Annotated in this window: 65 protein-coding genes (1 of these 65 cut by a window edge); 38 read left to right on the top strand and 27 right to left on the bottom strand. The window is 57.6% G+C overall.

What is annotated here, in order from left to right:
- The 3 genes from RUA4292_RS18690 to RUA4292_RS18680 all read left to right on the top strand — a co-directional run.
- Window positions 1-3,030: the 3' portion of a chromosome segregation SMC family protein gene (locus tag RUA4292_RS18690; protein ID WP_058278967.1), read on the top strand. Its footprint begins 426 nt before the window's first position; only the last 3,030 of its 3,456 coding nucleotides appear in the window; the start codon falls outside the window, past its left edge; its stop codon occupies window positions 3,028-3,030.
- 54 nt (window positions 3,031-3,084) lie between these two features.
- Complete coding sequence (locus RUA4292_RS18685; RefSeq protein WP_058278966.1) at window positions 3,085-3,435, top strand: hypothetical protein; 351 nt, start codon at window positions 3,085-3,087, stop codon at window positions 3,433-3,435.
- A 179-nt stretch (window positions 3,436-3,614) separates the two neighbouring features.
- Window positions 3,615-4,412: a class II glutamine amidotransferase gene (locus tag RUA4292_RS18680; RefSeq protein ID WP_058278965.1), complete on the top strand. Its 798-nt coding sequence runs from the start codon at window positions 3,615-3,617 to the stop codon at window positions 4,410-4,412.
- A gap of 52 nt (window positions 4,413-4,464) precedes the next feature.
- On the opposite strand, the gene RUA4292_RS18675 is transcribed toward RUA4292_RS18680, so the two are convergent.
- From RUA4292_RS18675 to cobD, 3 genes are read right to left on the bottom strand one after another with little or no spacing between them, the layout of a single operon-like run.
- On the bottom strand, window positions 4,465-5,628 hold the full coding sequence (locus RUA4292_RS18675; protein WP_058278964.1) for a lytic murein transglycosylase: 1,164 nt from the start codon (window positions 5,626-5,628) through the stop codon (window positions 4,465-4,467).
- A gap of 11 nt (window positions 5,629-5,639) precedes the next feature.
- A complete protein-coding gene (gene cbiB, locus RUA4292_RS18670) occupies window positions 5,640-6,560 on the bottom strand; it encodes an adenosylcobinamide-phosphate synthase CbiB (protein WP_058278963.1) in 921 nt (306 codons plus the stop codon).
- Window positions 6,557-7,522, bottom strand: a complete 966-nt coding sequence (gene cobD, locus RUA4292_RS18665; protein ID WP_058279047.1) for a threonine-phosphate decarboxylase CobD — start codon at window positions 7,520-7,522, stop codon at window positions 6,557-6,559. Before cobD ends, cbiB begins: the two co-directional genes overlap by 4 nt.
- Before the next feature lie 182 nt (window positions 7,523-7,704).
- Between cobD and RUA4292_RS18660 the strand changes: the two genes are divergently transcribed.
- On the top strand, window positions 7,705-8,067 hold the full coding sequence (locus RUA4292_RS18660; RefSeq protein ID WP_058278962.1) for a response regulator transcription factor: 363 nt from the start codon (window positions 7,705-7,707) through the stop codon (window positions 8,065-8,067).
- Here RUA4292_RS18660 and RUA4292_RS18655 read toward each other — a convergent pair.
- The gene (locus RUA4292_RS18655; protein WP_058278961.1) at window positions 8,049-9,038 is read right to left on the bottom strand and encodes a glutathione S-transferase family protein; all 990 of its coding nucleotides are present in this window, start codon (window positions 9,036-9,038) and stop codon (window positions 8,049-8,051) included. The genes RUA4292_RS18660 and RUA4292_RS18655 overlap by 19 nt on opposite strands.
- Window positions 9,039-9,253: 215 nt before the next feature.
- Here RUA4292_RS18655 and RUA4292_RS18650 point away from each other — a divergent pair, with 215 nt between their 5' ends.
- Window positions 9,254-9,607, top strand: coding sequence for a hypothetical protein (locus tag RUA4292_RS18650; protein WP_058278960.1), 354 nt, complete (start codon window positions 9,254-9,256; stop codon window positions 9,605-9,607).
- A gap of 36 nt (window positions 9,608-9,643) precedes the next feature.
- Here the strand turns inward: RUA4292_RS18650 and RUA4292_RS18645 are convergent, their stop codons facing one another.
- Window positions 9,644-10,816 carry a MalY/PatB family protein gene (locus RUA4292_RS18645; protein ID WP_058278959.1) on the bottom strand — a complete coding sequence of 391 codons (1,173 nt, stop codon included), beginning with the start codon at window positions 10,814-10,816 and terminating at the stop codon, window positions 9,644-9,646.
- A gap of 94 nt (window positions 10,817-10,910) precedes the next feature.
- On the opposite strand from RUA4292_RS18645, the gene def (RUA4292_RS18640) reads away from it, so the two are divergent.
- From def (RUA4292_RS18640) to RUA4292_RS18620, 5 genes are read left to right on the top strand one after another with little or no spacing between them, the layout of a single operon-like run.
- Window positions 10,911-11,429 carry a peptide deformylase gene (gene def, locus RUA4292_RS18640; RefSeq protein ID WP_058278958.1) on the top strand — a complete coding sequence of 173 codons (519 nt, stop codon included), beginning with the start codon at window positions 10,911-10,913 and terminating at the stop codon, window positions 11,427-11,429.
- On the top strand, window positions 11,426-11,920 hold the full coding sequence (gene def, locus RUA4292_RS18635; RefSeq protein ID WP_058278957.1) for a peptide deformylase: 495 nt from the start codon (window positions 11,426-11,428) through the stop codon (window positions 11,918-11,920). Before def (RUA4292_RS18640) ends, def (RUA4292_RS18635) begins: the two co-directional genes overlap by 4 nt.
- A gap of 2 nt (window positions 11,921-11,922) precedes the next feature.
- Window positions 11,923-12,828: a methionyl-tRNA formyltransferase gene (gene fmt / locus RUA4292_RS18630; RefSeq protein ID WP_058278956.1), complete on the top strand. Its 906-nt coding sequence runs from the start codon at window positions 11,923-11,925 to the stop codon at window positions 12,826-12,828.
- Window positions 12,829-12,842: 14 nt separating this feature from the next.
- Complete coding sequence (locus tag RUA4292_RS18625) at window positions 12,843-13,097, top strand: hypothetical protein (RefSeq protein WP_058278955.1); 255 nt, start codon at window positions 12,843-12,845, stop codon at window positions 13,095-13,097.
- A gap of 1 nt (window position 13,098) precedes the next feature.
- Window positions 13,099-13,335, top strand: a complete 237-nt coding sequence (locus tag RUA4292_RS18620; protein WP_058273291.1) for a GlsB/YeaQ/YmgE family stress response membrane protein — start codon at window positions 13,099-13,101, stop codon at window positions 13,333-13,335.
- 6 nt (window positions 13,336-13,341) lie between these two features.
- Here RUA4292_RS18620 and RUA4292_RS18615 read toward each other — a convergent pair whose 3' ends face one another.
- From RUA4292_RS18615 to RUA4292_RS18585, 7 genes are all read right to left on the bottom strand, one after another.
- The gene (locus tag RUA4292_RS18615) at window positions 13,342-13,944 is read right to left on the bottom strand and encodes a COG3904 family protein (RefSeq protein WP_058279046.1); all 603 of its coding nucleotides are present in this window, start codon (window positions 13,942-13,944) and stop codon (window positions 13,342-13,344) included.
- Between the two features lie 54 nt (window positions 13,945-13,998).
- Window positions 13,999-14,622, bottom strand: a complete 624-nt coding sequence (locus RUA4292_RS18610) for a trimeric intracellular cation channel family protein (RefSeq protein WP_058273289.1) — start codon at window positions 14,620-14,622, stop codon at window positions 13,999-14,001.
- Window positions 14,619-15,086: a ribonuclease HI gene (rnhA, locus tag RUA4292_RS18605; protein WP_058278954.1), complete on the bottom strand. Its 468-nt coding sequence runs from the start codon at window positions 15,084-15,086 to the stop codon at window positions 14,619-14,621. The genes RUA4292_RS18610 and rnhA overlap by 4 nt, the downstream gene beginning before the upstream one ends.
- Window positions 15,079-15,666, bottom strand: coding sequence for a class I SAM-dependent methyltransferase (locus tag RUA4292_RS18600; RefSeq protein WP_233493497.1), 588 nt, complete (start codon window positions 15,664-15,666; stop codon window positions 15,079-15,081). Before RUA4292_RS18600 ends, rnhA begins: the two co-directional genes overlap by 8 nt.
- Entirely contained in the window at window positions 15,663-16,115 is a 453-nt protein-coding gene (locus tag RUA4292_RS18595) for a DUF3429 domain-containing protein (protein ID WP_058278952.1), read from the bottom strand. The genes RUA4292_RS18600 and RUA4292_RS18595 overlap by 4 nt, the downstream gene beginning before the upstream one ends.
- Window positions 16,112-17,062: a 4-hydroxy-3-methylbut-2-enyl diphosphate reductase gene (gene ispH / locus RUA4292_RS18590; RefSeq protein ID WP_058278951.1), complete on the bottom strand. Its 951-nt coding sequence runs from the start codon at window positions 17,060-17,062 to the stop codon at window positions 16,112-16,114. Before ispH ends, RUA4292_RS18595 begins: the two co-directional genes overlap by 4 nt.
- A gap of 193 nt (window positions 17,063-17,255) precedes the next feature.
- Window positions 17,256-17,828, bottom strand: coding sequence for a LabA-like NYN domain-containing protein (locus RUA4292_RS18585; RefSeq protein WP_058278950.1), 573 nt, complete (start codon window positions 17,826-17,828; stop codon window positions 17,256-17,258).
- Window positions 17,829-17,981: 153 nt separating this feature from the next.
- Between RUA4292_RS18585 and folK the strand changes: the two genes are divergently transcribed.
- From folK to RUA4292_RS18530, 11 genes are all read left to right on the top strand, one after another.
- Window positions 17,982-18,539 carry a 2-amino-4-hydroxy-6-hydroxymethyldihydropteridine diphosphokinase gene (gene folK, locus RUA4292_RS18580; RefSeq protein ID WP_058278949.1) on the top strand — a complete coding sequence of 186 codons (558 nt, stop codon included), beginning with the start codon at window positions 17,982-17,984 and terminating at the stop codon, window positions 18,537-18,539.
- A 93-nt stretch (window positions 18,540-18,632) separates the two neighbouring features.
- Window positions 18,633-18,986, top strand: a complete 354-nt coding sequence (gene rpoZ / locus RUA4292_RS18575) for a DNA-directed RNA polymerase subunit omega (protein ID WP_010437681.1) — start codon at window positions 18,633-18,635, stop codon at window positions 18,984-18,986.
- 26 nt (window positions 18,987-19,012) lie between these two features.
- A complete protein-coding gene (locus RUA4292_RS18570; RefSeq protein ID WP_058278948.1) occupies window positions 19,013-21,145 on the top strand; it encodes a RelA/SpoT family protein in 2,133 nt (710 codons plus the stop codon).
- A 16-nt stretch (window positions 21,146-21,161) separates the two neighbouring features.
- Complete coding sequence (locus RUA4292_RS18565) at window positions 21,162-21,860, top strand: DUF2062 domain-containing protein (protein ID WP_058273282.1); 699 nt, start codon at window positions 21,162-21,164, stop codon at window positions 21,858-21,860.
- Entirely contained in the window at window positions 21,853-22,599 is a 747-nt protein-coding gene (locus tag RUA4292_RS18560; RefSeq protein WP_058278947.1) for a pyridoxine 5'-phosphate synthase, read from the top strand. Before RUA4292_RS18565 ends, RUA4292_RS18560 begins: the two co-directional genes overlap by 8 nt.
- Entirely contained in the window at window positions 22,596-23,219 is a 624-nt protein-coding gene (locus RUA4292_RS18555; protein ID WP_058278946.1) for a LysE family translocator, read from the top strand. Before RUA4292_RS18560 ends, RUA4292_RS18555 begins: the two co-directional genes overlap by 4 nt.
- Window positions 23,220-23,270: 51 nt before the next feature.
- Window positions 23,271-23,726: an ABZJ_00895 family protein gene (locus tag RUA4292_RS18550; protein ID WP_058278945.1), complete on the top strand. Its 456-nt coding sequence runs from the start codon at window positions 23,271-23,273 to the stop codon at window positions 23,724-23,726.
- Complete coding sequence (gene acpS / locus RUA4292_RS18545; protein ID WP_058278944.1) at window positions 23,723-24,142, top strand: holo-ACP synthase; 420 nt, start codon at window positions 23,723-23,725, stop codon at window positions 24,140-24,142. Before RUA4292_RS18550 ends, acpS begins: the two co-directional genes overlap by 4 nt.
- 57 nt (window positions 24,143-24,199) lie before the next feature.
- On the top strand, window positions 24,200-25,039 hold the full coding sequence (lepB, locus tag RUA4292_RS18540; protein WP_058278943.1) for a signal peptidase I: 840 nt from the start codon (window positions 24,200-24,202) through the stop codon (window positions 25,037-25,039).
- Entirely contained in the window at window positions 25,036-25,713 is a 678-nt protein-coding gene (rnc, locus tag RUA4292_RS18535) for a ribonuclease III (protein ID WP_058279045.1), read from the top strand. The genes lepB and rnc overlap by 4 nt, the downstream gene beginning before the upstream one ends.
- A gap of 156 nt (window positions 25,714-25,869) precedes the next feature.
- Complete coding sequence (locus RUA4292_RS18530) at window positions 25,870-26,346, top strand: hypothetical protein (RefSeq protein ID WP_058278942.1); 477 nt, start codon at window positions 25,870-25,872, stop codon at window positions 26,344-26,346.
- A 28-nt stretch (window positions 26,347-26,374) separates the two neighbouring features.
- On the opposite strand, the gene RUA4292_RS18525 is transcribed toward RUA4292_RS18530, so the two are convergent.
- Window positions 26,375-27,751 carry a multicopper oxidase family protein gene (locus RUA4292_RS18525; RefSeq protein WP_058279044.1) on the bottom strand — a complete coding sequence of 459 codons (1,377 nt, stop codon included), beginning with the start codon at window positions 27,749-27,751 and terminating at the stop codon, window positions 26,375-26,377.
- 157 nt (window positions 27,752-27,908) lie between these two features.
- Here RUA4292_RS18525 and era point away from each other — a divergent pair, with 157 nt between their 5' ends.
- From era to RUA4292_RS18510, 3 genes are all read left to right on the top strand, one after another.
- Window positions 27,909-28,817 (top strand): GTPase Era, encoded by a 909-nt coding sequence (era, locus tag RUA4292_RS18520; RefSeq protein ID WP_058278941.1) that lies wholly within the window; start codon window positions 27,909-27,911, stop codon window positions 28,815-28,817.
- Entirely contained in the window at window positions 28,814-29,143 is a 330-nt protein-coding gene (locus RUA4292_RS18515) for a DUF1491 family protein (RefSeq protein ID WP_058278940.1), read from the top strand. The genes era and RUA4292_RS18515 overlap by 4 nt, the downstream gene beginning before the upstream one ends.
- 104 nt (window positions 29,144-29,247) lie before the next feature.
- A complete protein-coding gene (locus RUA4292_RS18510; protein WP_058278939.1) occupies window positions 29,248-29,571 on the top strand; it encodes a SemiSWEET transporter in 324 nt (107 codons plus the stop codon).
- Window positions 29,572-29,599: 28 nt separating this feature from the next.
- Here the strand turns inward: RUA4292_RS18510 and RUA4292_RS18505 are convergent, their stop codons facing one another.
- On the bottom strand, window positions 29,600-29,905 hold the full coding sequence (locus RUA4292_RS18505; RefSeq protein WP_058278938.1) for an NIPSNAP family protein: 306 nt from the start codon (window positions 29,903-29,905) through the stop codon (window positions 29,600-29,602).
- Window positions 29,906-30,183: 278 nt separating this feature from the next.
- Between RUA4292_RS18505 and RUA4292_RS18500 the strand changes: the two genes are divergently transcribed.
- On the top strand, window positions 30,184-31,083 hold the full coding sequence (locus tag RUA4292_RS18500) for a hypothetical protein (RefSeq protein WP_058278937.1): 900 nt from the start codon (window positions 30,184-30,186) through the stop codon (window positions 31,081-31,083).
- A gap of 96 nt (window positions 31,084-31,179) precedes the next feature.
- A complete protein-coding gene (gene recO / locus RUA4292_RS18495; RefSeq protein ID WP_058278936.1) occupies window positions 31,180-31,905 on the top strand; it encodes a DNA repair protein RecO in 726 nt (241 codons plus the stop codon).
- Here recO and RUA4292_RS18490 read toward each other — a convergent pair.
- The 3 genes from RUA4292_RS18490 to RUA4292_RS18480 all read right to left on the bottom strand — a co-directional run bounded on the left by RUA4292_RS18490 (window position 31,889) and on the right by RUA4292_RS18480 (window position 34,793).
- Window positions 31,889-32,281, bottom strand: coding sequence for an META domain-containing protein (locus RUA4292_RS18490; protein WP_058278935.1), 393 nt, complete (start codon window positions 32,279-32,281; stop codon window positions 31,889-31,891). The genes recO and RUA4292_RS18490 overlap by 17 nt on opposite strands.
- A gap of 49 nt (window positions 32,282-32,330) precedes the next feature.
- Window positions 32,331-32,885 (bottom strand): hypothetical protein, encoded by a 555-nt coding sequence (locus RUA4292_RS18485; protein WP_058279043.1) that lies wholly within the window; start codon window positions 32,883-32,885, stop codon window positions 32,331-32,333.
- 216 nt (window positions 32,886-33,101) lie between these two features.
- Window positions 33,102-34,793 (bottom strand): acyl-CoA dehydrogenase family protein, encoded by a 1,692-nt coding sequence (locus tag RUA4292_RS18480; protein ID WP_058278934.1) that lies wholly within the window; start codon window positions 34,791-34,793, stop codon window positions 33,102-33,104.
- Between the two features lie 145 nt (window positions 34,794-34,938).
- Here RUA4292_RS18480 and RUA4292_RS18475 point away from each other — a divergent pair, with 145 nt between their 5' ends.
- Entirely contained in the window at window positions 34,939-35,703 is a 765-nt protein-coding gene (locus RUA4292_RS18475) for a sulfite exporter TauE/SafE family protein (RefSeq protein WP_058278933.1), read from the top strand.
- On the opposite strand, the gene RUA4292_RS18470 is transcribed toward RUA4292_RS18475, so the two are convergent.
- From RUA4292_RS18470 to RUA4292_RS18460, 3 genes are all read right to left on the bottom strand, one after another.
- On the bottom strand, window positions 35,700-36,164 hold the full coding sequence (locus RUA4292_RS18470) for a hypothetical protein (RefSeq protein WP_233493496.1): 465 nt from the start codon (window positions 36,162-36,164) through the stop codon (window positions 35,700-35,702). The genes RUA4292_RS18475 and RUA4292_RS18470 overlap by 4 nt on opposite strands.
- 111 nt (window positions 36,165-36,275) lie before the next feature.
- Window positions 36,276-36,566, bottom strand: coding sequence for a hypothetical protein (locus RUA4292_RS18465; RefSeq protein ID WP_058273655.1), 291 nt, complete (start codon window positions 36,564-36,566; stop codon window positions 36,276-36,278).
- A 367-nt stretch (window positions 36,567-36,933) separates the two neighbouring features.
- Window positions 36,934-38,532, bottom strand: a complete 1,599-nt coding sequence (locus RUA4292_RS18460; protein ID WP_058278932.1) for a phosphoenolpyruvate carboxykinase — start codon at window positions 38,530-38,532, stop codon at window positions 36,934-36,936.
- Between the two features lie 346 nt (window positions 38,533-38,878).
- On the opposite strand from RUA4292_RS18460, the gene RUA4292_RS18455 reads away from it, so the two are divergent.
- The 7 genes from RUA4292_RS18455 to RUA4292_RS18425 are packed head-to-tail and all read left to right on the top strand — an operon-like array spanning window position 38,879 to window position 44,292.
- Complete coding sequence (locus tag RUA4292_RS18455; RefSeq protein WP_058278931.1) at window positions 38,879-39,583, top strand: response regulator transcription factor; 705 nt, start codon at window positions 38,879-38,881, stop codon at window positions 39,581-39,583.
- A 32-nt stretch (window positions 39,584-39,615) separates the two neighbouring features.
- Window positions 39,616-41,325 carry a sensor histidine kinase gene (locus tag RUA4292_RS18450; protein ID WP_058278930.1) on the top strand — a complete coding sequence of 570 codons (1,710 nt, stop codon included), beginning with the start codon at window positions 39,616-39,618 and terminating at the stop codon, window positions 41,323-41,325.
- A 3-nt stretch (window positions 41,326-41,328) separates the two neighbouring features.
- A complete protein-coding gene (locus tag RUA4292_RS18445; RefSeq protein ID WP_058278929.1) occupies window positions 41,329-41,799 on the top strand; it encodes an HPr kinase/phosphorylase in 471 nt (156 codons plus the stop codon).
- Window positions 41,796-42,677: an RNase adapter RapZ gene (gene rapZ, locus RUA4292_RS18440; RefSeq protein WP_082637192.1), complete on the top strand. Its 882-nt coding sequence runs from the start codon at window positions 41,796-41,798 to the stop codon at window positions 42,675-42,677. Before RUA4292_RS18445 ends, rapZ begins: the two co-directional genes overlap by 4 nt.
- Complete coding sequence (locus tag RUA4292_RS18435) at window positions 42,674-43,066, top strand: PTS sugar transporter subunit IIA (RefSeq protein ID WP_058278927.1); 393 nt, start codon at window positions 42,674-42,676, stop codon at window positions 43,064-43,066. Before rapZ ends, RUA4292_RS18435 begins: the two co-directional genes overlap by 4 nt.
- Before the next feature lie 17 nt (window positions 43,067-43,083).
- Window positions 43,084-43,353 carry an HPr family phosphocarrier protein gene (locus RUA4292_RS18430; protein ID WP_058273259.1) on the top strand — a complete coding sequence of 90 codons (270 nt, stop codon included), beginning with the start codon at window positions 43,084-43,086 and terminating at the stop codon, window positions 43,351-43,353.
- Between the two features lie 39 nt (window positions 43,354-43,392).
- Window positions 43,393-44,292 carry a lysophospholipid acyltransferase family protein gene (locus RUA4292_RS18425; protein ID WP_058278926.1) on the top strand — a complete coding sequence of 300 codons (900 nt, stop codon included), beginning with the start codon at window positions 43,393-43,395 and terminating at the stop codon, window positions 44,290-44,292.
- 50 nt (window positions 44,293-44,342) lie between these two features.
- On the opposite strand, the gene RUA4292_RS18420 is transcribed toward RUA4292_RS18425, so the two are convergent.
- The gene (locus RUA4292_RS18420; RefSeq protein ID WP_058273257.1) at window positions 44,343-45,218 is read right to left on the bottom strand and encodes a 3-hydroxybutyryl-CoA dehydrogenase; all 876 of its coding nucleotides are present in this window, start codon (window positions 45,216-45,218) and stop codon (window positions 44,343-44,345) included.
- 162 nt (window positions 45,219-45,380) lie between these two features.
- On the opposite strand from RUA4292_RS18420, the gene RUA4292_RS18415 reads away from it, so the two are divergent.
- The gene (locus RUA4292_RS18415) at window positions 45,381-46,202 is read left to right on the top strand and encodes a DUF6473 family protein (protein WP_233493495.1); all 822 of its coding nucleotides are present in this window, start codon (window positions 45,381-45,383) and stop codon (window positions 46,200-46,202) included.
- Window positions 46,203-46,265: 63 nt separating this feature from the next.
- On the opposite strand, the gene RUA4292_RS18410 is transcribed toward RUA4292_RS18415, so the two are convergent.
- The 6 genes from RUA4292_RS18410 to RUA4292_RS18385 form a co-directional block, all read right to left on the bottom strand.
- Window positions 46,266-47,195 (bottom strand): electron transfer flavoprotein subunit alpha/FixB family protein, encoded by a 930-nt coding sequence (locus RUA4292_RS18410; RefSeq protein ID WP_058278924.1) that lies wholly within the window; start codon window positions 47,193-47,195, stop codon window positions 46,266-46,268.
- Window positions 47,195-47,953, bottom strand: a complete 759-nt coding sequence (locus RUA4292_RS18405) for an electron transfer flavoprotein subunit beta/FixA family protein (protein WP_058278923.1) — start codon at window positions 47,951-47,953, stop codon at window positions 47,195-47,197. Before RUA4292_RS18405 ends, RUA4292_RS18410 begins: the two co-directional genes overlap by 1 nt.
- 264 nt (window positions 47,954-48,217) lie before the next feature.
- Window positions 48,218-48,790, bottom strand: coding sequence for a cob(I)yrinic acid a,c-diamide adenosyltransferase (locus tag RUA4292_RS18400; RefSeq protein WP_058278922.1), 573 nt, complete (start codon window positions 48,788-48,790; stop codon window positions 48,218-48,220).
- Window positions 48,791-48,994 carry a twin transmembrane helix small protein gene (locus RUA4292_RS18395; RefSeq protein WP_058273252.1) on the bottom strand — a complete coding sequence of 68 codons (204 nt, stop codon included), beginning with the start codon at window positions 48,992-48,994 and terminating at the stop codon, window positions 48,791-48,793.
- An 80-nt stretch (window positions 48,995-49,074) separates the two neighbouring features.
- Window positions 49,075-49,902, bottom strand: coding sequence for an SDR family NAD(P)-dependent oxidoreductase (locus RUA4292_RS18390; protein WP_058278921.1), 828 nt, complete (start codon window positions 49,900-49,902; stop codon window positions 49,075-49,077).
- Between the two features lie 69 nt (window positions 49,903-49,971).
- Window positions 49,972-50,583 carry an SH3 domain-containing protein gene (locus RUA4292_RS18385; RefSeq protein WP_233493494.1) on the bottom strand — a complete coding sequence of 204 codons (612 nt, stop codon included), beginning with the start codon at window positions 50,581-50,583 and terminating at the stop codon, window positions 49,972-49,974.
- 215 nt (window positions 50,584-50,798) lie between these two features.
- Between RUA4292_RS18385 and RUA4292_RS18380 the strand changes: the two genes are divergently transcribed.
- The 3 genes from RUA4292_RS18380 to RUA4292_RS18370 form a co-directional block, all read left to right on the top strand.
- Complete coding sequence (locus RUA4292_RS18380; RefSeq protein ID WP_058278920.1) at window positions 50,799-53,147, top strand: DNA topoisomerase IV subunit A; 2,349 nt, start codon at window positions 50,799-50,801, stop codon at window positions 53,145-53,147.
- Between the two features lie 97 nt (window positions 53,148-53,244).
- Window positions 53,245-53,838, top strand: coding sequence for a hypothetical protein (locus RUA4292_RS18375; RefSeq protein ID WP_058273249.1), 594 nt, complete (start codon window positions 53,245-53,247; stop codon window positions 53,836-53,838).
- Between the two features lie 113 nt (window positions 53,839-53,951).
- Window positions 53,952-54,193, top strand: a 242-nt coding sequence (locus RUA4292_RS18370) for a GTP-binding protein (RefSeq protein WP_233493493.1), incomplete at its 3' end; no start/stop codon positions are given.

Raw genomic sequence — 54,193 nt, 5'->3', positions numbered from 1 at the left:
CTGGTGGGGCAGAACCGCATTGCCGAGCTGATCAACGCCAAGCCCCGCGCGCGTCGCCGCATTCTGGAAGAGGCGGCCGGTATCTCGGGCCTTTATCAGCGCCGCCATGAGGCGGAGCTTAAGCTGAAGGGCACCGAATCCAACCTGACCCGTGTGGATGACGTTCTCGAACAGCTTGGCACCCAATTGGCGCAGCTTGCGCGGCAGGCGCGTCAGGCGGCGCGGTACCGTGAGATTGGGGAGCAACTACGGCAGGCTGAAGGCATGCTGCTCTATCGCCGCTGGAAAGAGGCTGACATGGCCCGCCAACAGGCCGAAGACGTCTTGCGCGAGCGGATCACCGAAGCCTCGCGCGCGGAGGCCGAAGCCCGCGCCGCCAGCGCCAAGCGGTCTGAAATCGAGGAAACTCTGCCGCCTCTGCGCGAGGAAGAGGCAATCGCCGCCGCCGTCTTGCAACGACAGCAGGTACAGCGCGACCAACTGGCTGATCAGGAAACCCGTGCGCGTCAGACGATCGAGACGCTGACCAACCGAATTCAGCAATTGGCCAACGATATCGAACGCGAAACCGGCCTGAACCGGGACGCGGGCCAGATGATTGAGCGCCTGGAATGGGAAGCGCGCGAACTGGCCAAAGCGGCAGATGGGCATGACGACAAAGTGGCTGAGGCCGCCGAGATCGCGCGCGAAGCCGCATCCGTGCTGCAAGATCGAGAAGATCACCTGTCGCAGGAAACCGAAGATGTGGCGCGTCTTGTGGCGCGTCACCAGTCGGCTCAGCGTTTGGTCGAAGACAGCCGCAAGACGCTGACCCGGTCCGAAGGCGAAGAAGAGAAAGCCCGTGCTGCGGTAGACGGCGCCCGCAATGCTTTGACCCGCGCCAGTGAAGCGTTTGAGGAAGCGCAAGTGGGTGAGGAAGAAGCGCGCGAGGCCGCTGAGGCCGCCGACGAAGCGCTGGCCGCAGCGGACGAGCTGCGCAATGAAACGCAAGCGAGAGAAGCCGAAGCACGCGCTCAGCGGTCTGAGGCCGAGGGTGAACTGGGCGCGATCCGCGCCGAGACATCCGCCTTGGCCAAGCTGGTCGAACGGGATACCGCCGAAGGCGGGCAGGTCTTGGATCTGCTGCGGGTCGAGCCCGGCTATGAAAAGGCGCTGGGGGCGGCACTGGCTGACGACCTGCGTACACCGTTGGTCGATGCCGATGGACCATCCGGCTGGGTGCAGGTGTCAGGCTACGATGCAGATCAGCCCCTGCCCGATGGGGCAGAACCATTGGCGTTGCATGTCTCGGGCCCAGACCGCCTGAGCCGCCGGATTGCTCAGATCGGATTGGTTGATGCGGATCAGGGCGCGCGGCTGCAAGCCTCATTAAAGCCGGGGCAGCGTCTGGTGTCACGTTCGGGTGACTTGTGGCGTTGGGACGGGTTCCGGGCATGGGCCGAAGATGCGCCAAGCGCTGCAGCCTTGCGGTTGGAGCAGCTCAACAAGCTTGAAGCTCTGAAACAGGAGCTTACCCGCGCCGAAGCGCAGGCTGATGGTGCCTGCGCGGCACATGAGGCGCTGTCGCAGCAACTGGCGGATGTCACCGAGGCAGACCGCCGCGCACGTGAAGCCCGCCGCGCTGCTGATCAGCGGATGGCGGAATCCGCGCGCGGGCTGAGCCGGGCCGAGGCTGACCGCAATCTGGCGCAGGGCAGACTGGAAACGCTTACCCTTGCCGTTGACAGACACAAGGATGATGCCATGTCTGCCCGCGCGCAACTGCGCGAGGCCGAAGGCGCTCTGGCCGGCCTGGGTGACGTCGACAGCGCGCGCGTGCAGGTCGAGGATATCAAACAGACGGTTGAGGCCGCGCGGATCACCATGCTGACCCATCGCTCATCCCATGATGAGCTGCGCCGTGAAGGCGAGGCACGAACCCGGCGGGCCCAGGAAGTGACGAAGGACCTCAGTGGCTGGCGGCACCGGCTGGATTCAGCAGAAAAACGTATCGCGGAATTGGTCGAACGCAAGGAAAGCTCTGAGGAAGAACTGTCTGAGGCGATGGCCGCCCCGGGTGAGATCGCCGAAGCCCGCGAAGAACTGAACGAGTTGATCGAGACAGCCGAGGCCCGGCGTGCCGAGGCCGCCGACAAGCTTGCCGAGGCTGAGACGCAGCAGCGCGAAGTCGTGCTGGCCGAGCGAGAAGCTGAACGTTTGGCGTCTGAAGCCCGCGAATCCCGTGCAGCGGCTGAGGCGCGCTGTGACGCAGCCAAAGAAAGCGTCGTGGCAGCTGCTGAGCGGATCGCTGAAGATCAGCAGTTGACGCCGAACCAGTTGCTGAACCAACTGGATGTGAACCCCGACCAGATGCCTGCAGCCGACGCGCTGGAGGCCGAAGTAAACCGCCACAAGCGCCAGCGAGACGCGATGGGTGCGGTGAACCTGCGGGCCGAAGAAGACGCCAAGGAAGTTCAGGAAGAGTTCGATACGCTGAACACCGAAAAGGCTGATCTGGAAGAAGCGATCAAGGCCCTGCGCAGTGGGATTGCCAGCCTTAACCGGGAAGGCCGTGAGCGTCTTTTGACCGCGTTTGAGCAGGTGAATTCGAACTTTGCCATGCTGTTCAAGCACCTGTTTGGTGGCGGTGAGGCCAATCTGGTCATGGTCGAAAGCGACGATCCGCTGGATGCCGGGCTGGAAATCATGTGCCAGCCACCGGGCAAGAAGCTATCCACTCTCAGCCTGCTTTCGGGCGGCGAGCAGACCTTGACGGCGACCGCGCTGATCTTTGGCGTCTTCCTCGCCAACCCCGCGCCGATCTGTGTGCTGGATGAGGTCGACGCGCCACTGGATGACGCCAACGTTACCCGTTTCTGCGACCTGCTGGACGAAATGTGCCGCCAGACGGACACTCGTTTCCTGATCATCACCCACCACGCGGTGACCATGGCGCGGATGGACCGGCTGTTTGGCGTGACCATGCAGGAACAGGGCGTCAGCCAGTTGGTTTCGGTCGATCTGAAAAAGGCCGAACAGATGGTCGCCTGATCGTTCACTGCAACGTTATGCCTCAATCGCTGCGTGGCGGGTTAAGGTGGCAGCATGACCCGATATCTGATCTTTGCCTTGTTGGCTGCCAGCCCGGTTGTGGCGGTGGAATGGCCAACAAAACCCGGAGATGTCCCGCTTTCATCTGCCGAGCTGGACGCCCTCGCGGGGCGAACGCTGACCTTCTATGACGACGGACAGTCCAAGTTTTCGGCTGGTGGGGCTTATTCCTTTACCTACGCCAGCGGGGATTCCGCGTTTGGGACATATTCCATTGCCGACGACGGCAGTGTCTGCATCGCGTATCGTAACGGGTTCAGCCGCTGCGATCTCTATGTACGCAGCGGTAAGCGCCTAGTTTTGATTGACGAGAAAGGCGACCGATACCCGGTCCGGCCTGAATGAGTTTGGTAGCCGCTTCGACGATCAGGCATCGGATCCAAGTAGGGCATTAGTTGATTTGAGATTCGCGTTTTGCGTTGTCATTTGATCGAAACAATACCGAATGCCCGAGAAGAATGGTGGGTTTTCTTATCTGAGCCGGTGGTATGATCTGAAAAATTCATACTCAATGGGGCTAACAGATGTGCCGATTTCTGGCTTGGGCAGGCGCAAAGCGTTATCTAGATGAATTGGTTCTGAACCAAGAGCAATCGCTTGTAATTCAGAGCCGAAATGCTCTGATCGGTAAGACGCCGATCAATGCAGACGGATTTGGCCTTGCCTGGTATTCCGAACGTGAGACGCCTTGTTTTTACAAGGACACTAACCCCGCCTGGTCGGATGCCAACCTGAAACAGCTTACGCATCACACCCGGTCGCATCTCTTTCTGGCCCATGTGCGGGCATCAACGGGTACCGCAACCTCGCGGAACAACTGCCACCCGTTTGGTGTTGGAAAATGGAGTTTTATGCATAATGGGCAGGCCGGAGGGCATGACCGTATCCGGCAGGAGCTGGACGGGATGATCCCACCTGACCTCTACAGCCACCGGCTTGGCGCAACCGAAAGCGAAGCGATTTTCCTGATTGCCCATGGCGAAGGTCTGGATGTCGATCCGATCGGCGCCATGGAGCGGGCAGTCCAACGTGTCGAAGACCTGTCACGACGCCGGGGTACGATGCCATATCTTCGCTTTGCCGCTTGTTGGTCGGACGGCGATCGCCTTTTTGCCGCCCGATATGCCTCGGACCGCTTTGCCCCAAGCCTCCACTACAAGGCGTGTGAGGATGGGTTCATTGTTTCGTCCGAACCCTTGGACGCGAATAGCGGCGAATGGACTGAAATCCCTGCCAATACGGCGATTGAAACGCGGGGAAAGGCGTTGACTTCACACACGTTTGAACGAAAAGCGCCGCATCACCACGCCGAGGTTGCATAACTCTGTGGTGTTGCGTCCGGATGCGTCCCGTCTGTGCGGGACGCATCGGGGCTCATAACTGGTTGAGCAAATCAGCTGTTGGCCACGCATCCGCGGGCAACCCCAGCCGTGCCTGTTCGGCCTGAACGGCAGCCCGAGTACCCGCGCCCAGAATGCCGTCGATCTTGCCCACATTATACCCACGCGCTTGAAGCTTGGTCTGCAATTGCTTCATCTGCGCGCCCGACAGGCCTTGTGGCGGGGAACCTGCGTCATAGATTTGGCCGCCCTCCAACCGCGTACCGAAATAGGCGGCGGTCAGGACATAAACAAAGCTCTGGTTCCATTCGAAATAGACGTCAAAGTTTGGGTAGGCCAAAAATGCAGGGCCGTTGCGACCCTGCGGCAGGATCAGCGATGCGGGCAGGTTGGCCAATGATCCGCTGCGCGCCTGAACGCCCATCGCCTGCCACTCTGATACGGACCGCGACTTGCCGCGGCCGGACAGGGACCAGTCCATCTGGGCGGGAACAGTCACCTCCTGCAGCCATGGTTCACCCGGACGCCAGCCCAGATGCGACAGCATCTTGCCGCCCGACATCAGCGCATCCGGGGCCGAGGTTTTTAATGAGACCTTGCCGTTGCCATCCCCGTCCACGCCATTTTCCAGAATGTCGCGGGGCAACATCTGCACCATACCGATCTCACCTGCCCAGGCACCGGTTGTACGGTTGGGGTCAAAATCCCCTTGGCTGTAGAGCTCGATGGCTGCAAAAACCTGTGGTCGGAACAACTCAGGTCGGCGGCAGTCATGCGCCAGAGTGACCAGAGCGTTGCGGGTGTTGAAGTCACCTTGTACCGCGCCATAGTCGGTCTCGAACGCCCAGAATGCCAGCAGTACACCGCGCGACACGCCATATTCCCGCTCAATCCGGTCAAACACTGCAGCGTATTTGCGAGACATGGATTTGCCGCGATCTATCCGGTTCTGCGAGATCAGGCGGCGGGAAAAATCGATGAACGGTATTTGGAACACGCCTTGCGCCCGATCCGCCTTTAGAACCGCGCTGTCCTGCTGAACACCTTTGAAAAAGCTGTTCACGGTGGATTTATCGAACCCTTGCTGAACGGCCTCGGCCTTCAGACCCTTCACAAAGGAATTGAACCCGCCGCCACATTGGGCCAGGGCGGGAGAGGCGAGCAGGGTGGCGGCAATGATGCCCGAGAGTAAACGCATTTTAGGGTCCGTCAGAAAATAAAGCTGACCCCAACCCACACCGACACGAGCCCCAGCGCAAGCCCCCAAACCCGCCATAGCATGTCACATGCGCGGAAAATCTCCGGCGCGCCGATGTTACGTGGCGCATCACCGTTGACCCAGGCCAGATCGCGGACCTGTCCGTCATAGCTGCGCGGCCCGGCAAGGGCGACGTTTAAGGCGCGCGCCATCGCGGCCTCGGGCCAACCGGCGTTGGGTGAGATATGGCGACGTGCATCCGCGACCATTTCTGGCCAGCGCGCCCATTGACCGGACAGCGCCACGATCATCACGCAGGTCAGACGGGCGGGAATGAGGTTCAACAAATCGTCCAGACGCGCCGCGGCCCAGCCGAAGTCGCGGTACTTTTCTGACCGGTAGCCGATCATGCTATCGGCGGTGTTGACCGCCTTGTAGATCAGCAACCCCGGCAGGCCCGCGACCAGAAACCAGAAGGCGGGCGCAATTACGCCGTCGCTGAGATTTTCGGCAGCGCTCTCAATCGCAGATTGCGCGACCTGCGCCTCGGTCATGTCCCGCGTATCGCGCGAAACGATCATGGCGACTTTGGCGCGGCCCTCGGTTAAGGAGGTGCGCAGCCCGTCACCGACATCGCGGACATGGGTCACCAGTGACTTCTGTGCCAGCAGAATTGCGGCAAGGACGATTTCGATCACCGGCCCAAACAAGGTCAGCGTGCGGCCCAGAATCACTGCGCCAAAGATCAGCAGCAGCACGATGGCCACGCCTTTCAAGCGCCTATTCGTTCTGCGGTTCAGGCGCAGGTCCAACCAGCCGATGACAGTGCCGATTATCACTGCCGGATGACGAATGCGCGACCAGATCCAATCTGGCTCTCCAAGCGCCGCGTCCAGACACATGGCGCAAACCAGCAGAAAAGCTGTGCTCACAACGCGGCCTCAAGCTGACGCCATCCGTCTGCAGGCGGCAAGCCAAGGCGCAGATAAGTGTTTGAGTAGGGGAATATGCGGCTCCAGATATGGGAGCGGGCCAGCTTGGCCTGCCAAGCGGCGGCATCGTCGACGTCATAAAGGCGGAACAACGTGGTGCCGCCGACCAGTTTTGCCCCCTTGCCGGTCATGATCCGGTCTAGCTGTTCTGTCGCTGCCGCCAACTGCTGACGGGTTGCTTTGGCCCAGTCCGTGTCCCGCAGCGCCCGTTCCCCGATCCGAAGGGCAGGGCCAGAGACAGACCACGGCCCGGTCAAATCGTTCAGCTTTGTGATCAGGTCAGGGTGGCCAATTGCAAATCCCAGCCGTAGCCCGGCCAAGCCCCAGAACTTGCCGAAACTTTTCAACACGATCACACCGGGCCGCTCGGCCAAATGAATTAGGGATGCGTCAGGGCAAACGTCACAAAAACTCTCATCAATCACGGTCAGGGGAGCATCGGCGTCCTCTACGGTCCAGATACGTCCATCCGGATTATTCGGGTGCACAAGGACGCGGGCCTCGGCTGGACCGTTCGATTGAACTGTCCAACCCTGCGCGGAGAAAGCTGCCGCGTGTTCGTTGTAGGTAGGTGCTGTGATCTGAACCCGACCCGTCTCCGCAAGGGCAGGCATGCGGGCGATTACTGCTGATGCGCCGGGCGCGGGCAGAATCGCGGCACCTTCGGGAACAGACCAGAACTGGCGTGCTGCGGCAGACAGCCGTTCGAACGCGCCATGATCCGGCAGCGCGGCCCAATCCGACGGGTTCAGTCCCGACACCGGATACGGGTGTGGGTTGATGCCGGTGGACAGGTCCAGCCAATTGTCGCGTGCCCCGCCGAACCGGGCGATAGCACCGTCCAGCCCGCCGCCATGGTCGCGCGCGGCACGGGGGTTCAAATCTGAGTTTGGGCCTGCCATCGGTGTTCTCGTCAGAATTGGGCGTTTGTTGTGCTTCAAGCGGATTTTTGCCGCTTGCACAAGCAAATCCGCGTGATCGGCCCGGTTGACCGGCACCGTTAACACTTTGTTAAGGAATAAGCGTGATCACAAACCACGGGGGTCGGCACCGCACACTCTACCAAGTGCCGAGGTTGTTGCAAATGAATGTACTGATTGTTGAGAGTAACCCCGACCTTGGTCGGGTCTGGAAAAGATATCTGGAGCGGCAAGGCGCCCAAGTGACGCTTGTTGCCGGACAAGAGGCTGCGATCCTTGCGTTGTATGGCACGGATTTCGATATCATCGTGTTGGATCTGGTGCTGGAAAATGGCAGCGCATTGGCAGTGGCTGATTTCGCCAGCTATCGCCGCCCCGAGGCGCGGGTGATCTTTGTTACCAACACGACCTTTTTTTCAGACGGATCGATCTTTGCCCACAGTCCAAACGCGTGCGCTTATGTGCAAAGCGGCACGCCGCCAGAAGATCTGGCGGCGATGGTCGAGCATTACGCGGCGGGCCGCTGACCGCGCCCGTGCGGTTCCATGTAGTCCAAAACCGGGTTGGTCGGGATGATCCGATGCGGGTTGATGCTTTCGTGGCTATAGTGATAGTGGCGCACGATGTGATGCATGTTCACCGTCGAAGCGACGCCCGGCCATTGATACAACTCGCGCGTATAAGCCCAAAGATTCGGGTAATCGATCAGCCGCCGCCGGTTGCATTTGAAATGCAGATGATAGACGGGATCGAACCGGATCAGCGTCGTGAACAACCGCCAGTCAGCCTCGGTCAGGCGATCACCCATCAGATAACGTTTTGAAGCCAAACGATCCTCTAACCAGTCCAGCGTTTCAAACAGCGGGTCCACGGCGGCGTCATAAGCTTGTTGGCTGGTGGCAAAGCCGGATTTGTAGACGCCGTTGTTGACGTTGGAATAGATGCGCGCATTCACCTCTTCGATCTCATCGCGCATCGCTTCGGGCCAATAATCGTCGGCGTTGCCGGTAATCCCGTCAAAGGCCGAGTTGAACATGCGGATGATTTCCGAGCTTTCGTTCGAAACGATCGTCTGCTGTTTCTTGTCCCACAGGATCGGCACTGTGACACGACCCGAATATGTCGGGTCGGCCTTGGTGTAAATCTGGTGAGCAAAGCCCAGACCGTACAGTGTGTCCCCGGTTGCGCCGTAGTCATCAGTCTCGAAGGTCCAGCCTTTGTCCAGCATGTCGGGATGTACCACCGAGACTGAGACGTGCTTGTTCAAACCTTTCAGTTCCCTGAAGATCAGAGTGCGGTGCGCCCATGGACAGGCCAGGCTGACATAGAGGTGGTAGCGGTCGGTTTCAGCGTTGAAGCCACCCTTGCCCGATGGTCCGGCGCTGCCATCTGCCGTCAGCCAATTGCGAAACTGCGCGGCGCTGCGTTTGAACGCGCCGCCCGTGGATTTGGTGTCATACCAAGTGTCGTGCCATTTACCGTCGACCAACAGGCCCATTGCTCATGCCCTCCGAAAAGCGTCTGCGCCAAACATAGGCGGGTACATGGGGCGTTCCTATGCGAGGGCGCGCGCATCCTTCCTGCGCATACGCACAGGAAGGATTGGGATTTCTGTGCAACAAATTGAAATCCCGGCGCTGACTGTGATCAGGTTCACTGGATTTTTACAATTTGCGCCTCACAATAGAATACACTGCCGGGGGAGATATTTTTATGAGTACTTATGTTTCAAAGGAAATTACTGCCGAATTGGATGCGGCGCGAATCGCAGGATTGAAAAAGATCAGCCGCCTTCGTGTCGAAATTGGCGACAATACCTACAAGATTCTTCGATTGTGGAAAGGCGGATTTACAGTTGAAGCCGAAACCACGCCTCAACTGCGCGGGCTTGTGGATATCTATGATGGTGTCAGTCACTTGTACCAATGCCTAATCATCGCGGATGAGGATGAAGCAGGCGAAATGCGGTACGAGTTCAAGCGCAGCACGGCCGCAGCCGACAAGGCTCCGCTGGATTTCTACCGCGCGCCGGACGCGCCGATTGCGTTACTTGGGCACAAGGATTGAGGACAGGGCCAACGACATCGCCGTTGGCTGCCTCGTTTACTGCAAATCAGCAAATGCATGCTTTAGCCGGGCGCATGCCTCTTCGACCCGTGCACGCTGAGTGGCCAAGTTAAACCGTTCGAAGGTCTCACCACCTGCGCCGAAACCGGGGCCTGAGGACGTTGCGATTTTGGCATCTTCGCGCAGGCGGCGGACAAACTCTTCATGGGTCATGCCGGTTCCTGAGAATTCTATCCAAGCCAGATAAGTAGCCTGCAATGGCATGGACCACAGACCAGGGATCTCGGCGATTGCTGCGTCAAAGACCTGGCAGTTGCCCGCCAGATGCGCGACCTGTTCGTCAACCCATGCCGCACCCTCGGGCGAATAGGCGGCAGTTATCATCGTCACGCCCAACGCGCTGGGGTCATAGTCCAGCGTCTGAATGCGGTGCCGCATGGCCGCGCGCAGTTTGGGGTCCGGAATGATCATGTTACCGGTGCGTTGACCGGCGATGTTAAATGTCTTGGACGCCGCAGTCAGGGTCACGGTCCACGGCCGCGCATCCGGCGCAGCCAAATCCATCGGCACGAACGTATTGCCAGGATAAACCAGATCGTGGTGGATCTCATCCGAGACCAAAATCAACCCATTACGTTCGGCGAATGCGGCCACGGCACGCAATTCATCCGGTGTCCACACCCGGCCCGAGGGGTTTTGCGGCGAGCACCACAGCAACAGCTTTTCCGACCCGTCCAGGCGCGACTGAGCGTCGTCCAGATCCAGGCCATAGGTTTCGCCTTGGCGAACTAGCGGGCACTCGACAACGCGACGTCCCGATTTGTTCACCTTGTGGGCAAACTCATGGTAGACGGGGCTGAAGATTACGACGCCGTCGCCGGGTTCGCTCCAGACATCCAAAGACAGGGCGATCGCATTGCCTAACCCCTGTGAAGTCAGCACCCAATCGGTGTCGATGTCCCAGCTATGGCGGTTCTTCATCCACCACTGAATCGATGCCAGATATTCCGGGTGAATCCACGAATACCCAAAGACCCCATGGTCTGCCGCTTTTCGAACCGCATCAATCACGCAAGGCGCTGTTGGGTAATCGGAGTCTGCCGTCCACATGGCCAACCCGTCCTGCGGGGGCACACCGTAGATTTGATCCATCTTATCCCATTTTGAACTGTTGGTTCCCCGGCGGTCGATCAGGTCGTTGAAAGTCATGTCTGCTCCATCTGTCCGGACGAAAGCTAGCTACAATTCCAGCGGGTGCAAGGGGGGCGTTGCGGTGCAGTGCGGGATGGCCTAAATCAACCCCATGAAACGTAATATCCTGATCCATCCCGACCCCCGCCTGAAAAAGGTCTGCGCGCCCGTGGCAGATATCAGCGACGAGCTGCGCAAGCTGGCCGACGACATGCTGGAGACGATGTATGACGCGCCTGGCGTTGGTCTGGCCGCGCCTCAGATCGGCGTGCTGGATCGGTTGATCGTGTTGGACTGCATTAAGGAAGAGGGCGAAGCCCCGCGTCCGCTGATCATGTTCAACCCCGAGGTCATCGCCTCGTCCGATGAGACCAATGTCTACGAGGAAGGCTGCCTGTCGATCCCCGAGCAATTCGCCGAAGTCACGCGCCCCAAAGTGGTTGATGTCACGTGGATCGACCAGGATGGCAACTTGCAACAGGAAACATTCGACGGCCTGTGGGCGACCTGTGTTCAGCATGAGATCGACCATTTGAACGGCAAGCTGTTCATCGACTATCTCAAGCCGCTGAAACGGCAGATGATCACGCGAAAGATGCAGAAACTAAAGCGCGAGCAAGCCCGCGCATGACCGCTCGCACCTGCCTGCCATGGCCCGATAAACGCCTGCGCACCAAGGCGGAGGACGTCGCCGAGATTACCGATGAAATCCGTGCCATCTGGGACGACATGATCGACACGATGGAAGCGATGCCCGGTGTTGGCCTTGCCGCGCCGCAGATCGGCGTCATGTTGCGGCTGGCTGTGGTGGACGGCTCGACCAAACGGGGTAAGGCTGTGCGTCTGGCCAACCCTGAAATCCTGCACAGCTCAATCGAATTGCGCGAACATGATGAGGCGAGCCCGAACCTGCCTGGTGTTTCGGCCAAGGTGAAGCGCCCACGCGCGGTGACGGTCAAGTTTCTGAATGAGCAGGGGATGGTGGATCGCCGCGACTTTGTCGGGATCGAGGCCACAAGCGTACAGCACCAGATCGACCATCTGAACGGGAAGATGTATTTCGACCGGCTCAGCAAGGTCAAACGGGACATGCTGCTGCGCAAAGCCAAAAAGCTGGGGTAGAGATGCGCATTGTATTCATGGGTACGCCCGACTTTTCGGTTCCGGTTCTGGATGCGCTGGTCGAAGCTGGGCATGATATCGTCGCCGTGTATTGCCAGCCCCCGCGCCCGGCTGGTCGGGGCAAAAAGGACAGACCGACACCGGTTCACGCACGGGCCGAAGCGTTAGGCCTGACTGTCCGCCATCCGGTGTCTCTGAAATCGTCAGATGAACAGGATGCCTTTGCTGCACTGAACGCAGATGTGGCTGTGGTGGTCGCTTATGGCCTGATCCTACCGCAGCACATTCTGGACGCGCCTGCCCAGGGATGTCTGAATATCCATGCCAGCCTGTTGCCGCGCTGGCGCGGGGCGGCCCCGATCCATCGCGCCATCATGTCCGGCGATGCGCAAACCGGTATCTGCATCATGCAGATGGAGGCCGGGTTGGACACAGGCCCGGTTCTTATGCGCGAAGCAACTGATATCGGGATCGAGGAAACCACCGACCAGTTGCATGACCGGCTGTCGATAATGGGCTCCAAACTGATCGTTGAGGCTTTGCATGACCTGCCGGATCTGACGCCCGAGCCGCAGCCCGAGGTCGGTGTGACCTATGCCGCTAAGATCGACAAATCAGAGGCACGGATTGACTGGTCCCGGCCCGCAGCCGAGGTCGATCGGCAGATCCGCGGTCTGTCCCCGTTCCCGGGTGCCTGGACCGAGATTGACGGAGACCGCGTGAAACTACTGGCGTCGCGTCTGGCCGAGGGGCAGGGCGTACCCGGCGAAGCTCTGGACGATGCCTTGACAATAGCTTGCGGCGAGGGTGCCGTTGATCTGTTGCGCCTGCAACGGGCGGGCAAAGGCGCACAGTATAAGGAAACCTTTCTGCGGGGCTGGCCTGTGGCCAAGGGAAGCCGGATTTAGAAGGAATAACAGACTTGTACATGACTTTGATGGGGACGGTGTTGATCGCAGCCGTCGTTGGAAGCCTCGCGGAAAAAACCGGGTTTACCCGAAACGGCTATCTGCAATCTATCATCATTTGTATCGGCGGTGCCTTTCTGTTTTTCTTTGCTCAGATCATGTTTGGCAGGATGTTCGGGTTTAACCTTGCTTTTGGGTCCCCGGGATTGAACGCTATTGTGTCATCCGTCGGCGCGCTGATCATCGTGCCGACCCATTGGAGGAAGTGACATGCCTGTCATCGCCCTGATTGTTATCGGAGCCGCCGCAGGGTTCCTGGCCACCCGTTTAATGCGGATCGAGGCCAACATCCCCACAACCATGTTGATTGGCATCGTTGGTGCACTGGTTGGCGGATTTCTGTTGCGGGCCTTGATCACCGTGGCAGGATGGTTGTCCGGTTTTGTGGGTGCCGTTCTGGGGGCTCTGCTGGTGATCTGGATCTGGCAGACCTATCTACGACGTTGAGCGTGGCTACCGCTCGTCGCAAATCACTGTTGATCCCAACGATTTGGAATTGCGCGTCGCCATATTGAAGCGATTGGCTTCCTCTGCTGACATCCAGTGCATTTCGTCCTCGGACGCTGCATCAAGCGTGAACCAATAAAAGGCCGGGTCGACACCAATATCATTGAAATAGTCGAGATAGCGATCGTGCTCGGGGTGGTTTTCGGGCAGGTTGGCAGCCACATATCCGCCGCCGCCCCAGCTATGAACCCCGACACATGCGCCAGGTTCCAGAGTGCGACGATTGCCTGCCAGGAACAGATCGGTGCCACCAGAGGCGACCAAGCCGTTTGAGGGCACCACAGTATCGAACCCTTCGTCCCGAACAACGCGGCTGAAAACGACATTTGCATCATCATCGACCGAGCCTTCGATGTTCTGCAGTACAAGTGTCTTGATCTCGGGATTGGCCGCAGTGATTTCTTCAAAAGCGCTGAGTGTCGTGTGATCAATAGCCCCCGAAGCAACGATTTCGTCGCCCTGTACAACGAAGCTGACCGCGTCGTATCGCTCTGCACACGCACCCAGAAGAGGCAGTGAGGCGACAAAAATGAGGAAAGTGAATTTCATTTCAGTTCTCACTTCTGTGCCACAGGAAATGCAGATCGAACATTTTGCACCCATTTATTGCCGCGGCGGGCGCGCCTTGTAAACCGGAAGCCGCCAGCCAAACACCAATGATCCCGCCCGCAATGCCCAGCAGATCAACGCACATGCGGCCAGTGTGGCCAGCTCGTCGAAACCAAGTCGGGTCGCAATCACAGCGGCAAAAGCCCCGGCAAACGCGCAAGAGACGTAGAGCTCACCCTGTTTCAGAACCAGTGGCACTTCGTTGCAGACCACGTCCCGCATTAAGCCGCCAAGGCAGCCCGTTGTGACGCCCATCAGCACAACGATGACACCGGATTGGTTCAGCGACAAGGCTGCGCCAGCACCTGCTGCCGCGGCAATCGACAGAGCGAAACTGTCCAGCCAGACCAGCAAGTTGTATCGGCTTTCCACCAAATGGGCGGTGAAAAACACCACCACAGCTGCCGCTGTGGCGATCAGGATATAGTCCGGTTGACCGACCCAGAACACCGGGTGCCGGTCCAACAGCAGGTCGCGGACGGTTCCGCCGCCCACAGCAGTCAGGCAGGCCATAAAGGCAAAACCCACCAAATCCAGCTGTGCCCGGCTAGCCACCAATGCACCCGTCAGGGCAAAAACCAGAACTGAGGCATAGTCGAGCAGTGCCAGACCGCTCATGTTTGCGCCTTTTTGGGTTTGAACGGGGCCATGCCCGCGCGGGCCAGCTCGTCGGCTTTTTCGTTTTCGGGATGGCCTGCATGGCCCTTGACCCATTCCCAGGTCACGTCATGGCGCGCCTGCGCCTCGTCCAGTCGCTGCCACAGATCGACATTCTTGACCGGCTTCTTGTTCGAGGTTTTCCAGCCGTTGCGCTTCCAGCCGAAAATCCAGCCGGTGACGCCATTCTTCACATAGGCGCTGTCGGTTACCACGGTGATCCTCGAGGCCCGCTCCAGCGTTTCCAGCGCGCTGATCGCTGCCAGCAATTCCATGCGATTGTTGGTGGTTTCAGCCTCGCCGCCGTTCAACTCGCGCTCTTTCATGACTTTTTCGCCGTCCATCGCGCGCATCAGCACGCCCCAGCCCCCCGGGCCAGGATTGCCCGAACAGGCACCATCGGTATAGGCAAACAACTCAGGCATGGGCGATCACCAGAATAAAGCCGTCATAAGACCCGGCCAGACCCTTGCCCACTCCGGTTGTAATCCGGTCAATTGTGAACCCTGCCTCGGCTAGCGCCTCTTCGATCTCGGTCTGTGAGAAATAGGTGTAATAGCGATCAATGTCGTCGCGGTGTTCACCGGTTCCCAGTTTCAGGCCAAGGAAAAAGATACCCTCGGGCTTCAATGCCCGGTGGATGGCCGCCAAATGGCGCGGGAAATCCTTGCGAGGGGCATGCAGCAGCGAAAAACTGGCATAGATGCCGTCAAACGTGGCCGTTTCGGTCACATCGTCAAATGTACTGACATGCGCATCTACGCCATTTTCGCGGGCGTGTTCCACAAAGGCCGGCGTCGCATCCAATGCCCGAACCCGCAGCGCCTCACGCAGGAAAAACATGCTATCCGCCCCAGGGCCCGAGCCGAGGTCCAGCACATAGCCACCCGGCGCAACCGCTTCGGCAAAGGCCATACGCGCTTCGATCTGTTCGGGCGGCAATGGGACGCTCAGATACTCGGCAACACGCGTAGTGTAGGCATCAATTGTCTTGCGATCGGTCACAGGTACACTCCTACGGCAAGGCATATCAGGACGATGGCTGTCAGCAGAACGCGCAGCCTCAGCCACCATGTTGGGGTCAGCCGCCAATATGCAAATATCGCATCCAACACCAGCAAACCGGCGAAGCCGTACATCAGGTTGATGCCCGCCTCGACAGGTCCACCGCCGGTCATGAAAAACGCCCAAAGCGCCGGGAGGACTGACAGCACATAGCATGTCGCTGCCTTACTGCCCGAGGTCTTGGTGGCGAACCCCCACAGAACACCGGACATAAAACTTAAGATCACCGAGCCGTAGAACAGTTGAATATAAGGCCCGACGAACCGCGACCCAAGCTCTTGCCTGCCCCAATCCTGCAAATCGCCGTTCAAGGAGGTCAGCGCGCCCCAAATGAACGGGATCAGCCCCGCCAGCGCCAGAACCAACGGCGCTCTGGGGACGCCTCTCATGCGGTTTGCCTCAGGACGCGAGGCACTTTGAATTCGACATTTTCGACGGCAGTTTCGACCAGTTCAACCGTTACGTCATAGTGGTTGTTGAAAGCGTCAATCACCTCATTCACCAGCACCTCGGGTGCTGACGCGCCTGCGGTAATGGCGATGGTTGAGATGCCTTCCAGCGCCCGCCAGTCGATATCGTGGGCGCGCTGCACCAATTGCGCATAGTTGCATCCGGCGCGCGCAGCAACCTCGACCAGCCGACGCGAGTTCGACGAGTTCGGTGCGCCTACAACCAGCAAAGCATCCGATTTCGGAGCCACGGCCTTAACAGCCTCTTGCCGGTTCGTGGTGGCGTAGCAAATGTCCTCTTTATGCGGGCCAACGATGGCCGGGAACCGGGCTTCGAGGGCCGCGATAATGTCCTTGGTGTCATCCACTGAAAGCGTAGTCTGGGTGACAAATGCCAGCTTTTCCGGATTGCGCACCTGAACCGAGGCCACGTCATCAACGGTTTCAACCAGCAGCACTTCGCCGTCAGGCAATTGGCCCATGGTGCCGATGGTTTCCGGATGGCCCTTGTGCCCGATCATGATCATCTGCAATCCGGCTTCAGCATGGCGCTGCGCCTCGACATGAACCTTGGAGACAAGCGGGCAGGTGGCATCGACGTAGATCATTTCCCGCTGGGCCGCCGACGCGGGAACGGATTTCGGTACGCCATGCGCTGAAAAGATAACGGGTCGGTCGTTAGGACACTCGTCCAGCTCTTCGACAAAAACCGCACCCTTTTCGCGCAGACCATCTACGACGAATTTGTTGTGCACAATCTCATGCCGCACATAGACCGGGGCACCCCATTTCTGCAGCGCCATTTCAACGATCTTGATCGCCCGGTCGACACCGGCGCAGAACCCGCGTGGTGCGGCAAGGTAAAGGGTAAGGGGCGGCTTGGTCATGTCTTGGTCTCCATAGGCCACAGGTAAGTCTTTTCCCGGCTATGGTCCAGACAGGACATTGTCATTGATCTGACATGAATCACTGCTAGCCAGCAGGTGTTTCAGTACCTGCTTTTAGTTAAAGAAGCGCGGCCAGGTTGGTACAGCCTGACCGCGCTAATTTCTTCCCCCGGGGTTGGTGAGTGGCCGGGTCTTACTGTCCACCCGCAGCAACGCTGCGTGGCTCCATGGGCATTTCACGCGGAGGTCGCCCGATCACGTCGCGCAGGTCTTCAAGTTCGATGAAGTTGTCAGCCTGGCGGCGCAGCTCGTCCGAGATCATCGGCGGCTGGCTCCGGATGGTCGAAACCACCGAAACGCGCACGCCCTGACGTTGCAAGCTGGCAATCAGCGGGCGGAAATCCCCATCGCCCGAGAACAACACGATATGATCGACACGTGGTGCCAGTTCCATGGCGTCGACCGTCAGTTCGATATCCATGTTACCTTTGACTTTCCGACGCCCCATGCTGTCGGTGTATTCCTTCGCCGGTTTTGTCACCATGGTGAAGCCGTTGTAATGCAGCCAGTCAACCAAGGGGCGGATCGGGGAATACTCATCGTTTTCCAATAGCGCCGTATAGTAAAAAGCCCGAAGCATCTTGCCGCGGCGCATAAACTCCTGGCGCAGCAATTTGTAGTCGATGTCAAACCCCAGTGCTTTTGCGGCCGCATAAAGATTCGAGCCGTCGATGAACAGCGCTAGCCGTTCGTCTTTATAGAACATAAATAGGTCCTTCCGGTACAATACAGGACGCCGTGGTGTTACGTGAGTGGGAATTTGGAAATATGCGGCGCGCTGATCTTCTATAATTAGGCCATTTCGGTCGTATCGCAAGCATGCAATTCGCCGAATATAGTGAATGGAACGTACAAATCTATGTCAAAAGCGGTTATCGCGCTGGGCGCAAATCTCAAATTGAGAGGTATTGACCCCAAGGTGACACTTCAAAGCGCACTTGACGCGATGTTGCGTCAAGGGGTGGTGATTCGTGCCGTCAGCCGTTTTTTTGAGACCCCGTGCTTCCCGGCAGGTGCCGGGCCCGACTATACTAACGCGGCTGCAGCGATCGAAACGGACAGGACACCAGCCGATTTGTTGCACCTGCTTCACCAGATTGAGCATCAGTTTGGCCGCGAAAGGGTGCAGCGATGGGGTATGCGAACGCTGGATCTGGATCTGGTGTGCTATGATGAATTGGTTCTGCCGGATCGCACCGTATATGATAGCTGGCTGACCCTGCCAGCACAGGAACAGACGCAAAAGGCGCCGGATCGGCTGATTCTTCCGCATCCGCGCCTGCAAGATCGTGCTTTTGTACTTGTTCCGATGGCGGACGTAGCTCCGGATTGGCGACATCCTGTGCTGGGCCGGACGGTAACCGAAATGCTGGCAGACCTGCCTGCGGCGGATATTGCGGCGGTCACGGCTGTGTGAACGGTGCAATTGCAGCATTTCTTGCTTGTCAAGGCGGGGATTCGCCCTTAGATAAACCTCTTCCTGACATGGATTCAGTAACGGAGAGCGCCCATGGCCCGCGTGACGGTTGAAGATTGCGTAGACAAGGTTCCTAACCGGTTTGAACTGGTGATGCTTGCCGCCCATCGTGCGCGCGAGATTTCTGCCGGCGGCCCTATCACCGTCGACCGTGACAATGACAAGAATCCCGTCGTGTCGCTGCGCGAGATTGCGGACGAAACCCAAAGCGCGGATGAACTGCGCGAGCGCCTGATCGAGGCTAACCAGACCCAGATTGAGGTCGACGAGCCGGAAGAAGATCAGATGGCTCTGTTGATGGGGGCGGAATCGGACAAACCTGCCGATGACGATATGTCGGAAGAGAAGCTGCTGCGCGCTCTGATGGAGGCTCAAGGCCAGGGGTAATCCCCAAAGATAAAGGTGCGGACCGGATGATTTCTGCAGACGACCTGATTGCGCTGGTCCGCAACTACAACCCCAAGACTAATGCTGACCGCATCGCCCGAGCATATGAGTTCGGAAAGCAGATGCATGACGGTCAGTTCCGCCATTCAGGCGAACCCTATTTCACGCATCCTGTTGCCGTGGCCGCCATCCTGACCGAACAGCGTCTGGATGATGCGACGATCATTACGGCGTTGCTGCATGACACGATCGAAGACACCAAGGCCAATTACGGCAAAGTGTCCGAACTGTTCGGGGAAGAGGTTGCCAAGCTGGTCGATGGCGTCACCAAGCTGACCAATCTGCAGCTGTCCAGCCGCGAGACCAAACAGGCCGAGAATTTCCGCAAGCTGTTCATGGCCATGTCCAAAGACTTGCGGGTTATTCTGGTTAAGCTGGCCGACCGTTTGCACAACATGCGTACAATCAAGGCAATGCGCCCGGAAAAGCAGGTGCAGAAGGCACGCGAGACGATGGATATTTATGCGCCGCTCGCGGGTCGCATGGGTATGCAGTGGATGCGCGAAGAGCTTGAGGATCTTGCTTTCCGCGTTCTGAATTCCGAAGGTCGCCAGTCGATCATTCGCCGCTTTATCACCTTGCAACGTGAAACCGGCGACGTGATTCATCGGATCACCGGCGACATGCGGCACGAGCTGGAAAAGGCGGGCATCGAAGCCGAAGTGTTTGGTCGCGCCAAAAAGCCATATTCGATCTGGCGCAAGATGCAGGAAAAGGATCAGGGCTTTTCGCGCCTGTCCGACATTTACGGTTTTCGCATCATTACCCGGTCCGAGGAAGATTGTTACCGGACGCTGGGTGCCATTCACCAGCGCTGGCGCGCGGTGCCGGGTCGGTTCAAGGATTATATCAGCCAGCCGAAATCGAACGGATATCGCTCGATCCATACAACAGTTTCCGGCCGCGACGGGAAACGGGTCGAGGTTCAGATCCGCACCCGTCAGATGCATGATGTGGCAGAAACCGGCGTTGCGGCGCATTGGTCGTACCGCGACGGTGTCCGCTCGGAAAACCCTTTTGCCGTTGATCCGGCCAAGTGGATTGCGAACCTTACTGAACAGTTCGACAGTGAGGAAGATCACGAAGATTTCCTCGAAGCGGTCAAACTGGAAATGTACTCGGACCAGGTGTTTTGCTTCACGCCCAAGGGTGATGTTGTCAAGCTGCCGCGTGGGGCTACGCCGATTGATTTCGCCTATGCGATCCATACGCGCATTGGACATGCCTGTGTTGGCGCCAAGGTGGACGGCATCCGTGTGCCACTGTGGACGCGGATCAAGAATGGTCAGTCGGTGGATGTAATTACCGCTGACGGCCAGACGCCTCAGGTAACGTGGCTTGAGATTGCAGTGACCGGCAAGGCCCGGACCGCCATTCGGCGTGCGCTGCGCGAGGTCGACCGCGAGCGGTTCATCAAGCTGGGCAAGGAACTTGCGCGTTCCGGTTTCGAACATGTCGGTCGAAAGGCTACCGACAAGGCGCTGGATACCGCTGCGAAACACCTGCGCCTGAAGGATCGTCACGAATTGCTGGCGCGTCTCGGCAGCGCCGAGCTGACGGCGCATGATGTGGTCAGCGCCGTTTACCCTGAACTTACCCAGGATGACGGTGATGCCATTTCTCCGCGCCGCGCGGTGATCGGCCTTGAACCCGGCCAGAAATTCGACCGCGCGCCCTGTTGTCAGCCTTTGCCTGGCGAACGCATCGTCGGCATTACCTATCGCGGCAAGGGCGTTGTGGTGCACGCAATCGATTGCGACCGCCTGTCCGAGTTCGAAAGCGAACCAGATCGCTGGGTTGATCTGCACTGGCATTCTGGCACGCACCCGGCCGTTCATGGTGCGACTCTGGACGTCACGATTGGCAATGATGCCGGGGTGCTGGGCCGCATTTGTACGTTGATAGGCGAGAAAAAGGCAAATATTTCGAACCTGGAGTTTGTCGACCGCAAACCGGATTTTTACCGCCTTCTGGTCAGTGTCGAATTGCGTGACCTGGAACAGTTGCATTCGCTGATGCTTATGCTTGAGGCCGAAAGCGACGTCGCCGCGGTCGAACGCTATAGGGACAGGACCAAAACCGCAGTAGCGGCTGGCTGAGAAGGGGTGATCAGGAGTGGTATTTAAGCGCCGAGACCGACGCTCGCCTGTCCAGATCGCGTCTGAATTCGTCTATCCCCGTGGTGGATGGACGCGGGCCTTTCACTATGTAAAGCATCGTGTTCGTAGGCTGCCGGATTCCCCCGAGCGCATTGCGCGTGGAATCGGGGCAGGCGTCTTTGCCTCATTCACTCCGTTCTACGGATTGCATTTTCTGGTCGCTGCTGTGGTGGCGCGGCTGCTGAACGGCAATATTCTGGCGGCTCTGAGTGGAACATTCTTTGGCAACCCACTCACCTATGTGCCAATCGGCGTGGTTTGCCTGCAGACCGGGCATTTCCTGCTGGGAACCAAGTTCCACAAAGGCGACACGCATGGTCTGATGGGCAAGTTCACAGATGCAATGGGAGACCTGAAGAACAACTTTATTGCCATGTTCACCGACCGTGTCGCGGACTGGCATGGGCTCAGCATCTTCTATAACGAGGTGTTCTTTCCCTACATGATTGGCGGCGTTCTTCCGGGCATTCTGGCGGGTGTAATCTGCTCCTATCTCAGTTTGCCGCTGATCCGCACCTATCAGCAGCGCCGTCGCGACAAGATCAAGGCAAAGTTTGACGAAATCAAACGCTTGGCCGAAACTAAGCCTGCCGTTCCATTGATGAATGCCCTAGGTTCAGACCAGGGCCTTAAGAAGGATTCGAGCGATGTCTGACAACCACTTGCGTCTTGGCGTAAATATCGACCACGTGGCCACGGTTCGCAACGCGCGGGGCGGGGCCTATCCTGATCCGCTGCGTGCCGCCAAGCTGGCGGAAGAGGCCGGGGCTGACGGCATTACCGCGCATCTGCGCGAAGACCGTCGCCATATCTCGGACGCTGATATCGATGGCCTGATGGAGGTCCTGTCGGTGCCGTTAAACTTTGAGATGGCCGCGACGCCCGAGATGCAGAAAATTGCCTTGCGGCATAAGCCGCATGCGGTTTGCATCGTCCCTGAAAAGCGCGAGGAACGCACCACCGAAGGCGGGCTGGAAGTCGCGCGCGAGGAAAACAAGTTGGCTCATTTTATCGCTCCGCTGCGCGATGCCGGGTGTCGTGTGTCGATCTTTATCGCTGCTGATCAGCGCCAGATCGAGGCGGCGCATCGTATCGGCGCCGAAGTGATCGAGCTGCACACCGGTGCATATTGCGATGCCATGGCCGATGACCACGACGACAAAGCCAACAGTGAGTTGGAAGCCCTGCGCGAAATGTCCGTTTTTGCACATTCACTGGGCCTTGAGGTGCACGCGGGCCACGGCCTGACCTATGACACCGTACAACCGATCGCGGCATTCCCCGAAGTCCGCGAGCTGAACATCGGGCACTTCCTTATTGGCGAGGCGATCTTTCGCGGCCTCACGCCTGCCATGGCCGAGATGCGGCGTCTAATGGATGAGGCGCGCGAATGATCACCCCCGGTTTTGTTGCCATCTGGTTTGCCTGGCTTATGGCCGGTGGCTCTCCGGGGCCTGCAACAATGGGGATTGCCGGAACCGCAATGAACGAAGGTCGCCGCGCTGGCCTGGTGTTTGCTTTGGGCATTTGTGCTGGTTCTGCCGCGTGGGGCATCGCCGCCGCGCTGGGTTTATCGGCGATCATGCTGGCCAATGTCTGGGTGTTCGAGGTCATCCGCTATGTGGGGGTGGCCTATTTGGGCTGGTTGGCGATCAAGGCGCTGCGCCGGGCGATGACGCCTGATGAGGTTGCTATAGGCAACCCTGTCACCGGCTCTTTTCGCACAATCTTTGCCAAGGGCGCCGCCATTCACCTGACCAACCCTAAGGCGATCCTGAGTTGGGGGTCGATCTATGCCATCGTCGCTCCGAATGATGCCAGCCTTTCGATGTTGTTGGGCTATTTCGCCATGCTATACGCAGGATCGTTGCTGATCTTCACCGGCTATGCCTTTCTCTTCTCTTCGGAACGCATGGTGCGAGCCTACCGCCGCGCCCGCCGCTGGTTCGATTTTGCGTTTGCTGGGTTCTTTGGAGTGGCGAGTTACAAGATTTTGACGGTGCGGTTGTCGTAAGGGCTACGTAAATACAACACTTCAAATCGATTATTGGAGGCAATTTTGAAGATGGAAAACGTGTGGAGATACACGCTTTGGCTGGTAATCATCAGATTTCTGCTGCCCATCTCTATTGTGCTGCTGCTTGCGCTGACTGGAATTGATTTCTCAAATGTGGGTATTCCGGTTCTGTCCGCCATTCTGGCAGCCGCTGTCACAGGCCGAGTCGTTGCCGCTTCCGCCGGAAGTATGCCGGGTTGGAGCGAATTATTGACGTTTGCGTTTCTGGCGACAGCCATTTTCTATTTAGTGAATTATGCCGCTTACTATTTATTGGCGAAGTCCGGCTTAGGACCAATAAAAATGTACCGGTTCTATGATTGGCACCGCAGCGGCCATATAGTGGAATTGATGGTGTTTCTGACGACAGTGGCATTTATTTCAAACATTGCGATATTTCCACTCGCCATAAAGGCCGAATTGAGAGCGATGGCCAGACGTAATCGAAAAGTCCAAGAGCAATGATCCTCGGCATCGGCACAGACCTCGCGAATATCGACCGCATTCAGGGCACATTGGACCGGTTCGGAGACCGGTTTCGCAACCGTGTATTCACTGAGATCGAACAGAGCAAAGCCGAACGACGCGCTGATGTCGCCGGAACCTATGCCAAACGCTGGGCTGCAAAAGAGGCATGCTCTAAGGCGCTGGGCACTGGTCTGGCCATGGGCATTGCCTGGAAGGATATGTCGGTGACCAATCTGCGCACCGGTCAGCCTGTGATGCATGTCACCGGGTGGGCGGCAGATCGACTGAAAGAGATGACGCCCGAAGGGTATGAGGCCATCATCCACGTCACCCTGACCGACGATCACCCTTGGGCGCAGGCATTCGTGGTGATCGAGGCGCGCCCGCTTCACGATGCGCCTGCGCAGCCTTGACTTGCCCCCAACCGACCCGCATGTAGCACCCCAACGAATAAACGACCGGAGAGCAGTATGGCCGAGGAAGCCAAAACAGGTAACGCCGTGTGGGAGACGATCAAAACCATCGTCTATGCCCTGCTGATCGCGGGCGTGTTCCGCACGATCCTGTTCCAGCCATTCTGGATTCCGTCGGGTTCGATGAAGCCCACCTTGTTGATCGGCGATTTCCTGTTCGTCAACAAAATGTCTTACGGTTATTCCTACGCGTCTTGCCCCAGCCTGATCATCCCAAGCGTCGGCCTGAATGTTGACGCCGAAGATCTCTGCGGCTGGATGCAGAGCGATGAAAACACTCGTATCTGGGGCGGCGACCCCGAACGCGGTGACGTCATTGTTTTCCGCCACCCCGTCAGTGGTCGTGATTATATCAAACGTCTGATTGGTCTGCCCGGGGACCGCATTCAGGTGCGGGACGGTCAGATCATCCTGAACGGCACACCGGTACAACAACAGCCAGATGGTGTGTTCACCGAAGTTGCCGAACCACAAGGCTCGCAAGGTTTGCGCCCACGCTGCGAAAACGGTCCTGTCGGCTTTGGCGGTGTCTGCGAAAAATCGCGTATGATCGAAACACTGCCAAACGGTGTGTCTTACGAAGTGCTGAACATCGGCAACCAGGCGGCTGACAATACCGGTATCTACACGGTTCCCGAAGGGCATTACTTCTTCATGGGGGACAACCGCGACAACTCCAGCGACAGCCGCGTGCCGCAATCCGCAGGTGGCGTAGGCTATGTGCCTTACGAAGACCTGATCGGGCGGGCTGATCGCATCCTGTTCTCATCCGCTGGCCGGTCAATGCTGTTCTTCTGGACATGGCGCGGGGATCGCTTCTTCAAGGCGGTCAATTGAAGCTTTCGACCGAGATAAAGGCGTTCCAGCAGCGTCTGGGGTACGAATTCTCGAACCCTGAACTGCTGGTGCGCGCACTGACCCATGGATCGGTCTCGTCCTCGACACGACCCGACAATCAGCGATTGGAGTTTCTGGGCGATCGGGTTCTGGGTCTTGTCATGGCAACCGCCCTGCTGGAGGCCGACAAAAAAGCATCCGAAGGGCAGTTGGCCCCTCGGTTCAACGCGTTGGTCCGCAAAGAGGCCTGTGCCGATGTGGCCCGGCAAATCGATCTTGGCGTGGTGCTGAAACTGGGCCGGTCCGAGATGCTGTCAGGCGGGCGCCGCAAACAGGCCCTGCTGGGTGACGCGATGGAGGCTGTGATCGCCGCAATCTATCGCGATGCCGGTTTCGAGGCCGCGCGCGACGTCATCCTGCGACTGTGGGGGGATCGCGTCCACAACGTTGAAGCGGATGCGCGCGACGCCAAAACCTCGCTACAGGAGTGGGCGCAGGCGCGCGGGCAAAAGCCGCCCGCTTACGTCGAGGTCAAGCGCAGCGGCCCCGACCATGCCCCAGTGTTTACCATTGCCGCACGATTGCAGGACGGCGCCGAGGCTCAGGCGACGGCGGGGTCGAAACGTCAGGCAGAACAAGCTGCCGCGAAAGCGCTGCTGGATCAGTTGAAATAACAAAGCTTCGCAATCCGTTTATGTCACAATTCTCAATCTAACTTGAGGCCTATGGCGGACCTCGGGCCGCAGTCGTATCTGAAGGTCATCCGCTTTGGCGCTTACTTTTGAGCAATGGGTCAAAGCGAAACGGATACAATGAGTTGAGGCATTCAAATGCAAAGCGCAAAACTGACCACCGTGAATATCGGCTTTCTGTTTATCGCCGGTTTTATCGCCACGATCGCCTTCGATTTCTGGGGGCAGGTTGTCAGCCCCGGCATCGGCTGGGCCAATCTGTCGCCCGAAGGGCTGGCCCAAAGCCTGCTGGCCAGTCTCGGCCTGCCCAGCAATGCCTTCCTTGGCTTCTTCGTGCATTTCTATCTTGTAGGTCTGATTGCGTACCCGCTGGGGTGGTTTCTGATCTTCAAGCCGATATGGGTTAAGGTCTTTGGCCCCGTTCATATGTTCGCGGCCTCGGCCATCTATGGGTTTGGCCTTTGGGTTTTTGCCCTGGGTGGGATCACAACTTTGTCCGGATTGCCGACTTTCCTAAACTTCTCGGCGATCACCTGGGTCGCGTTGATTGGGCATGTTTTTTACGGGATCGTCATGGTTGCCGTCTTGCGCTTGATTGAGCGCCAGAGCGCATGAAATGCCTGGGGAGCGTCTAGCTCGCCCCTCAGACCACCCGGATAAATCCAGTCAGCCCGGTCTTTTGGTGCTCGATGACATGACAGTGGAACGCCCAGTCGCCCGGGTTATCAGCGACCAGCGCGATCTCGGCAACCTCGTCTTTTAGCAACAGCATCGTGTCGTTCATCAGAGGCGGCAGTTGGCGCAGGTTCGACCGTATCGGCACAAAAGCCAATCCGTGCAGGTGGATCGGGTGCAAGTTAGGAGATTCATTTCGCAGCCGAAGGACATAGCTTTTGCCCATTTCCAGCGTTGCCAAAGGCCCAACACCCTGCGCCGCGTCGCCGGGCCATGGTTTGCGATTGATGGACCAGAAGTTATACCCCAGCGAGCCGCAGAACCCGTTGTTGGGTTCACCACCTTCGGGGGTCCAGCCAAATACAAACTCGTGCAGCTCGGCATTGGTCAGAACGGGTTTCGCGACCGGGTTGACGGGCAGAGGGCGCAACTCTTGCAGGTCTCGTGACGCTGATGATTCGATTGCGCGCAGCTGTGCCATAGGTCTGTGCGGCTGACCGGGCAATTTTGCCATCAGCGCAACGCTGCGCCCCTCGTCGCCGGGCATTGCAACCGCAAAATCCACCCGCTGACCGGGCCCGACAAGAAGCGGCTCATCAGCGCTGGGCATCGGGATGTTAATCTCAAGCGGATGGCCATCCCACGCGATAATCCGTGCATCGCCGCCCTCAAGATGCAGTTTGTAGATACGCGTTGTGTCCGTATTTACGACTCGCAGTCGCACCAGACTGCCTGCGGCATGATCGTAGACAGGACTCTGCACCCAGTTAGCGGTGTGGACGTTGCCAAAGGTTCCGGCCCGTGCCGCGCCGCGCTGGGTATAGGCGGGCAGAAACGAACCATCTTCATCCAACCGAAAATCGCGCAGGTTGATCACCTGTTCGCTGTCAAATCCGGGGTCTTCGGGTTCTGTAATCACCATGACGCCCGTCAAACCGTGGGCCATCTGCTCCATCGTCATGCAATGTGGATGATACCAGTAGGTGCCTGCATCGGGCGGAGTGAAGTCATAGTGAAAGGCCTCACCTTCACCCAATGGCATTTGGGTCAGGTAAGGGACGCCGTCCATGTTGTTCGCGATCCGCATCTCGTGCCAGTGCATTGCCGTGTATTCCGACAGCGTATTGCGCACCGGCAGCCGCATCACTTCCCCTTGCTTGCCATACAATACCGGCGGCGGTGCGTTAGGGGACAGGCTGACCATTCCGGTCGTCACCGTATCCCGCAGGGCAAAGCTTGCTGGTTGAATGGTCAACTCCGGCGTCCCCTGCGCCAACCCGAAACCGCCCAGACCCAGCGCGCCGGCAGCGGCCCCGCTGCCCAAAGGAAACTCGCGACGTTTCATGTCTTGCCTCATTTTTCGATGGTTGCCTGGCTGGATTTGGCGCGGCTTGGAATAGGCGTGCCACCGATTTTGCATGACCGCAATGCGACAAATCCCTCTGGCCCGCGCGGCCTTTCTGCTATAGGGGTGCGCACTTGCAACCAGGAACGCCAGACACATGCCCAAACGCGCCGGATTTATCGCCCTGATCGGAGAGCCCAACGCAGGCAAATCCACCCTGCTGAACCGCATGGTCGGGGCCAAGGTTTCGATCGTGACGCATAAGGTTCAGACGACCCGTACCCGCATTCGCGGTGTGGCAATGGAAGGCGATGCGCAGCTGGTCTTTGTAGACACACCCGGCCTGTTCAAACCGCGTCGTCGTTTGGATCGCGCCATGGTTGCCGCGGCCTGGGGCGGAGCGGCGGATGCAGATGTCGTCGTTCTGATGATCGAGGCACATCGCGGCATCACCGAAGGGGTCGAGCGTATCCTCGAAGGCCTGGAAGAGATCGGTCAGGGCCGAAAGGTTGCGCTGGCGATCAACAAGATCGACAAAGTCCAGTCTGAGGTGCTGCTGGCCCTGACAAGTGACCTGAACGCACGCTACCCGTTTTCCGAAACCTTTATGATTTCCGCCGAAAAGGGCTATGGCGTTGAGGATCTGCGCAAATGGCTGGCTGCGGAATTGCCCGAAAGCCCGTGGCTGTATCCCGAGGATCAGATCGCCGATCTGCCCCTGCGCATGATCGCGGCTGAGATGACGCGCGAGAAACTGACCCTGCGCCTGCATCAGGAGTTGCCCTATCAGCTGACGGTCGAGACCGAAAACTGGGAAGAGCGCAAAGACGGCTCTGCCAAGATCGACCAGATCATCTATGTCATGCGCGACGGTCACAAAGGCATCGTGCTGGGCAAAAAGGGCGAGACGATCAAGGCGGTCAGCCAAGCCGCGCGGGCCGAGTTGGAAGAGTTCCTGGACCGCAAGATACATCTGTTCCTGCAAGTCAAAGTGCGCCCGAACTGGCTCGAGGAATCCGAGCGTTACTCGGAAATGGGTCTGGATTTCAAAGACGGAAACGCATGACCCGCCTGACGGCTGATTTTTGGGTCCACGCCTATTTGGCAAGGCTACGGTTTCAGGAAATCCCGGCTTTTGTCGTGGCACATGGCGACGACACAGCGGGCGCGGTGTTGGTCAAACTAAACACCTTGGATGGGCAAGCGGTGGCGTTCCAACGCAGTTTTGATCTGATGAGCGGTGAACGCAAATGGGTCGAGCTTTCCTCTGGCGCCGAAGCAGAGGTTGACGATGCCATCTCCCGGCAACGCAGTTTTGACCCCGATCTTTGGGTGATCGAGGTCGAGGACCGGCAGGGTCGGCATCTGCTGGGCGATGAGGGATTGGACTAGCCAGCCGTTCAACGGGTCTTGGTCGCTCGGACCAAAACGTCTATTTTACCCGCACTCTGTCGGCGAGGATCGCCGCACCGTTTGAATAGATAATAGCTGTATGTATGGCCGAAACACTTGCTGAAAAGCTTGAAAAATCAGAACTTGGTCATTGGATGCATCGGTTTGAAGGCTTCATGGTCTTCATTGGCATTGTCGGCCCTTTTGCCACGCTGCCGCAGTTGATCAAGTTGTACTTCACGCATTCACAACACGCGACCGGCCAGTCTCTGCTGTCTTGGTCGCTCTTTGCTGTGCTGTCATTCTTATGGTTCGCCTACGGGCTGGTGGTCGGCAAGCTGCCTATTTACGTGGGCAACGGTATCTCGATGGTGCTGAATGTCCTGATGGTTGTGGGCATCCTGATCCACGTCGGTTTAACGTTTTGACCAGCCGCCACGATCCGGTGCCAAGGCGTCACCAGCCGCTGCTTTTAAGCGTGATATCGTGCCCGGTGGTGGTCAATGTTTCACCGGCGAATTGCTTTACTTTGGGTGCGAAGGCCTGAAAATAGGGTTGCGATTGCACATGAGCCAATGTCTCGGCGCTGTCCCAGCGGCCCCAGTGAACCCGGGACTTTCCGTCATCAGCGACCGCAACCTGATAGGTGAATTTTCCAGCCGCCTCAGGGTCGGCGTTGATTGCCTCGATAAATGTGCGGATGGTGGCCTGCCATTCGGCTTCGTTGCCATCGAAGGAATATGTAATGGTTATGCCTCGCATCGTGACCTCCTGTTTAACTATTTTGTTAAATAAAGGGTGGCAACCCCGCGTTGTCAAGGAAACGAGATTGGTAACTTATTGACCATAGATGAGAGTTACAGCGCAATCTCAGGTCTTTTCTGGCGGCCATTGTTTAGGTGGTGAGCAAAAACCAGTGCGCAGGGTCTGTCTTCGACTTCGCTGTCACACTCTACAAATCAGTTCCCTTCAATCATTTGATCGTGTCCGACAGAATGCTATCTGAGAATGTATCCTTGCCCCTATCGAGTTGAAAAAAGATGAAAACCTTCACTTTGGCCTGCTGTTCAACGATCCTTGCCTTGGGCATGGTGACTTCGCCCACCTTTGCGCAGCAGAGGTTGGGATGGGTCTATCAAATCGATGGGTTGACCGCTTATCAAAGCAACGCGGACCTGAGTGAAGGCGGGGAGTTCTCGGCCAGCCGGGCGTTTTTGCGAACAACCGCTTTGTATAATCTGAATGGTGGAACCTCGGTTGGGCTGTCAGCAAGCATCGGCAGGTTCGATTACAACTTTAGTCAGGCGGATAACCAACCGTGGGAGGACATCCGCGACATCAGAATCTCTGTTCCAGTTCGATTTCGTGCCGGCAATACTGCAAGCGTTTTCGTGTCACCGCAGGTCCGCTGGGACTACCAGAGCGGCGCTGATGCGGCGGACGGCAGAACTTATGGTGTCTTCGCTGGTATTGCCTGGAAGTTAAGCGAGAGCCTGACCATCGGCCCTGCGTTTGGAGCGTTTTCGCAGTTCGAAGACGATGATATCGATTTTTTTCCGGCGCTTCTGGTGGATTGGGATATCAATGACCGTTGGAACCTGAATACCGGCTCGGGGATTGGCGCAACGCAGGGGCCGGGGTTGACACTCAGCTATGCGCTGAATGACACGATGACCCTCGGCCTTTCTGCTCGCTCTGAGCGCATTCGGTTCCGGCTTGATGAGGAAGGGCTGGCCCCAAACGGGATAGGCGAGGACAAAAGTATTCCAGTGGTGGTTTCCTTTGGCTACAATCCCAATCCCGGCATTTCGCTTAACGTTTTCGCAGGCGCAGAATTGGATGGGCGTCTTACACTGGATGATGCGAACGGCACGGAACTCAGCCGCCAAAACTATGAAACCGCGCCGTTGGTCGGGGTGGCTTTCAGGGCCCGGTTCTAATCCCAAAGACCAGTTGGATGCCTGCCCCCTTGCGGATGTTTCCGCCTTGCGATCTGTTGCAAACCGGGGGCGGGCCTGAGACGAAAGGAGCCTGATTTGGACTGGCGCGATCACGGCATCCTTCTGACGTCTCGTCGGCATGGCGAAACGGCGGCGATTATCGAGGTCTTCACCGAAGGCCACGGTCGTCATGCAGGCGTCGTGCGCGGAGGGACCAGTCGCAAGATCGCCCCGATCCTGCAACCCGGTGCGCAGCTTGATGTTTTGTGGCGGGCGCGGTTGGAAGAACATCTTGGCGCTTTTCAGGTTGAACCTTTGCGTTCACGCGCAGCAGCGGCATTTTCGGGTCGGATGGCGTTGGCAGGATTGAACGCGTCCGTTGCGCTGTTGTCCTTTTGCCTGCCCGAGCGTGAACCGCATCCAGCGATCTACAAACAGACCGAACAGTTGTTGGATCTGCTGGGGCAGGACGAAATCTGGCCGCTAGCTTACCTGCGCTGGGAATTGGCGTTGCTTGAAGAACTGGGCTTTGGCCTGGACCTGTCGGCCTGTGCTGTGACAGGGGCGGCGGATTGGTTGGTCTATGTCTCCCCCAAGACTGGTCGAGCCGTTAGCGCCGATGGGGCTGGCGAATGGGCGGATAAGCTGTTGCCCCTGCCACCCTGTTTGCGCGGTGAGGGGCAAGCGCCGGACGCTGAGATTGCCGCAGGGTTGAAAACCACCGGTTACTTTCTGGAACACCATCTAGCCCCGTCCCTGGGGCATAACCCCTTGCCGGATGCGCGGGCAAGATTTGTGGATCAGTTCACTCGGCGGCTTTGAACACCATTTCGTGCCCGTCATCATTGCGCAGTATCAACAGGTCGCCGGATACTTCGGACTGCGTCATCGCAATCAGCGCAGCGAAATAGAAGCCTTCGGCCTCAAGCCCGGCACAGGCCGCACGTGTTGCGGTCAGGTCCATAATCTCAAACCAGGGGTAGGGCGCGTTCAGGGTGCCGCTATAACTGTTGCAAGGGGCGTTACCCGCGATCTTGCCCTCTTCGGGGAACCGCAAAATGGCGCTGGCCTCGAAAGGCTGCCCGTCGATTTCCTGCAGCACCCAAGTCTGGTCCGCGGCGCCGTAGGCGGCAACAGATTCGTCCCTGTCGCATTGAAACAGGCCAATCAAAGGCAGTGTCAGGATCAGACGCATCATTCGGGTGTCTTACTTTCTTACTGGTGCCGAGGGAACCGGCGAAGCCAGATTAGTAGGGGATCTCACCGTTGATAAGTTCTTCGCGAACGTCCAGGCGCGGCCGCCAATTGTATCTGGTGTCGTCAGTTACCTGATCCCAAAACAGTGCACCGCTGTTGCGCCATGGATCAAGGATGATGCCATCTTTCATCGTGTCTCCTTTGGCGCTGATAGCGGCAGAATGGTGGATGATCCGAAAGGCGGTTGGGGGCGACGTAGCCCAGTGCACGTCCAAAGTTCGGAAGTTTTCCTGCTGCAGGCGGCGGGTCATGGCCTGCGCCCAGTCGTTGCACAATCCCTTTTCCCGGAACCCGTTGATGACCTTGGCGTTATGGATAATCGCCGGGTCTGTGACGTTCCAATCCCGCTTCAGTTGCTGCGAATAGGTGTAGGCGATGGTGGCGGCCTTTTGTGCCTCGGCGGGATCGACTTGGGGTCCAAGGTTTTCGATCGCCAGTGCCAGCTCGTCCACCTCGGTGTAGCCCGCCACAGGCTGGGTTGTGGCGCATCCGCCCAGTATCAGGGCTGCAACGGTCGCCCAAAGCGCAAAAAATAGTCGGGTCATTCTGTCATCACCATCCTTGGGCCCGGTTTGGGTCGCAGCGTGCCCTAAAGGGGTTTCAACAAAAAGCAAAGGGGGAAGTTTTTTCGATTGAGGATCAGAAAGGTCTCTATCCTGTCACAGAACAGACGGCGTGAATTTCAAACTGGAGTTCGGAACAAAGAAAATGACCCGGCACAAGACCGGGTCTAGTTGGGGAAACGGGATGCCTAATTCCGGTTAGCCCAGCAAACGCCGTGCAATAACCTGTGCCTGAATTTCGGCAGCCCCTTCAAAAATGTTTAGAATGCGCGCGTCACACAGAACGCGGCTGATCTTGTACTCCAGCGCAAAACCGTTGCCGCCATGGATTTGCAGACCGTTATCAGCCGCAGCCCAGGCCACACGAGCGCCAAGCAGCTTGGCCATGCCGGCCTCAAGGTCGCAGCGATGCCCATGGTCCTTTTCCCAAGCCGAGAAGTAGGTCAGCTGACGTGCAATCATGATCTCGACCGCCATCATGGCCAGTTTGCCGGACACGCGGGGGAAGTTGATCAGCGACTTGCCGAACTGTTTGCGGTCCTGCGCGTATTGCATCGCGATATCCAGCGCGCTTTGGGCCACGCCAATGGCGCGGGCAGCGGTTTGAATGCGCGCGCTTTCGAAGGTTTCCATCAGCTGTTTAAAGCCTTTGCCTTCTTCACCGCCCAAAAGGTTCTCGCCCTTGACCTTGAAGCCGTCAAAGCCCAGCTCGTATTCCTTCATTCCGCGATAACCCAGAACTTCGATCTCACCGCCGGTCATGCCGGGCGTGGGGAAGGGGTTCTCGTCTGAGCCCGGGGTCTTTTCCGCAAGGAACATGGACAGACCGCGGTGATCGGTGGTGTCCGGGTTGGTCCGGGCCAGCAGCGTCATCACATGGGTACGTGCCGCGTGGGTGATCCAGGTTTTGTTGCCGGTGATCGCATAGTCACCGTCCGCGTTCTTGACCGCACGTGCACGCAGGCTGCCCAGATCCGAGCCAGTGTTTGGTTCGGTGAAAACGGCTGTCGGCAGAATTTCGGCGCTGGCCAGTTTAGGCAACCAGTTGGCTTTTTGTTCATCGGTGCCGCCCGCGATGATCAGCTCGGCCGCGATCTCGGAGCGTGTACCAAGAGAGCCCACGCCGATATAACCGCGCGACAATTCCTCGGACACGACGCACATCGAGGCTTTGGACAAGCCGAAGCCGCCAAATTCTTCGGGGATGGTCAGGCCAAAGACACCCATTTCCGCCAGTTCCTCGATGACTTCCATCGGGATCAGTTCGTCTTTGAGGTGCCAGTCATGAGCGTGGGGCTCGACCTTTTCGACCGCATAGCGGCGGAACTGGTCACGGATCATCTCAAGCTCTTCGTCCAGACCCGAGGCACCGAAGATGGTGGCACCTGCCTGATCTTCCATCAGCTTGACCAGACGGCTGCGGGCGGTCTGAGAATTGGCCTGCGCCATCAACGTTTGAATTTCGGGGATCTGAAAACCGGACAGCGCGTCCCAGCCAAGACCCATGTCCTGCAGGCGCACGACTTCGCCCTGGTTCATCGGAATGCCGCCCGCAACCTGGTGTAGGTATTCGCCAAAGGCGATTTGGTGCAGCAACTGTTCGATTTCACCGAACTTACCTTCGGCCTCCAGCGCCTCGGCCCAGCGTTGCATCTGTTTCAGGGACTGAGAATATGTGGCCAGCCATGACAAGCCATGGGCGGCAGTTTGATTGGCTTCGATCAAGGCACCGGATACACGGCCATCAGCGGAAACCATACCGCGCACCGACTCACGCGCACGCTCAAACACTGTTTCAACGGCGGGTGCGGCCGCACGGGTCAGCGTCAGAAGATCGGGCAAAATCGCAGGTGTCGTCATCTGGGTCATATCCTGTCCGTCATGGGCCATGAATCGTGTCCTTTTCTCGTGTCGTCTGGTCATATCATGCTGCACGTGCAGCGCAACAAAAATACGTATTACGTTGCAAAAAAGTTCTAATATTTCTCGAGTGTTTTTGCAGTGCAGCGCCCGTCAGGAATGATATCAGGGGGCCATGACATTGTTTTCTTTACTACCTCCACAGGATCTTCTGCTGGCTCTGAGCGTTGCGTTTCTGGCTGGGTGGGTCAAAGGTATCGTCGGTTTTGCCATGCCGATGGTTATGGTTTCAGGGTTGAGTGTCTTTCTACCGCCCGAGCTGGCCATCGCGGGACTGATCCTTCCGACACTGGTAACTAATGCCTTTCAGGCTTTGGGACAGGGTGTTTCCGCGGCCGTGTCGTCGGTCAGGGAGTTTCGCATCTTTCTAATCGTGGGCTTGGTGTTCCTTCTGGTCGGAGCCAAGCTGGTCACTTTGGTGCCGACATCGACCTTCCTGTTGATGATTGGCGTTCCGGTCACGTTCTTTGCCTTGATCCAGGTCCTGGGTGTGAAGTTGTTGCTGAAAGAACCATCGGCCAGAATAGAAGTTTTGATCGGGGCCGTCGCAGGGTTTGTCGGTGGTATGTCCGGTATTTGGGGACCGCCAACAGTGGCGTACCTGACGGCCCTGAACACGCCGAAAGCCGTGCAAATGCGGGTGCAGGGGGTCATCTATGGGCTGGGTGCAATTGCCCTGATGGTCGCCCATATGGGATCAGGTATCCTGCGGGCCGACACCGCGCCGTTTTCGGCTGCCCTGATCGTTCCGGCGGTGATCGGGATGTGGGTGGGCATGCAGTTGCAATCGAGAATCGATCAGGAGCTGTTTCGCAAAGTGACTTTGGTTGTGCTGTTGGCCGCAGGATTGAACCTGCTGCGCCGCGGTCTGATGGGTTAAGTTCTGCGGTCCATAAACCGAAACGTGAAGTAAAGCCCCAGCATCAGGAAAAATAGCCCCGAGATATCGCCGATCAGAAAGGCGATGTACTCTACCCCTGCGCTGCCAAAGCTCATGTTTGTCATGGCGGATGCCAGGAACGACGTGATCACGCCGACACCCATGACGCACAGCCAGCAGGGTTTGCGATCAGGTCTGGGAAACAAGTCCCAACCTGCCCATTTGAGCAGGTAGAACACGGTAGGAACCGTTGTGACCGCGATGACAATTGCCAACAAGCGGCTGGGTAAGAAGACATCCGCCCCCCCCAGAAATGCGAAAACTGCAAAGACACCCGGCAACAATGCGAAAATCGCGCGCCACCCCAGTAGCCACGCTGCCAGGACCCTTACCCCGTGAGGCAGGAACAGCAGGCTGGCCCGGCTTGGGTATTCAGGAAAGAACACGTTTTGCAGCGGCATCAAGACCTCGAAAGTGAGGAATGATGCAACTATGTAAGCCAGTGAGGCGAAGAAAGTGTCAGAGGCCCATCTGCGCACGATTATTAGCCATCAACACGCAGGTTAGCGGTGTCACCTGGGCGCATGCACGATATACCGCCCCCGGTTGGCATTGCCGCTTTGGGACAGATAGCCCTTTTGGACCAGCGATTTCAACGCGCGGAAAAATGTCGGACGCGAGACGCTCTGAACAAGGGTGTGCTCGATCAAACCGAACGTGCGGACTTCTTGATCGGCTTTCGACAGTTCCTCGGCCGCATAATAAATGTCACGCTCAACCGGAGAGAGTTGCTCCAGTCCAAGGGTCCGTTCCATACTCTGCATCAATTTGCGAAGTTCGGTCAGTTTCGAGATTTCCGTCATTTGCCTACCTGTTGTTTTCCTTGCCGCCTTTCGCGTTGGAGCGAAAGTTAGAAACTCGCTGAAACAGAATTTTTCCAGCACGTCTCATATTGACACCCATCCCCGATGGATTACACTAGATATTTGATTAGGTTGCTCAAATCGCGAATGTGAGTGCGCGCTCATAAGTGTCCCCAAGGTCTTTTTCTTCACGCCCGGTGCGCAAGCGCCGGGCTTTTTCGTCATAATGACACAGTGAAGTACTGCAATCTGCTGCAGCGAGCAACGAATTTGTATATGCATTGCGCATTATACAACCACAGGAAGATTACAGAGAGGTTACTCGCCTGGGCAAAAGAAAAGGGGGCGAAAACCGCCCCCTTTGATTTCAACCGATTGCTACGGCTTTGATGTCATCATCGATAAAGGGCAGGTACTGCTCAAAGTTCTCTGCAAACATCTGCACCAGTTTTTCCGCTTGCTTGTCGAATACGGCCTGGTCATCCCAGGTGCGTCGCGGATCCAGCAGAACTTCGGCCACGCCGGGAACGGATACCGGGACGTCAAAGCCGAAATTGGCGTCTTTGCGGAACTCGGCGTCGCGCAGCGATCCTTCCAAGGCAGCTGTCAGCAACGCGCGGGTTGCGCGGATCGGCATTCGGCTGCCAACACCATAGGCACCACCGGTCCAGCCGGTGTTCACCAGCCAGCAAGTCGCACCATGCTGGGCGATCTTGTCGCGCAACAGGTTGCCATACTCTTCCGGGCGACGCGGCATGAAGGGCGCGCCAAAGCAGGTTGAGAAGGTGGGCTGAGGTTCGGTGACGCCACGCTCTGTCCCCGCCACTTTCGACGTGAAGCCCGAAAGGAAGTGGTACATCGCCTGCGCCGGGGTCAGCCGTGCGATCGGAGGCAGAACACCAAATGCATCACAGGTCAGCATGATGATGTTCTTGGGGTGCCCACCCAGCGCGCTGCTCGAGGCGTTCGAGATATACTCCAGCGGATAGGCGCAGCGCATGTTCGCGGTCAGCGAGTCATCCTCGAAATCCAGTTCCTTGGTTTCGGGGTCGAAGACCATGTTCTCGATCACAGTGCCGAATTTGCTGGTGGTCGCGTAGATCTCCGGCTCGGCTTCGGCGTTCAGATTGATGGTCTTGGCATAGCAACCGCCTTCGAAGTTGAAGGTGCCGCGATCCGACCAGCCATGCTCGTCATCGCCGATCAACGTGCGGGCAGGGTCTGCCGACAGGGTGGTTTTGCCGGTGCCGGACAGGCCAAAGAACACCGCGGTGTCGACCGGGTTGCCAACAGCGTGGTTGGCTGAGCAATGCATCGGCATCACGCCTTTTTCAGGCAGCATGTAGTTCAGCAGGGTGAAGACCGATTTCTTGTTCTCGCCCGCGTATTCCGTACCGCCGATCAGGATCAGCTTGCGGTCGAAGTTCAGCGCAATCACGGTCTCACTGTGGCAGCCATGCTTGGCCGGGTCGGCCTGGAAGCTTGGGCAGTTGATGACGGTGAAATCTGCAACGAACTCTTCCAGATCTTCGCGATCCGGGCGGCGCAGCAAGTGGCGGATGAACAAGTTGTGCCATGCCAGTTCGGTGACCATGCGCACATTGATTGAATAGGCGGGATCGGCGCCGCCGACGAGATCCTGCACGAAATAATCACGGCCCTTCATATGCTCGATCATATCGACATATAGCGCGTCAAAACCCTCGGGGGTCATCGCGGCGTTGTTTTCCCACCAGATGTTATCGGCAACGCTGTCGGTTTTGACGACGTGTTTGTCCTTGGGCGAACGACCGGTGAATTTGCCTGTGGTGACCAGGAAAGCTCCGCCATTGCCAAGAGTGCCTTCGCCGCGCTTCAGCGCCTCTTCGATCAGCGCCGGTTCCATGAAGTTGTAATAGACATTGCCCAGACCCTCGATGCCCTGATCTTCGAGGCGGAATTGCGGGTTAACCCGTCCAGATGTCATGCGTTTCTTCTCCTGTGGCGGCGCGCCGGCAATTGGGCCGGGGGCGCTCTTGGGGCAGTATACCGGGAAAACCGGCGGATGCGCGGGTCTTAACATGGTCGTTTGGGGCATGAACAGGACGGTTTGGCGCAGTTAGCGCAACCAAGTCAAAGTTTAGCGCCACCACTAATTTCTCGCCAGAAAACAAGGCGCTTTTACGCTCTCATTAACGGCTTTTTTGCCGCATCTGTGTGATAACAATCGCACGATTCGCAGATACGGATTGATTCGCGGTCATAAAAACGACAAAGATGCCCTACTAATAAGCGAATTATTGCGTGAGTGAGCAGGAATAGGGGTTAACCCGATGTCGAAGATTGCATTGGTGGACGACGACAGAAATATTCTGACGTCCGTATCCATGACGCTCGAAGCCGAAGGGTTCGAGGTTGAGACTTATAATGATGGGCAGGCAGCGCTGGACGCTTTCAACAAGAAACTGCCCGATATGGCTGTTCTGGACATAAAGATGCCGCGGATGGACGGGATGGACCTGTTGCAGCGTCTTCGGCAGAAAACCCAGATGCCGGTGATTTTCCTTACATCCAAGGATGACGAAATTGACGAGGTTCTCGGCCTGCGCATGGGCGCGGACGATTACGTCAAGAAACCTTTTTCTCAGCGTCTATTGGTTGAACGCATCCGCGCACTGCTGCGCCGGCAAGAGGCGACAACTGGCGATGTGACGACCGCCAACACAGGTGACGCCAAGGTTATGGAGCGCGGCGATCTGCGGATGGATCCTTTGCGCCATGCGGTTAGCTGGAAGGGCTCGGACGTATCTTTGACCGTGACCGAATTCCTTTTGTTGCAAGCGTTGGCTCAGCGTCCGGGCTTTGTCAAAAGCCGCGATCAGCTGATGGATGTGGCTTATGACGATCAGGTCTATGTTGACGATCGTACGATCGACAGTCACATCAAGCGACTGCGCAAGAAAATGCGCGCCGCAGATTCCGAGTTTTCGGCGATCGAAACACTGTACGGAATTGGGTACAGATACAACGAAGAATAGGCGTGGCCAAATACTAGGGGTAACCGGGGCTCGTGCGCGATACAGAACAAACCAGCGAATTGCGGGACGGTGATGTCGTTCTGGGGGATGATTGGGTCATCCCGCAGGATCCCAAGTCAGCCGAACTTCGGCACGCGCGCCGCCGCCGCGGCCTGTTTGCAATGCGCGGCTCGCCGCTTGCGCGTAAGATCATCACGCTCAACCTGATCGCCTTGGTAACGCTGGTCACCGGGTTGCTGTATTTGGACGATTCCCGCGATGAACAGGTTCAGCAGACCGCGCGCAACCTGATCGGGGATGCGCAGCTGGTCAGCAACGTGTTCGAAGCACAGCTGCGCCGGACAGCGTCCGGCCTGTCGCAGGATGCCGGCGCACTGGACGTAAAGGACACGCTGGAGGGCCTTACCCTGCCCCAAGGGGGCGAAGTCTTTGTCTATGACGCGCGCGGAACACTGATTGGATGGGCGCGTGGCGCAGCGTCCGAGCAGGCACTGTTGGCGTCCGAGTCCGAGGTTCAGACCGGCAGTACTTTGATCAGCGACGCATTGAACGCCGTGTGGACGGGTTTGTCGCGCGTGTTCACCGCCACAGAACCCAGCGAAGCGCCGACGCTGGCGCAAAGGGTTCAGACCATAGTGCCCGGCGCGCTGCAGGGGCAGATGCAGGTGCAGGCCGTCAAGGATTACTTTGGCGAAACGGTCATCGTTGCAGCCGTCCCTATCCTGCAGGATAGCGTCGCCGTAGGGGCCGTTGCCATGGCCGGTCCATCCGGAGAGATTGACGCCCTCGCCCGTCGCGAGCAGGAGCGCATACTTCAGATGTTTATTGTCGCGCTTCTTGTGTCGATCGGACTTAGCCTTGTTCTAGCCTCAACCATCGCAAACCCGTTGGCGGATCTTGCGGCGGCCGCCGAACTGGGCAAGGACCGGGGCGCCGGAGTAAATCCTGGCCGTATCCGCATCCCCGACCTGACCGCGCGTCCGGATGAAATTGGTCTTCTAAGCCGCGCACTGCGGGGCATGGTGTCCGCGCTCTACAACCGAATTGACGCGAACGAACAGTTCGCCGCTGATGTCGCGCATGAGATCAAGAACCCTCTGGCCAGCCTTCAATCAGCTGTTGGAACGTTACGAATGGTCAAACGCGATGACCAACGTGAAAAATTGATGGGTGTTATCGAACATGACGTTCGCCGTCTGGACCGTCTGGTCAGCGATATCTCGAACGCGTCCCGTCTGGATGCCGAACTGGTCAAGGAAGAAGAAGAGCCCTTTGATCTGGTGAAGCTGGTTGGCAATATAAGCCAGCATCTGGGTGAAGATGCACGGGCCAAAGGGATCGACTATATAACCGATCTGCCGTCCAATCCAATCATAATCAATGGACTGGAGGCGCGACTGGCGCAGGTCTTTGTCAACCTGATCACCAATGCTACTTCGTTCTGTGACGAAAGCGATGCGATTCGTGTCTGGGTCCGGCGGCGCGAAAACAGGGTGCTGGTCGTTGTCGAAGACACCGGCCCCGGTATTCCGGAGCAGGCCCTGACCAAGGTCTTCAAAAGGTTCTATTCCGAGCGTCCCGCCGAGCACTTCGGAAACAACTCGGGCCTGGGGCTGGCAATCTCCAAACAGATTGTCGAAGCACATGGTGGTGTGATCTGGGCCGAAAACATCCGGCCTACCGATGCCAATATCACCTCGGACCCACTAGGCGCGCGCTTTGTAGTTGGCTTGCCCGTGTAAATCATGAGCGCCCCGTCAATCTATGATCTGGAAAAACAGGACAGTGCCATACTCCACGCCAGCTGCGTGGCTGTTGGCGGGCGCGGTCTGCTGATTGTTGGCGCGTCAGGAGCGGGAAAATCTGAGCTGGTCTTGCAGATGATGGCACTGGGTGCCGAACTTGTCGGTGATGACCGCGTGGCTTTACGTAATAACGGCGGTGAAGTGACTGCTGATGCGGCCCAAAATATCCGAGGCGTTATTGAGGCCCGCGGTATCGGATTGTTGCGCGCGCCACCTGTAGGACCAGTGGGCTTGCGCTATGTGGTGGATATGGACCAGCGGGAAGAAGTACGTTTGCCAGATCCGATCTCGATCCGCGCCCTTGGGCAAACTGTGCCCCTGCTTCGCGGGCGCGGCGTCCCCAACTTGGCTTCGGCATTGATGCAACTGATGAAAATGGGGCGCGTGAACCCGGAATGGCCCAGCAAATGAAACAACAGCGGCGGATCGTTCTGATCACCGGCCCTTCGGGTGCTGGGCGGACAACGGCGATCCGTGTGCTTGAAGACTTGGGGTTCGAAGCCATCGACAATTTGCCGATGGGCCTTTTGATGCGTTTGTTGGACGGTCCGGAAAACGATCGGCCAATGGCGTTGGGCATCGATGCCCGAAATCGCGATTTCTCGACCATCGGGTTCATTGATCTTGTTATGCGGCTGCGGCGGACCGAGCAGGTCGAGTTGACGGTTCTCTATTTGGATTGCCGAAACGAAGTGCTGCTGCGGCGGTTTTCGGAAACCCGAAGGCGCCATCCGGTCGCGGCCGATGCAGGCCCTGAAGCCGGTGTACTGCAGGAAAAAGAGCTGTTGGCCCCGATCAGAGAAATTGCGGACATTCTGATCGACACCAGCCAGATTAACGTTCACCAGCTACGCAAGGAGGTCGAGCATTGGTTCGCTCCGGAAGGCGGTCGACATCTGGCGGTATCCATCGAATCTTTTTCGTACAAACGCGGCTTGCCGCACGGATTGGACATGGTTTTTGATTGCAGGTTTCTGGCGAATCCCTTCTGGCGCCCGGAATTGCGAGCCGAAGATGGTCGAAACCAGGACGTGGCGCGCTATGTACGGTCTGACGCGAATTACGCGCCGTTTTTTGACCGTGTTGTCGATCTGCTGAAATTGTTGCTTCCGGCCTACCGCGCCGAAGGCAAAGCGCATCTCTCGGTGGCCTTCGGGTGTACCGGAGGGCAACACAGATCGGTCGCAACTGCAGAAGCGGTCGCAAACGCCCTTGCACAGGAAGGGCAGCAAGTGGCAATTAGGCACCGCGAAATGGAACGTCGATCGTTGAATGAGAGGCTGGATTGATCGGGATCGTACTCGTAGCACATGGCGGGCTGGCTCAGGAATATCTGGCCGCAATGCAGCATGTTGTCGGAAATCAACCGGGCCTGGCCGCAATCTCGATTGAGGCTGACCACGACCGGGAAGCCAAGCAGTCAGAAATCTGCACCGCCGCTGACGGCGTCGATGTCGGCGACGGTGTGGTTGTTGTCACGGATCTATTCGGCGGCAGCCCGTCGAATCTAAGTCTGAAGGCCTGTACGCCGCAGGATCGGCGTATTCTTTACGGTGCAAATCTGCCTATGTTGATTAAATTGGCCAAAAGTCGCCACCTGCCGATCGGGGATGCGGTCCGGCGGGCGATGGAGGCTGGACGCAAATATATAAATGCCCAAAACGTGACGTTAGATTAAGACCGGATTGATTAAGAATGACCAACCGAAGCTTGAAAATAATCAATGAAAAAGGCCTGCACGCCCGCGCCTCGGCTAAGTTGGTCGAAGTAGTTGAGGGGTTTGACGCGCAGGCAGAGGTGTCCAAAGACGGACTTTCTGCATCAGGGGACAGCATCATGGGTCTTTTGATGTTGGCAGCGTCTCGCGGAACGACTATTGACGTCGAGACGTCCGGACCGGATGCTGAGGCGTTGGCGGATGCATTGGAAACCCTTGTGAACGGAAAGTTCGGGGAAGGGTTCTAATCCTGCCAGTCGCGATACGAAGAACGGGAAAACCAGGAATTGGCGCAAACGACGCACGAGACCAAGACAGGCCCGGTGGTGGACGGGACGGAAGATCAGGGCGAAATCTATGATCGTAGAACCCTGACCTATGCGAATTCCTTCGATGATGCTTGGACGTCTACAGCTATCCGCGCCATCGAATGGTGTACGGGTAAGCTAACCATTCTGCGGATGGTCAATAAGTTCGAAAAAAAGAACGAATACTATCGTGGTCAAAGGTTCTGGGGCGGTGCGCTTGAGGTCATGGGAATCAACCTGACCACGCCGCAGGACCAATATGCAAATATCCCGAAAAAAGGGCCTGTGATCGTCGTGGCCAATCACCCGCATGGCATGGTCGACGGCATGATACTGGCCGAATTGATCGGGCAGGTTCGCAATGATTACCGCATCCTGACCCGCTCGGTCCTGACCGGACTGGATGAGGCCGCGACTTCGTTCATGATCCCGGTTCCTTTTCCACACGACCCCGAAGCGCAAGCCAAAATGCTTGAGATGCGTGGCAAGGCGATGGAACACCTGAAGGAAGGTGGCGTGGTTGCGCTGTTCCCGTCGGGTGTGGTGATGTCCTCGGACGACTGGTTCGGTCCTGCGCAAGAGCAGGAATGGAATGTGTTTACCGCCAAGATGATCCGCCGATCCGGCGCGCAGGTGGTTCCGATTTTCTTTCCGGGCAGCAATTCACGCGCCTATCAGATTGCCAACAAGCTGTCGCCGATCCTACGACAGGGGCTGCTGCTGCATGAGATCGTTCGCTCTTGCAACAAGCCGCAATCTCCGGTGATTGGCGAGCCGATTTCGGACGAGGATATGAAGCTGCTGGAAAGTGATCCGCGCGGTTTCATGGCGTGGCTCAGAAAACGCACAATGGCGCTTGGTAAATCACGCGATTCCTGATCCGCTCTTCATTTGGCTCATAATATCCCGGGCGAGGGGCCTGGGCCCCTTTAGCGCGTTGGGACCGGTGTTTCACCTCTGTAATCATAAAACCCGCGTTCGGTCTTACGGCCAAGCCAGCCTGCTTCGACGTATTTTGTCAGCAGTGGGCAGGGCCGATACTTGGTGTCTGCCAACCCGTCGTGCAACACGTTCATAATCGCCAGACATGTGTCCAACCCAATGAAATCAGCCAGTTCCAGCGGGCCCATTGGATGGTTTGCGCCTAGCCGCATCGATTGATCAATCGACTGTACGCTGCCGACCCCTTCGTAGAGAGTATATACGGCCTCATTGATCATCGGCATCAGGATGCGATTCACGATGAAGGCCGGGAAGTCTTCCGCACTAGCTGCGGTTTTGCCAAGCCGGTCCACAACCGCTTTACATGATTTGAACGTCTCTTCATCCGTGGCAATCCCCCGGATCAGCTCGACCAGCTGCATCACGGGCACCGGGTTCATAAAGTGGAACCCCATGAAGCGTTCCGGCCGATCCGTTCGGCTGGCCAGGCGGGTAATCGAGATTGAGGACGTGTTGGATGTCAGAATCGTATGGGGCAGAAGATGCGGCTGCAGGTCTTCGAAAATCGCCTGTTTGATTGCTTCCCGCTCGGTCGCGGCTTCGATCACCAGATCGGTCTGACCCAACTGGGGCAGCTCCAACGTCGTGTTGATCCGGCTCAGCGTGGCTTGCATCATTTCGTCCGAGATTTTGCCTTTTGATGCTTGTCGGGCCAGATTGCCTTCAATCGTCGCCACGGCGCTGTCCAGCGCGTCCTGCGAGACATCGTTCAGCAGAACGTCATACTCTGCCAGCGCCAGAACATGAGCAATGCCATTGCCCATCTGACCTGCGCCAATCACTCCGACCGATTTTACATCCATGTTCAGGTGCCTTTATGTCTCGGGATACGGCGACAGTATCGACAGATCGGGGCGGGCGGCAAGGGGATCCGACCGTTCGATTTTGCTTCAAATGCGCACATTAGGATTTTCTCAAGACTTGCGGCTGCAAGATGGCAACCGGGTGAAAAATGGGTGAGTGATATGAGCTATCATCAAACAGGCTCGGGGGGACCCGGGCATGAGGTTTGCCAATATGAAGGATCGCGGTTTTGGTTTCGCGGTGCTCGGCGTGTTCTGGATCAACCTTACGCAGCTTGCGTTGGCGGGGATGAGACATTTGGGCGATTCGTCGACCGTCCATTCTCAGCTATTCTCGAGGACGGGCTCGAAAGACGCGTTCTGAACTTTGGATGTCTGTTCAGCGGCGTTGACGCGTTGTGCGATGACAGGGGGTTGTGCAATTTGCTAAGGGGCGCAGATATCTGCGTCATGCAGGCGCCAGGGCTTCTTGGGCAGTCCAACCAATTTTATCGCGTTCATTCCAGGCGTAACGATCGGTTTTTGGCGCCAACGAAGGATTTGATCAGCCTGTATCCCGAAATCGACTTCACAGAGGTTCATTTCGTGCGCCACCTGATGACCTGCCTGCAAAAGGTTCGCGACGCGCGCATCGAAGTTGTTCTGGACGAACTGCGCCGAAACTGGGTTCGGAAGATCGGTGATTTTTTGCAAGCCCTGGAAACCCCGGTGATCCTCTTGCGGCTGCAGGTCCTTCGAGGAGAGCAGGGCGCGCATCACATTGACTTCGCTGATGTCGGCGTAACGGATCAGATGATCCAGGTCGTTGGCAAATCCTGCACGGATATCGTCGACGTCAAAACCCATGTGTGCGGTCAGTCTGACGAGATTGTGGACATGTTGTTCGGCACACTGCAACAACCAATGGCAGAGCACATGATTGGCCCAGCTGCCCATCGGGCGATTGCGGCAGCTTTGATGGGGCCAATACGCAATCTGCATTAATAAAAAAGGCCCGCCAATTAGCGGGCCTTTCAAAATTTCGCGATGAAAAAGCTAAGCCAGCGGTTAGCCGAGTTTCTCGGTCAGTTCGGGTACGGCCTGGAACAGATCTGCAACCAGCCCAAAATCCGCAACCTGGAAAATCGGCGCTTCTTCGTCCTTGTTGATCGCAACGATGACTTTCGAGTCTTTCATACCAGCTAGGTGCTGAATCGCGCCTGAAATGCCGATCGCGACATAAAGGTCGGGTGCAACAACCTTACCGGTCTGACCGACCTGCCAGTCGTTCGGTGCATAGCCCGAGTCCACGGCGGCGCGCGATGCGCCGACAGCGGCACCCAGCTTGTCAGCCAGACTTTCGATCAGTTTGAAGTCCTCTTCCGAGCCGACACCACGGCCGCCCGAGACAACAACGCCAGCCGAGGTCAGTTCCGGACGGTCGCTCGCGGCAACCTTGTCCTCGACCCATGACGACAGACCTGGGTTGTCACCAACCGAGATGGTCTCAACCGCAGCCGAGCCGCCTTCGCCAGCCGCGTCAAAGGACGCGGTACGGAAGGTGACGACTTTTTTGGCATCGTGTGACTTCACGGTCTGGATCGCGTTGCCCGCATAGATCGGACGCTCAAAAGTCGAGCCGTCAACCACGCCAGATGCATCGGAGATCACCATCGCGTCCAGCAGGGCTGCAACGCGCGGCATCACGTTCTTGGCGTCGGTGGTGGCAGGAGCAACGATGTGCTCATAACCATCAGCCAGACCGACGATCAGGGCCGCGGTCGATTCAGCTAGGCGGTGGCCCAGCGACGCGTCTTCGGCAACCAGTACCTTGGACACACCGTCGATCTTGGCGGCGGCCTCACCGGCAGCAGCGGCAGAACCGCCCGCGGCCAAAACGGTGATGTCACCCAGTGCCTTTGCGGCAGTGACAGCCTTGGCGGTGGCGTCCATCGCCAGTTCGCCATTGTTGACTTCTGCGAGAAGAAGAACAGCCATTACACAGCCCCCGCTTCTTTGAGTTTCTCAACCAGCTCATCAACCGAGCCGACGACGATACCAGCAGCACGTGCCGGCGGCTCTTCGGTTTTGACGACTTCCAAACGCGGGGTGACGTCGACGCCGTAATCGGCGGCGGTTTTCTCGTCCAGCGGCTTTTTCTTCGCCTTCATGATGTTCGGCAGAGACGCATAGCGCGGCTCGTTCAAGCGCAGGTCAACAGTGACGATGGTCGGCATCTTGACGCTGATGGTCTGCAGGCCGCCGTCTACTTCACGGGTGATCTTGGCGCTGTCGCCTTCGATGTCCAGTTCGGACGCGAAGGTGCCTTGCGACCAGCCCAGCAGGGCCGATAGCATCTGACCGGTAGCGTTCATGTCGTTGTCGATCGCTTGCTTACCAGCCAAAACGATGCCGGGTTGCTCTTCCTCGACCACTTTGGCCAGGATCTTGGCAACGGCCAGCGGTTCGATGTCTTGATGGACGTCATCGGCGGCAACAACCAGAATGGCGCGGTCAGCACCCATGGCCAGTGCGGTGCGCAGGGTTTCCTGCGATTGCTTGACGCCAATCGAAACCGCAACGATTTCGTCAGCCTTGCCTGCTTCTTTCAGGCGAATCGCTTCTTCCACAGCGATTTCGTCGAACGGGTTCATCGACATTTTGACATTGGCGAGATCAACACCGCTACCGTCCGCTTTCACGCGAACTTTCACATTATAGTCAATCACGCGTTTGACAGGCACGAGTACCTTCATTTTGCGCTTGCTCCTCACAAAAAACGGTAAGCCGCGAAGCGACTCCACCAATGCTCTCGGGGGACTGAATAGCGTCTCAGTTCACGCTGCAACAGGGCAAAATCGTCACGTCATGAACTTGAGACGTCGCGTTTCATGTATTTTGACGCAACGGCGCGATATTTTATTGCTTTGGTGGCCGGTGCCAGAGCTTTGGGCCACACCCGTTTGGCTGGGGTTTTGCTTTGCTGGTCGCTGCAGGATCCGCCGGATCCCGCGCCAACTTCAGCGGTTTGCGCCCGGAACCCACAAAACGTCCGCAGTGCCGTTTTCGTTGGCGCAGCGGGCGGCAACAAAAAACCAGTCACTCAGACGATTGAGGTATTTCACCGCGACTGCGTTCACGGGCTCCATGTTGGTCAATTCGACCGCAAGGCGTTCGGCACGGCGGGATACGGTTCTGCAGACATGCAGATTCGCTGCCAGACGCGACCCGCCGGGCAAGATGAAGCTGCGCAGCGGCTCTAGCGTTTCGTTCATCACGTCAATCTCGGCTTCCAACCGATCAATCTGAGATGCAACGATGCGTAGGGGCGGGTAGTCGGCCTCGGCGTCTTTTTCCATGTCGGGGCGACAGAAATCTGCGCCCAGATCGAACAAGTCGTTTTGAATGCGCGCTAGGGCGGCATCGACGTCGCCTTCCGCCTCGGTCCGAGCAACGCCAACAAAAGCGTTCAGTTCGTCAACGGTCCCATACGCGGCCACGCGACCAGAATACTTGGCGACCCGTTCGCCGTTGCCCAGCGCAGTTTTTCCATCATCGCCGGTGCGGGTGTAAATCTTGTTCAGAACGACCATTTATTGAGCTCCTTGTCCGCGCAGGTAGACGTAGAGCACGATCAGCACCACAGCAATGAACTGGAACAGGATGCGAAGGCGCATCATCTTGTTGCTTTTCATCGCAGCAGCTTTGCCGCTTTTGCCGAAATTGGAGATGCCGATCGCCAGCACGACGACGACCGCCGCCATGGCCAACAGCAAAATGACCATCAAAAGGTCCATAAGCACACCGTCCGCGTTTCTTGTTTCGTTTGGCTATCATCTAGCCTCATGTACATGAAAAGCGAACGGGTAATTTCGCCTCAGACGTCCGACAGAATGCGGTCGATGGTGCGGGTGGGCAAAAGGCGGCGCAGATATCCGGCGATATAGGTTGGCGTAGTGACATAGTAGCGCGCGCGCGGCCTTTTTGATTCAACCGCGTGGGCCAGCTTTTCTGTCACCGCTGATGCAGGCAGTTCGAAACGATCCGGGCCTGAGGATTCGTACAGTCTTTTCAACAGCGAAGCCTCGTATTTTTCGCGCAGAGCCGAGTTCTCCCAGTTGATGAAACGCTCGAAGAAGGGGATCGAATTCTCGCGGATTTTCGACGTGATTGGGCCGGGTTCGATCAGGATGGCCTTGATATTCGTTCCGGCAAGTTCCAGACGCAGCGTGTCGGTAAGACCTTCAATGGCATACTTTGTGGCGACATATGCGCCGCGCCATGGGAAGGCCACCAGGCCCAGAACCGACGAATTCTGAACGATTCGCCCGTGCCCCTGCTCGCGCATGACAGGAATCACCAGTCGGGTGAGTTCATGCCAGCCAAAGAAGTTGGCCTCGAATATCACGCGGAGCCCTTCGGTCGGCAGATCTTCAACTGCGCCCGGCAAGCCGTGCGCACCGTTGTTGAACAGCGCATCCAAGGTACCTCCGGTGGCCTCAAGCACTTCGGTCAGGCCTGATGCGATACTTGCGGCGTCGGTATAGTCGATGCGCGGGCTTTCAAAGCCTTGCGCGCGCAGCCGGTCGCAATCACGCTGCTGGCGACAGGATGCAAAGACACGCCAGCCGCGCGCACGCATACCGTGTGCCGCGTCCAGACCGATGCCGGACGAGCAGCCGGTGATAAGAATGGTTTTCTGCATGATCTTCCTGACCTTCAATTCAGGCCAAAGCTATTGCGAGGTGAGGGTCAGGACAATGACGGTGCAGCGTCAGTTTTGAATTTTTCGAACCAGTGAGGCGGAAATCCAACCGACCTGTTGCGCGGGCAACACGCGCAGGCGCAGCCAGCCGGTTCCGGAATCGCTCAGTACTTCGACCTTTTGTCCGATGGCAGCTTTGCCGACAATTGGGTATATGGTGCCAGGCCCATCGCGCATGTTCACCCGCGTTCCCGAGATTTCGCGGATGTCTTTTTCAGGTTCGGGAATCGCCGCGGCCTCTGATGTTTCCGGCAGGGGCGCATCATCGGTCTGACGCAATCCCGCTACGCCGTCTTCCAGCGAAGCAAGCGTGATGTTTGCGCTCTGATCATCGAACACCGAGATGCCGGACAGAGACTGAAGGCTGGCTGGTTCGGCCACGATTTGCACGATCTCTTCGGGTTCAGGTTGGGGTTGAGCACGCACGGTCGGAGCCCGTACGGCCACACTGGTCACAAGTTCTTCTGCCCGGGTGGGTGCTACCTCCGCAGGTTGGGGTACAGAAGCAACGCGCACGGGTTGATCGCTCCGCAAGCCGCGCGGTTCGAAATCTGGTCCGCCGCTCATAACGTAAAAACACCAGCCAAGTGCGGTGAAAGTCAAAATAATAAGGCGCGTCATGGCGCATCCCCCAAGTCAATCGTCAGGTACAAGAAATTGGCAGCAGTCTTTGGCAGCAGTCTAATGAAGACAGCCTACCATATTTCGCGGTCCGAGTCGAAAACCGGGGGAATTCCGGGACTTGTCTCCCCCTGTTGCAAAAAGCGCGACTTGTCCCCAGCAAAATCTAAGCTGATTGCTTTACCAGCGCGCGCTTGCGGCGTATCACATCATATATGAACGATACGATCGACGACCCCAATATGGAGGCCCCCGACAATGGGGGCGAGATAGCTGAACCGCTCCGCCGCGCGATTGGCGAACGCTATCTGACCTATGCGCTGTCCACCATCATGCACCGGGCATTGCCTGATGCGCGCGATGGGCTGAAGCCTGTGCACAGGCGAATCCTCTATGCGATGCGCGAGCTTCGACTCAGCGCGACGGGCGGGTTCCGTAAATCCGCGAAGATTTCCGGCGACGTGATGGGTAACTATCACCCGCATGGCGATGCCGCGATCTACGATGCGATGGCGCGTCTGGCGCAGGATTTCAACGTTCGCTACCCGCTGGTCGACGGGCAGGGTAACTTTGGCAATATCGACGGTGATAACCCGGCGGCCTCACGTTACACAGAGGCGCGGATGACCATCGTGGCCGAAGCGTTGCTTGAGGGGCTGAACGAAGACGCCGTCGATTTCCGCGACAACTATGATGGCACGCTGTCCGAGCCGGTCGTACTGCCGGCGCAGTTTCCGAACCTGCTGGCCAATGGGTCCAGCGGAATCGCGGTGGGCATGGCAACGAACATCCCGCCGCACAATATTGCCGAGCTGTGTGATGCCTGTCTGCATCTGATCAAGGTGCCGGATGCCCGCGATGATACGTTGCTGAACTATGTGCCGGGTCCGGATTTCCCGACCGGTGGCATTGTCGTCGAGCCCCCAGAGAATATTGCGCAGGCTTATCGCACCGGGCGCGGATCGTTCCGCCTGCGGTGCAAATATGAGGTTGAAGATCTGGGCCGCGGCCAGTGGCAGATCATTGTCACCGAGATCCCTTATCAAGTTCAAAAATCCAAGCTGATCGAAAAGATCGCGGAACTGATCCAGACCAAGAAAATCCCGATCCTTGCCGATGTTCGCGATGAATCAGCCGATGACATCCGCCTGATCCTCGAACCGCGCTCCAAGAACGTGGACCCTGAGGTTTTGATGGGCATGCTCTACCGCAGCTCGGACCTTGAGGTTCGATTCAGCCTGAACATGAACGTGCTGATCGACGGAGTGACGCCCAAGGTTTGTTCGATGAAGGAAGTGCTGCGCGCCTTCCTTGATCACCGGCAAGAGGTACTGCTGCGCCGTTCGCGTCACCGTATGGCCAAAATCGATCACCGTCTGGAAGTACTGGAAGGCTTTATCGTCGCTTTCCTGAACCTGGATCGTGTGATCGACATCATCCGCTACGACGACGACCCCAAAGCCGCGTTGATGCGCGAGGATTGGGGCATCGACCATATCCGCGCCACCAGCGAGGCGGACTATGTGTCGCCCAAGCCGGGCGAGGGTGAATTGTCCGAGCTTCAGGTCGATGCGATCCTCAACATGCGCCTGCGCAGCTTGCGCCGTCTGGAAGAGATGGAACTGGTCCGCGAACGTGACGCATTGATGTTGGAACGCGCCAATCTCGAGGACCTGCTGGCCGACCCGGCCCTGCAATGGGCCAAAATCGCCGAGCAGTTGAAAGAGACCAAGAAGACCTTTGGCAAAGACTATGAAGGTGGCGCACGCCGAACCCAATTTGCCGAAGCCGGGCAGGTTGAAGAAGTGCCGCTTGAGGCAATGATCGACAAAGAACCGATTACGGTTGTCTGCTCTCAGATGGGCTGGATACGTGCCATGACCGGTCACATCGACCTGAAGCGCGAGTTAAAGTTCAAGGACGGCGACGGCCCGCGTTTCATATTCCACGCTGAGACGACTGACCGCTTGTTGGTGTTTGCCTCGAACGGACGATTCTACACGCTCAGCGCCGCCAATCTGCCGGGTGGGCGCGGTATGGGCGAACCGCTGCGCCTGATGGTCGACCTGCCGAATGAGGCACAGATCATCGACATCCTGATCCACAAGCCAGGGCGCAAGCTGTTGGTGGCGTCAGACGCGGGTAACGGTTTCATGGTGCCCGAAGATGACGTGCTGGCCCAGACCCGCAACGGTAAGCAGGTGCTGAACGTCAAAGCTGATGAGACGGCGATGATCTGTAAGCCCGTTTCGGGCGATCACGTCGCGGTCGTGTCGCAGAACGGCAAGTTCTTGGTGTTCCCAGTGGAAGAGCTGCCCGAAATGGGGCGCGGTAAGGGCGTACGCCTGCAAAAATACAATATGGCGCGCGGCCGACAGGGCACACTGGAACTGGATGGTGGCCTGTCCGACATCACGACCTTCAACTGGGAAGAAGGGTTGAGGTGGTCCATGGGCGGTGACAAAACGCGTCACGAGGCGGACATGTCACAGTGGCTGGCCAAACGGGCCAGTGTTGGGAAAAAAGCGCCTTATGGTTTCCCGCGCGACTATAAGTTTTCGTGAGTAAGCGCGCTGGCAAGTGGATTTCTGCCGATACGGCTTGGCACAAGCCGTGTGGTTGCGCTAGATCAAAGAAAAACAGGCATATCGAGACGAGAAAATGTTGCGAGCTTTGACCCTGATTACCGGACTGGCCCTGATGGGTGCGTGCACGCAGACACAGGTTTACGAAGAGCCTGAGTCGCTGGGCGAATTCAAATTGCGCGTCAATTATGCTTTTGCAGAAAAGGCTCGGAAGGGGCCGGTGTCGCGGGAAGCGACGCCTAAAGAGTGGGAAGACGCTATTCAGAACGCCGTCAATATTCGGCTTGGCAGGTATGAGGGTGCCCAGGAATACGACATAGGAATCAGTCTTGAGGGGTTTATGCTGGCCCCTCCGGGTGTGCCGGTGATCTACAACCCCAAAAGCACGGCAATCGTTCTGGTGAATGTTTACGACGTGCGCAAAAAAGAGTTTCTGGCTAAAGGCAAACAGTTTCAGGTTCTTGAAGACACGACCGGTGAAAGCGCACTTACAGGATCCGGGCATACCCGCACCAGAGAAGAGCAAATGGACGGTTTGGCGCTCAAGGTAGCCGATCGTGTCGAGGAATGGCTGGCCGAGGAACACAAGGACAACGGCTGGTTCGACAAGCGCCCCGACCTGATCCAGCCGTTGGAATCCGTCGAGGTCACCCAAAATCCGGCGTCTTAACCAGCTTTTAACGCAGGATGTGCTTGATTTTCCCCTTTGAACCAAATATCTCGCGCGCGCAGATGTAACCACGGGACCACGGGTCCCCCCAATCGCAAAAGGGCGCCTGAGGAATGGCAAAGGAAAAGTTTGAGCGTAATAAGCCGCACGTCAACATCGGCACGATTGGCCACGTTGACCACGGCAAGACCACGCTGACCGCAGCAATCACCAAGTATTTCGGTGACTTCAAAGCGTATGATCAGATTGACGGCGCGCCTGAAGAAAAAGCACGTGGCATCACCATCTCGACCGCCCACGTGGAATACGAGACCGACACGCGTCACTATGCGCACGTCGACTGCCCCGGCCACGC

Source organism: Ruegeria atlantica (assembly GCF_001458195.1).
Classification (GTDB): domain Bacteria; phylum Pseudomonadota; class Alphaproteobacteria; order Rhodobacterales; family Rhodobacteraceae; genus Ruegeria; species Ruegeria atlantica.
The sequence above is the reverse complement of the archived record's forward strand: the minus strand, read 5'-3'. Positions and strand labels throughout refer to the sequence as shown.

Bases quoted from the DNA above. Each gene is read 5' to 3' on its own strand.
- RUA4292_RS18685 (WP_058278966.1), top strand. From the start codon at position 3,085: ATGACCCGATATCTGATCTTTGCCTTGTTGGCTGCCAGCCCGGTTGTG.
- RUA4292_RS18680 (WP_058278965.1), top strand. From the start codon at position 3,615: ATGTGCCGATTTCTGGCTTGGGCAGGCGCAAAGCGTTATCTAGATGAA.
- RUA4292_RS18675 (WP_058278964.1), bottom strand. From the start codon at position 5,628: ATGCGTTTACTCTCGGGCATCATTGCCGCCACCCTGCTCGCCTCTCCC.
- cobD (WP_058279047.1), bottom strand. From the start codon at position 7,522: ATGGCAGGCCCAAACTCAGATTTGAACCCCCGTGCCGCGCGCGACCAT.
- RUA4292_RS18660 (WP_058278962.1), top strand. From the start codon at position 7,705: ATGAATGTACTGATTGTTGAGAGTAACCCCGACCTTGGTCGGGTCTGG.
- RUA4292_RS18655 (WP_058278961.1), bottom strand. From the start codon at position 9,038: ATGGGCCTGTTGGTCGACGGTAAATGGCACGACACTTGGTATGACACC.
- RUA4292_RS18650 (WP_058278960.1), top strand. From the start codon at position 9,254: ATGAGTACTTATGTTTCAAAGGAAATTACTGCCGAATTGGATGCGGCG.
- RUA4292_RS18645 (WP_058278959.1), bottom strand. From the start codon at position 10,816: ATGACTTTCAACGACCTGATCGACCGCCGGGGAACCAACAGTTCAAAA.
- def (WP_058278958.1), top strand. From the start codon at position 10,911: ATGAAACGTAATATCCTGATCCATCCCGACCCCCGCCTGAAAAAGGTC.
- def (WP_058278957.1), top strand. From the start codon at position 11,426: ATGACCGCTCGCACCTGCCTGCCATGGCCCGATAAACGCCTGCGCACC.
- fmt (WP_058278956.1), top strand. From the start codon at position 11,923: ATGCGCATTGTATTCATGGGTACGCCCGACTTTTCGGTTCCGGTTCTG.
- RUA4292_RS18620 (WP_058273291.1), top strand. From the start codon at position 13,099: ATGCCTGTCATCGCCCTGATTGTTATCGGAGCCGCCGCAGGGTTCCTG.
- RUA4292_RS18615 (WP_058279046.1), bottom strand. From the start codon at position 13,944: ATGAAATTCACTTTCCTCATTTTTGTCGCCTCACTGCCTCTTCTGGGT.
- RUA4292_RS18610 (WP_058273289.1), bottom strand. From the start codon at position 14,622: ATGAGCGGTCTGGCACTGCTCGACTATGCCTCAGTTCTGGTTTTTGCC.
- rnhA (WP_058278954.1), bottom strand. From the start codon at position 15,086: ATGCCTGAGTTGTTTGCCTATACCGATGGTGCCTGTTCGGGCAATCCT.
- RUA4292_RS18595 (WP_058278952.1), bottom strand. From the start codon at position 16,115: ATGAGAGGCGTCCCCAGAGCGCCGTTGGTTCTGGCGCTGGCGGGGCTG.
- ispH (WP_058278951.1), bottom strand. From the start codon at position 17,062: ATGACCAAGCCGCCCCTTACCCTTTACCTTGCCGCACCACGCGGGTTC.
- RUA4292_RS18585 (WP_058278950.1), bottom strand. From the start codon at position 17,828: ATGTTCTATAAAGACGAACGGCTAGCGCTGTTCATCGACGGCTCGAAT.
- folK (WP_058278949.1), top strand. From the start codon at position 17,982: ATGTCAAAAGCGGTTATCGCGCTGGGCGCAAATCTCAAATTGAGAGGT.
- rpoZ (WP_010437681.1), top strand. From the start codon at position 18,633: ATGGCCCGCGTGACGGTTGAAGATTGCGTAGACAAGGTTCCTAACCGG.
- RUA4292_RS18570 (WP_058278948.1), top strand. From the start codon at position 19,013: ATGATTTCTGCAGACGACCTGATTGCGCTGGTCCGCAACTACAACCCC.
- RUA4292_RS18560 (WP_058278947.1), top strand. From the start codon at position 21,853: ATGTCTGACAACCACTTGCGTCTTGGCGTAAATATCGACCACGTGGCC.
- RUA4292_RS18555 (WP_058278946.1), top strand. From the start codon at position 22,596: ATGATCACCCCCGGTTTTGTTGCCATCTGGTTTGCCTGGCTTATGGCC.
- RUA4292_RS18550 (WP_058278945.1), top strand. From the start codon at position 23,271: ATGGAAAACGTGTGGAGATACACGCTTTGGCTGGTAATCATCAGATTT.
- acpS (WP_058278944.1), top strand. From the start codon at position 23,723: ATGATCCTCGGCATCGGCACAGACCTCGCGAATATCGACCGCATTCAG.
- lepB (WP_058278943.1), top strand. From the start codon at position 24,200: ATGGCCGAGGAAGCCAAAACAGGTAACGCCGTGTGGGAGACGATCAAA.
- RUA4292_RS18530 (WP_058278942.1), top strand. From the start codon at position 25,870: ATGCAAAGCGCAAAACTGACCACCGTGAATATCGGCTTTCTGTTTATC.
- RUA4292_RS18525 (WP_058279044.1), bottom strand. From the start codon at position 27,751: ATGAAACGTCGCGAGTTTCCTTTGGGCAGCGGGGCCGCTGCCGGCGCG.
- era (WP_058278941.1), top strand. From the start codon at position 27,909: ATGCCCAAACGCGCCGGATTTATCGCCCTGATCGGAGAGCCCAACGCA.
- RUA4292_RS18515 (WP_058278940.1), top strand. From the start codon at position 28,814: ATGACCCGCCTGACGGCTGATTTTTGGGTCCACGCCTATTTGGCAAGG.
- RUA4292_RS18510 (WP_058278939.1), top strand. From the start codon at position 29,248: ATGGCCGAAACACTTGCTGAAAAGCTTGAAAAATCAGAACTTGGTCAT.
- RUA4292_RS18505 (WP_058278938.1), bottom strand. From the start codon at position 29,905: ATGCGAGGCATAACCATTACATATTCCTTCGATGGCAACGAAGCCGAA.
- RUA4292_RS18500 (WP_058278937.1), top strand. From the start codon at position 30,184: ATGAAAACCTTCACTTTGGCCTGCTGTTCAACGATCCTTGCCTTGGGC.
- RUA4292_RS18490 (WP_058278935.1), bottom strand. From the start codon at position 32,281: ATGATGCGTCTGATCCTGACACTGCCTTTGATTGGCCTGTTTCAATGC.
- RUA4292_RS18485 (WP_058279043.1), bottom strand. From the start codon at position 32,885: ATGACCCGACTATTTTTTGCGCTTTGGGCGACCGTTGCAGCCCTGATA.
- RUA4292_RS18480 (WP_058278934.1), bottom strand. From the start codon at position 34,793: ATGGCCCATGACGGACAGGATATGACCCAGATGACGACACCTGCGATT.
- RUA4292_RS18475 (WP_058278933.1), top strand. From the start codon at position 34,939: ATGACATTGTTTTCTTTACTACCTCCACAGGATCTTCTGCTGGCTCTG.
- RUA4292_RS18470 (WP_233493496.1), bottom strand. From the start codon at position 36,164: ATGCCGCTGCAAAACGTGTTCTTTCCTGAATACCCAAGCCGGGCCAGC.
- RUA4292_RS18465 (WP_058273655.1), bottom strand. From the start codon at position 36,566: ATGACGGAAATCTCGAAACTGACCGAACTTCGCAAATTGATGCAGAGT.
- RUA4292_RS18460 (WP_058278932.1), bottom strand. From the start codon at position 38,532: ATGACATCTGGACGGGTTAACCCGCAATTCCGCCTCGAAGATCAGGGC.
- RUA4292_RS18455 (WP_058278931.1), top strand. From the start codon at position 38,879: ATGTCGAAGATTGCATTGGTGGACGACGACAGAAATATTCTGACGTCC.
- RUA4292_RS18445 (WP_058278929.1), top strand. From the start codon at position 41,329: ATGAGCGCCCCGTCAATCTATGATCTGGAAAAACAGGACAGTGCCATA.
- rapZ (WP_082637192.1), top strand. From the start codon at position 41,796: ATGAAACAACAGCGGCGGATCGTTCTGATCACCGGCCCTTCGGGTGCT.
- RUA4292_RS18430 (WP_058273259.1), top strand. From the start codon at position 43,084: ATGACCAACCGAAGCTTGAAAATAATCAATGAAAAAGGCCTGCACGCC.
- RUA4292_RS18420 (WP_058273257.1), bottom strand. From the start codon at position 45,218: ATGGATGTAAAATCGGTCGGAGTGATTGGCGCAGGTCAGATGGGCAAT.
- RUA4292_RS18415 (WP_233493495.1), top strand. From the start codon at position 45,381: ATGAGCTATCATCAAACAGGCTCGGGGGGACCCGGGCATGAGGTTTGC.
- RUA4292_RS18410 (WP_058278924.1), bottom strand. From the start codon at position 47,195: ATGGCTGTTCTTCTTCTCGCAGAAGTCAACAATGGCGAACTGGCGATG.
- RUA4292_RS18405 (WP_058278923.1), bottom strand. From the start codon at position 47,953: ATGAAGGTACTCGTGCCTGTCAAACGCGTGATTGACTATAATGTGAAA.
- RUA4292_RS18400 (WP_058278922.1), bottom strand. From the start codon at position 48,790: ATGGTCGTTCTGAACAAGATTTACACCCGCACCGGCGATGATGGAAAA.
- RUA4292_RS18395 (WP_058273252.1), bottom strand. From the start codon at position 48,994: ATGGACCTTTTGATGGTCATTTTGCTGTTGGCCATGGCGGCGGTCGTC.
- RUA4292_RS18390 (WP_058278921.1), bottom strand. From the start codon at position 49,902: ATGCAGAAAACCATTCTTATCACCGGCTGCTCGTCCGGCATCGGTCTG.
- RUA4292_RS18385 (WP_233493494.1), bottom strand. From the start codon at position 50,583: ATGACGCGCCTTATTATTTTGACTTTCACCGCACTTGGCTGGTGTTTT.
- RUA4292_RS18380 (WP_058278920.1), top strand. From the start codon at position 50,799: ATGAACGATACGATCGACGACCCCAATATGGAGGCCCCCGACAATGGG.
- RUA4292_RS18375 (WP_058273249.1), top strand. From the start codon at position 53,245: ATGTTGCGAGCTTTGACCCTGATTACCGGACTGGCCCTGATGGGTGCG.